Source organism: Deinococcus sp. NW-56 (assembly GCF_002953415.1).
Lineage (GTDB): Bacteria > Deinococcota > Deinococci > Deinococcales > Deinococcaceae > Deinococcus.
On record NZ_CP026516.1, the window covers coordinates 215,175 to 270,724 of the forward strand.

Annotated in this window: 55 protein-coding genes and 1 tRNA gene (1 of these 56 only partly in view); 29 read left to right on the forward strand and 27 right to left on the reverse strand. The window is 70.3% G+C overall.

Features of this window, described 5'->3' with window-relative positions; genetic code table 11:
• Positions 1-215: the start of an ABC transporter substrate-binding protein gene (locus C3K08_RS01185; RefSeq protein WP_104989679.1), read on the reverse strand. Its footprint begins 925 nt before the window's first position; only the first 215 of its 1,140 coding nucleotides appear in the window; its start codon is at positions 213-215; the stop codon falls past the left edge of the window.
• Positions 216-403: 188 nt separating this feature from the next.
• On the opposite strand from C3K08_RS01185, the gene C3K08_RS01190 reads away from it, so the two are divergent.
• Both C3K08_RS01190 and C3K08_RS01195 read left to right on the forward strand, forming a co-directional pair.
• Entirely contained in the window at positions 404-886 is a 483-nt protein-coding gene (locus tag C3K08_RS01190) for an acyl-CoA thioesterase (RefSeq protein ID WP_104989680.1), read from the forward strand.
• A 26-nt stretch (positions 887-912) separates the two neighbouring features.
• A complete protein-coding gene (locus C3K08_RS01195) occupies positions 913-1,500 on the forward strand; it encodes a histidine phosphatase family protein (protein ID WP_234009207.1) in 588 nt (195 codons plus the stop codon).
• Positions 1,501-1,503: 3 nt separating this feature from the next.
• Here C3K08_RS01195 and C3K08_RS01200 read toward each other — a convergent pair whose 3' ends face one another.
• The gene (locus C3K08_RS01200) at positions 1,504-2,019 is read right to left on the reverse strand and encodes a DinB family protein (RefSeq protein ID WP_104989681.1); all 516 of its coding nucleotides are present in this window, start codon (positions 2,017-2,019) and stop codon (positions 1,504-1,506) included.
• Positions 2,020-2,086: 67 nt separating this feature from the next.
• Between C3K08_RS01200 and C3K08_RS01205 the strand changes: the two genes are divergently transcribed.
• The 6 genes from C3K08_RS01205 to C3K08_RS01230 are packed head-to-tail and all read left to right on the forward strand — an operon-like array spanning position 2,087 to position 5,474.
• Complete coding sequence (locus C3K08_RS01205) at positions 2,087-2,401, forward strand: PadR family transcriptional regulator (RefSeq protein ID WP_104989682.1); 315 nt, start codon at positions 2,087-2,089, stop codon at positions 2,399-2,401.
• Positions 2,398-2,973 (forward strand): hypothetical protein, encoded by a 576-nt coding sequence (locus C3K08_RS01210; protein ID WP_104989683.1) that lies wholly within the window; start codon positions 2,398-2,400, stop codon positions 2,971-2,973. The genes C3K08_RS01205 and C3K08_RS01210 overlap by 4 nt, the downstream gene beginning before the upstream one ends.
• The gene (locus tag C3K08_RS01215; RefSeq protein ID WP_104989684.1) at positions 2,970-3,587 is read left to right on the forward strand and encodes a DUF1700 domain-containing protein; all 618 of its coding nucleotides are present in this window, start codon (positions 2,970-2,972) and stop codon (positions 3,585-3,587) included. Before C3K08_RS01210 ends, C3K08_RS01215 begins: the two co-directional genes overlap by 4 nt.
• Positions 3,584-4,192 (forward strand): hypothetical protein, encoded by a 609-nt coding sequence (locus tag C3K08_RS01220; protein WP_104989685.1) that lies wholly within the window; start codon positions 3,584-3,586, stop codon positions 4,190-4,192. Before C3K08_RS01215 ends, C3K08_RS01220 begins: the two co-directional genes overlap by 4 nt.
• A complete protein-coding gene (locus C3K08_RS01225) occupies positions 4,189-4,842 on the forward strand; it encodes a hypothetical protein (RefSeq protein WP_104989686.1) in 654 nt (217 codons plus the stop codon). The genes C3K08_RS01220 and C3K08_RS01225 overlap by 4 nt, the downstream gene beginning before the upstream one ends.
• Positions 4,843-4,877: 35 nt before the next feature.
• Positions 4,878-5,474 carry a hypothetical protein gene (locus tag C3K08_RS01230; RefSeq protein WP_104989687.1) on the forward strand — a complete coding sequence of 199 codons (597 nt, stop codon included), beginning with the start codon at positions 4,878-4,880 and terminating at the stop codon, positions 5,472-5,474.
• A gap of 7 nt (positions 5,475-5,481) precedes the next feature.
• Here the strand turns inward: C3K08_RS01230 and C3K08_RS01235 are convergent, their stop codons facing one another.
• Positions 5,482-6,093 carry a CAP domain-containing protein gene (locus tag C3K08_RS01235; RefSeq protein ID WP_104989688.1) on the reverse strand — a complete coding sequence of 204 codons (612 nt, stop codon included), beginning with the start codon at positions 6,091-6,093 and terminating at the stop codon, positions 5,482-5,484.
• A gap of 98 nt (positions 6,094-6,191) precedes the next feature.
• Between C3K08_RS01235 and C3K08_RS01240 the strand changes: the two genes are divergently transcribed.
• From C3K08_RS01240 to C3K08_RS01255, 5 genes are all read left to right on the forward strand, one after another.
• Positions 6,192-7,028 (forward strand): enoyl-CoA hydratase/isomerase family protein, encoded by an 837-nt coding sequence (locus tag C3K08_RS01240; protein ID WP_234009108.1) that lies wholly within the window; start codon positions 6,192-6,194, stop codon positions 7,026-7,028.
• 130 nt (positions 7,029-7,158) lie between these two features.
• Positions 7,159-8,151 carry a malate dehydrogenase gene (locus tag C3K08_RS01245; protein WP_104991846.1) on the forward strand — a complete coding sequence of 331 codons (993 nt, stop codon included), beginning with the start codon at positions 7,159-7,161 and terminating at the stop codon, positions 8,149-8,151.
• 113 nt (positions 8,152-8,264) lie between these two features.
• Positions 8,265-8,552, forward strand: coding sequence for a hypothetical protein (locus C3K08_RS17760; RefSeq protein ID WP_158679805.1), 288 nt, complete (start codon positions 8,265-8,267; stop codon positions 8,550-8,552).
• Positions 8,553-8,674: 122 nt separating this feature from the next.
• Positions 8,675-10,732: a prolyl oligopeptidase family protein gene (locus C3K08_RS01250; protein WP_104989689.1), complete on the forward strand. Its 2,058-nt coding sequence runs from the start codon at positions 8,675-8,677 to the stop codon at positions 10,730-10,732.
• 84 nt (positions 10,733-10,816) lie between these two features.
• A tRNA-Leu gene (locus tag C3K08_RS01255) sits at positions 10,817-10,901 on the forward strand.
• Between the two features lie 80 nt (positions 10,902-10,981).
• On the opposite strand, the gene C3K08_RS01260 is transcribed toward C3K08_RS01255, so the two are convergent.
• Positions 10,982-12,139, reverse strand: a complete 1,158-nt coding sequence (locus C3K08_RS01260) for a glycosyltransferase family 4 protein (RefSeq protein WP_104989690.1) — start codon at positions 12,137-12,139, stop codon at positions 10,982-10,984.
• A gap of 64 nt (positions 12,140-12,203) precedes the next feature.
• Here C3K08_RS01260 and hisA point away from each other — a divergent pair, with 64 nt between their 5' ends.
• Positions 12,204-12,935 (forward strand): 1-(5-phosphoribosyl)-5-[(5-phosphoribosylamino)methylideneamino]imidazole-4-carboxamide isomerase, encoded by a 732-nt coding sequence (gene hisA, locus C3K08_RS01265; RefSeq protein WP_104989691.1) that lies wholly within the window; start codon positions 12,204-12,206, stop codon positions 12,933-12,935.
• Positions 12,936-12,993: 58 nt separating this feature from the next.
• Here the strand turns inward: hisA and C3K08_RS01270 are convergent, their stop codons facing one another.
• On the reverse strand, positions 12,994-14,172 hold the full coding sequence (locus tag C3K08_RS01270; protein WP_104989692.1) for a YihY/virulence factor BrkB family protein: 1,179 nt from the start codon (positions 14,170-14,172) through the stop codon (positions 12,994-12,996).
• A 79-nt stretch (positions 14,173-14,251) separates the two neighbouring features.
• Here C3K08_RS01270 and C3K08_RS01275 point away from each other — a divergent pair, with 79 nt between their 5' ends.
• Entirely contained in the window at positions 14,252-14,677 is a 426-nt protein-coding gene (locus C3K08_RS01275; protein WP_104989693.1) for a thioesterase family protein, read from the forward strand.
• A gap of 67 nt (positions 14,678-14,744) precedes the next feature.
• Here the strand turns inward: C3K08_RS01275 and lon are convergent, their stop codons facing one another.
• The 3 genes from lon to clpP form a co-directional block, all read right to left on the reverse strand.
• Positions 14,745-17,192, reverse strand: coding sequence for an endopeptidase La (gene lon / locus C3K08_RS01280; protein WP_104989694.1), 2,448 nt, complete (start codon positions 17,190-17,192; stop codon positions 14,745-14,747).
• Between the two features lie 135 nt (positions 17,193-17,327).
• The gene (gene clpX, locus C3K08_RS01285) at positions 17,328-18,548 is read right to left on the reverse strand and encodes an ATP-dependent Clp protease ATP-binding subunit ClpX (RefSeq protein ID WP_104989695.1); all 1,221 of its coding nucleotides are present in this window, start codon (positions 18,546-18,548) and stop codon (positions 17,328-17,330) included.
• Entirely contained in the window at positions 18,545-19,156 is a 612-nt protein-coding gene (clpP, locus tag C3K08_RS01290; RefSeq protein ID WP_104989696.1) for an ATP-dependent Clp protease proteolytic subunit, read from the reverse strand. The genes clpX and clpP overlap by 4 nt, the downstream gene beginning before the upstream one ends.
• A gap of 149 nt (positions 19,157-19,305) precedes the next feature.
• On the opposite strand from clpP, the gene C3K08_RS17765 reads away from it, so the two are divergent.
• Positions 19,306-19,473, forward strand: coding sequence for a hypothetical protein (locus tag C3K08_RS17765; protein ID WP_158679806.1), 168 nt, complete (start codon positions 19,306-19,308; stop codon positions 19,471-19,473).
• Between the two features lie 56 nt (positions 19,474-19,529).
• Here the strand turns inward: C3K08_RS17765 and C3K08_RS01295 are convergent, their stop codons facing one another.
• Entirely contained in the window at positions 19,530-21,206 is a 1,677-nt protein-coding gene (locus C3K08_RS01295) for a ribonuclease J (protein WP_104989697.1), read from the reverse strand.
• Positions 21,207-21,472: 266 nt separating this feature from the next.
• On the opposite strand from C3K08_RS01295, the gene C3K08_RS01300 reads away from it, so the two are divergent.
• Genes C3K08_RS01300 through C3K08_RS01310 form a run of 3 tightly spaced genes read left to right on the forward strand, consistent with a single transcriptional unit; the run spans position 21,473 to position 24,883 of the window.
• Positions 21,473-22,138 carry a response regulator transcription factor gene (locus C3K08_RS01300; protein WP_104989698.1) on the forward strand — a complete coding sequence of 222 codons (666 nt, stop codon included), beginning with the start codon at positions 21,473-21,475 and terminating at the stop codon, positions 22,136-22,138.
• 7 nt (positions 22,139-22,145) lie between these two features.
• The gene (locus tag C3K08_RS01305; protein WP_234009109.1) at positions 22,146-24,422 is read left to right on the forward strand and encodes a PAS domain-containing sensor histidine kinase; all 2,277 of its coding nucleotides are present in this window, start codon (positions 22,146-22,148) and stop codon (positions 24,420-24,422) included.
• Positions 24,419-24,883, forward strand: coding sequence for a response regulator (locus C3K08_RS01310; protein WP_234009110.1), 465 nt, complete (start codon positions 24,419-24,421; stop codon positions 24,881-24,883). Before C3K08_RS01305 ends, C3K08_RS01310 begins: the two co-directional genes overlap by 4 nt.
• Before the next feature lie 135 nt (positions 24,884-25,018).
• On the opposite strand, the gene C3K08_RS01315 is transcribed toward C3K08_RS01310, so the two are convergent.
• The 6 genes from C3K08_RS01315 to C3K08_RS01340 all read right to left on the reverse strand — a co-directional run bounded on the left by C3K08_RS01315 (position 25,019) and on the right by C3K08_RS01340 (position 28,890).
• Entirely contained in the window at positions 25,019-25,495 is a 477-nt protein-coding gene (locus C3K08_RS01315; protein WP_104989700.1) for a hypothetical protein, read from the reverse strand.
• A gap of 114 nt (positions 25,496-25,609) precedes the next feature.
• A complete protein-coding gene (locus C3K08_RS01320; RefSeq protein ID WP_104989701.1) occupies positions 25,610-26,152 on the reverse strand; it encodes an HD domain-containing protein in 543 nt (180 codons plus the stop codon).
• A gap of 95 nt (positions 26,153-26,247) precedes the next feature.
• Positions 26,248-26,820 (reverse strand): HNH endonuclease, encoded by a 573-nt coding sequence (locus tag C3K08_RS01325; protein ID WP_104989702.1) that lies wholly within the window; start codon positions 26,818-26,820, stop codon positions 26,248-26,250.
• Positions 26,821-27,056: 236 nt separating this feature from the next.
• The gene (locus C3K08_RS01330; RefSeq protein ID WP_104989703.1) at positions 27,057-27,737 is read right to left on the reverse strand and encodes a MarC family protein; all 681 of its coding nucleotides are present in this window, start codon (positions 27,735-27,737) and stop codon (positions 27,057-27,059) included.
• Between the two features lie 56 nt (positions 27,738-27,793).
• Positions 27,794-28,444 (reverse strand): hypothetical protein, encoded by a 651-nt coding sequence (locus tag C3K08_RS01335; RefSeq protein WP_104989704.1) that lies wholly within the window; start codon positions 28,442-28,444, stop codon positions 27,794-27,796.
• A 41-nt stretch (positions 28,445-28,485) separates the two neighbouring features.
• Positions 28,486-28,890, reverse strand: coding sequence for a Fur family transcriptional regulator (locus C3K08_RS01340; protein ID WP_104989705.1), 405 nt, complete (start codon positions 28,888-28,890; stop codon positions 28,486-28,488).
• A 139-nt stretch (positions 28,891-29,029) separates the two neighbouring features.
• Between C3K08_RS01340 and C3K08_RS01345 the strand changes: the two genes are divergently transcribed.
• Both C3K08_RS01345 and C3K08_RS01350 read left to right on the forward strand, forming a co-directional pair.
• Positions 29,030-29,968 carry a biotin--[acetyl-CoA-carboxylase] ligase gene (locus tag C3K08_RS01345; protein WP_104989706.1) on the forward strand — a complete coding sequence of 313 codons (939 nt, stop codon included), beginning with the start codon at positions 29,030-29,032 and terminating at the stop codon, positions 29,966-29,968.
• Positions 29,965-30,543 carry a biotin transporter BioY gene (locus tag C3K08_RS01350; protein ID WP_104989707.1) on the forward strand — a complete coding sequence of 193 codons (579 nt, stop codon included), beginning with the start codon at positions 29,965-29,967 and terminating at the stop codon, positions 30,541-30,543. The genes C3K08_RS01345 and C3K08_RS01350 overlap by 4 nt, the downstream gene beginning before the upstream one ends.
• A gap of 63 nt (positions 30,544-30,606) precedes the next feature.
• Here the strand turns inward: C3K08_RS01350 and C3K08_RS01355 are convergent, their stop codons facing one another.
• From C3K08_RS01355 to C3K08_RS01380, 7 genes are all read right to left on the reverse strand, one after another.
• Positions 30,607-32,478: a glycoside hydrolase family 2 protein gene (locus tag C3K08_RS01355; RefSeq protein ID WP_104989708.1), complete on the reverse strand. Its 1,872-nt coding sequence runs from the start codon at positions 32,476-32,478 to the stop codon at positions 30,607-30,609.
• A gap of 325 nt (positions 32,479-32,803) precedes the next feature.
• Complete coding sequence (locus C3K08_RS17770) at positions 32,804-32,974, reverse strand: AbrB/MazE/SpoVT family DNA-binding domain-containing protein (RefSeq protein ID WP_158679807.1); 171 nt, start codon at positions 32,972-32,974, stop codon at positions 32,804-32,806.
• A gap of 31 nt (positions 32,975-33,005) precedes the next feature.
• Entirely contained in the window at positions 33,006-33,350 is a 345-nt protein-coding gene (locus C3K08_RS01360) for a PIN domain-containing protein (protein ID WP_234009112.1), read from the reverse strand.
• Positions 33,351-33,409: 59 nt separating this feature from the next.
• Positions 33,410-33,661 carry a type II toxin-antitoxin system Phd/YefM family antitoxin gene (locus tag C3K08_RS01365; RefSeq protein WP_104989710.1) on the reverse strand — a complete coding sequence of 84 codons (252 nt, stop codon included), beginning with the start codon at positions 33,659-33,661 and terminating at the stop codon, positions 33,410-33,412.
• Positions 33,662-33,815: 154 nt separating this feature from the next.
• Positions 33,816-34,895: a recombinase RecA gene (gene recA / locus C3K08_RS01370; RefSeq protein ID WP_104989711.1), complete on the reverse strand. Its 1,080-nt coding sequence runs from the start codon at positions 34,893-34,895 to the stop codon at positions 33,816-33,818.
• Positions 34,892-35,692 (reverse strand): RNA 2',3'-cyclic phosphodiesterase, encoded by an 801-nt coding sequence (gene thpR / locus C3K08_RS01375; protein ID WP_104989712.1) that lies wholly within the window; start codon positions 35,690-35,692, stop codon positions 34,892-34,894. The genes recA and thpR overlap by 4 nt, the downstream gene beginning before the upstream one ends.
• Complete coding sequence (locus C3K08_RS01380; RefSeq protein WP_104989713.1) at positions 35,689-36,906, reverse strand: CinA family nicotinamide mononucleotide deamidase-related protein; 1,218 nt, start codon at positions 36,904-36,906, stop codon at positions 35,689-35,691. The genes thpR and C3K08_RS01380 overlap by 4 nt, the downstream gene beginning before the upstream one ends.
• 132 nt (positions 36,907-37,038) lie before the next feature.
• On the opposite strand from C3K08_RS01380, the gene C3K08_RS01385 reads away from it, so the two are divergent.
• The 5 genes from C3K08_RS01385 to C3K08_RS01405 all read left to right on the forward strand — a co-directional run bounded on the left by C3K08_RS01385 (position 37,039) and on the right by C3K08_RS01405 (position 44,074).
• A complete protein-coding gene (locus C3K08_RS01385; protein ID WP_104989714.1) occupies positions 37,039-38,424 on the forward strand; it encodes an NCS2 family permease in 1,386 nt (461 codons plus the stop codon).
• A gap of 222 nt (positions 38,425-38,646) precedes the next feature.
• Positions 38,647-40,935, forward strand: coding sequence for a DNA polymerase III subunit gamma/tau (gene dnaX, locus C3K08_RS01390; RefSeq protein WP_104989715.1), 2,289 nt, complete (start codon positions 38,647-38,649; stop codon positions 40,933-40,935).
• 63 nt (positions 40,936-40,998) lie between these two features.
• Positions 40,999-42,762, forward strand: coding sequence for a glycoside hydrolase family 10 protein (locus C3K08_RS01395; protein WP_369848381.1), 1,764 nt, complete (start codon positions 40,999-41,001; stop codon positions 42,760-42,762).
• A 542-nt stretch (positions 42,763-43,304) separates the two neighbouring features.
• Positions 43,305-43,793: a flavin reductase family protein gene (locus C3K08_RS01400; protein ID WP_104989716.1), complete on the forward strand. Its 489-nt coding sequence runs from the start codon at positions 43,305-43,307 to the stop codon at positions 43,791-43,793.
• 35 nt (positions 43,794-43,828) lie between these two features.
• Positions 43,829-44,074: a hypothetical protein gene (locus C3K08_RS01405; protein ID WP_234009113.1), complete on the forward strand. Its 246-nt coding sequence runs from the start codon at positions 43,829-43,831 to the stop codon at positions 44,072-44,074.
• Here C3K08_RS01405 and C3K08_RS01410 read toward each other — a convergent pair.
• Entirely contained in the window at positions 44,061-45,899 is a 1,839-nt protein-coding gene (locus C3K08_RS01410; protein ID WP_234009114.1) for an ABC transporter ATP-binding protein, read from the reverse strand. The two genes, C3K08_RS01405 and C3K08_RS01410, sit on opposite strands and share 14 nt — an antisense overlap.
• A 251-nt stretch (positions 45,900-46,150) precedes the next feature.
• Here C3K08_RS01410 and C3K08_RS01415 point away from each other — a divergent pair, with 251 nt between their 5' ends.
• The 3 genes from C3K08_RS01415 to C3K08_RS01425 are packed head-to-tail and all read left to right on the forward strand — an operon-like array spanning position 46,151 to position 50,720.
• A complete protein-coding gene (locus tag C3K08_RS01415; protein WP_104989717.1) occupies positions 46,151-49,240 on the forward strand; it encodes a type ISP restriction/modification enzyme in 3,090 nt (1,029 codons plus the stop codon).
• Between the two features lie 35 nt (positions 49,241-49,275).
• Entirely contained in the window at positions 49,276-50,223 is a 948-nt protein-coding gene (locus C3K08_RS01420) for a GTP-binding protein (protein ID WP_104989718.1), read from the forward strand.
• A gap of 17 nt (positions 50,224-50,240) precedes the next feature.
• Complete coding sequence (locus C3K08_RS01425; RefSeq protein ID WP_104989719.1) at positions 50,241-50,720, forward strand: PaaI family thioesterase; 480 nt, start codon at positions 50,241-50,243, stop codon at positions 50,718-50,720.
• Between the two features lie 53 nt (positions 50,721-50,773).
• On the opposite strand, the gene csaB is transcribed toward C3K08_RS01425, so the two are convergent.
• The 4 genes from csaB to C3K08_RS01445 form a co-directional block, all read right to left on the reverse strand.
• Positions 50,774-51,745 (reverse strand): polysaccharide pyruvyl transferase CsaB, encoded by a 972-nt coding sequence (gene csaB / locus C3K08_RS01430; protein WP_104991851.1) that lies wholly within the window; start codon positions 51,743-51,745, stop codon positions 50,774-50,776.
• Entirely contained in the window at positions 51,742-53,676 is a 1,935-nt protein-coding gene (locus C3K08_RS01435) for a DUF5693 family protein (RefSeq protein WP_369848384.1), read from the reverse strand. Before C3K08_RS01435 ends, csaB begins: the two co-directional genes overlap by 4 nt.
• 128 nt (positions 53,677-53,804) lie before the next feature.
• Entirely contained in the window at positions 53,805-54,419 is a 615-nt protein-coding gene (gene udk, locus C3K08_RS01440; protein ID WP_104989720.1) for a uridine kinase, read from the reverse strand.
• Positions 54,416-55,477: a Glu/Leu/Phe/Val dehydrogenase dimerization domain-containing protein gene (locus C3K08_RS01445; protein WP_104989721.1), complete on the reverse strand. Its 1,062-nt coding sequence runs from the start codon at positions 55,475-55,477 to the stop codon at positions 54,416-54,418. Before C3K08_RS01445 ends, udk begins: the two co-directional genes overlap by 4 nt.
• Positions 55,478-55,550 lie beyond the last annotated feature (73 nt).

Here is a 55,550-nt window from a genome sequence, read left to right on the forward strand (position 1 = left end):
ACCAGGCGAAAGGTGACCTTCTCGCCCTTGACGGTGACGCCCCCAGCCTTGTTGATCTCGTTGATCGCCATCTCGATGCCGCTCTGGACATCCTTGCCGTAAAAGGCCGCGCCCCCAGACAGGGGACCGCTGTAGCCGATGCTGACCACCTTGTCGGCCAGGGCGGGAGCCGCCGAGAGGGCAAGGGCCAGCGAAAGCAGCAGACGCTTCTTCATAAGACCTCCGGTGCAGCTTGCGCAACCGCACGAGACTTGGCGTGTGCCAGACAGGCTGGCAGCCGAACAGAGCAGAGTTGTGGGTAGACGCATGCTGGCACGGCCACGGGGGGGTGTCAATTGTCCAGCCCCCATTGCGTTCATCTCTGCCGGGAGCCGGGGCCAGGACCGCTATGCTGCCGGGCGCGATGACCGACCAGCCCACCCCCGCTCAGCCCCTCGCCCCCCAGCCCCGCACCCCCGCGCCGCGCAGCCGCGCCCGCATGCTCGAACTCGTCTTTCCCAAGGACACCAACTACCTGGGAACGGCCTTCGGGGGCTTCGTGCTCTCGCTGATGGACAAGGCGGCGAGCGTGGCGGCGGTGCGGCACGCGGGACCCGGCGGCGCGGTGGTCACGGCGCGGATGGACGGGGTGGACTTCCGCACGCCCATCCGGGTGGGGGACGCGGTGGCGCTCGACGCCCGCGTGGTGCGGGTGGGCCGGTCCTCCATGACCATTCAGGTGGACGTGTACCGCGAGACGATGGCCTCGGGCGAACAGGAACTCGCCACGACGGGCCTGTTCGTCTTTGTGGCGCTCGACGAGGACGGCACCCCCCGCCCGGTGCCCCCGCTGGCCGAGGGGCTGGACACCGCCAGCGCCCACCCCGACTCGGAGGCGCGGCCCTGACCCCCGCCTCCCTGCAGCTCACCCTGATTCGCCACGGGGCGACCGTCTGGAACGGCGAGGGCCGCTGGCAGGGCTGGACCGACACGCCGCTGGGCGAGGTGGGGGAGGGGCAGGCGCGGCGGCTAGGAGCACGGCTGGCGGGACGTGATCCCGGCCTCGTCTACGCCAGTGACCTGCGCCGGGCGGTGGAGACGGCCCGTCTGGCCCTCCCCGCTACGGAGGCTCGGCTGGACTCCCGATTGCGCGAACTGCACTTCGGACGCTACGAGGGCGCGACCACGGCAGACGTGCGGCACGATCCCGAGTACGCCGCTTGGCAGCGCGACCCCTGGCGCCTCCCTGCTCCCGGTGGCGGCGAGAGCCTGGAAGCGGTGGGAGCGCGGCTGCGCGACTGGGCGGAAGGGTTACCCGGCGGAACTGTCACCGCCTTTACGCACGGGGCGGCGCTGCGGGCGCTGCTGTGCCATCTGTTCGGCTGGCCCGCCACTCCGCAGCCCGGCTACGTGCTGCCCTTTCCCTACCGCCACGCGCACACCGGGATCACCCGGCTGGAGCGGCGCGGCGGCGAGTGGACCCTGCACGTCTACAACGACCACGCCCACCTGGAGGAGTAGCCCTTACGTCAGCGCCAGCCGCACGTGCGCGAGGTGGTGCCGCAGGTGCCAGTCGTGCTTGGCGACCAGCCGCCACAGGTCCTGCTCGCCCTCCTGCGGGTGGGTCACCCGGCGGTCGAACTGCGCGGGGTCGGTGCCGCGCAGCAGGGCTGCCCACCGCGCATTCGCGGCGTCCATGAGGGCCAGGGCCTCCTCCACCGGCAGCGCCCCGTCCGCCAGGGTCAGCCACGCCTCCTGGGCGAAGGGCTGGATCACGTAGCCCTCCACCGTCAGCGCGTATTTCAGCCGGTTCAGCCCGTGAATGTGCGCGTCCGCCGAGTGGTGGGCGAGCTGCGCGACCGTCCAGCTGCCAGGGCGGTAGGTGCGGGCCAGTCCGGCTGCGTCCAGCCCTGTCACCGCCTCCCTCCACTCGTGTCCGGTCGCTTCCATCCGCGCGGCGACGGCCTCCAGCGCCGCCCGGTCCCGCGTGGGCAGGTCCTGAATCGGGCCGATGGGAAAGCGGCGGGGATCATCCGACATGGAGCCAGTATCCCCCGCCCGTGTACCTCTCTCCCCGATACATCGGAAAGAGAGGTATGCTGGGGCCATGAACACCCGCGAGCAGCTCCGGATGCTGATTCTGGCCGTGCTGGAGCGGCAACCCGAACACGGCTACGCCATTGCGCAGGCGATCAAGGCCCACTCCGAGGGGCTGCTGACCGCCAAGGAGGGCACCCTTTACCCGGCCCTGCACGCGCTGGAGGCCGAGGGGCTGGTGGAAAGCGAGGAACGCGAGTCGGGCGGTCGGGTACGGCGCGAGTACCGCCTGACCGAGAAGGGCGGCAAGGCCCTGGCGAAGGCGCGGGGCGACTGGCAGAAGCGGGTGCAGGCGGTCGGCGCTGTCCTGGGAGGCACGGCGTGAACGCGCACCAGTGGCTGGAACGGGCCACCCGCGAGCTGCCGGTCGGTGTGGCCGGGCGCGTGTCGCGCGAGACGCGGGCGCACCTTCAGGACGCCGAAGTGGCCGACGGTGCGGACGTGCGGGCGGTGCTGGGCGACCCGGAGGCGACGAACGATGAGCTGCGGCGGCTCTACCTGACGGCGAGAGAGTTGGAGACTTTGGCTGACGGCGGCACGCTGACGGGCTTCCATCTCACCCAGTGGTTGGCCGGGCTGGTAATTCCCGCGACGCTGATGACGGGAGCCATACAGAACGATTCTGTTGTGTACGGCTTGAGTCTGGGCGGCTACCTCGCTGGTCTGGCGCTGACCTGGGACCTTCACCCGGTTCGGCGGCGTCAGTGGTGGGGAACCCTGATGCTCGCCCTCCTGAGTGTTTCGGAGTGGATTCCCGATCTGTGGAACGGCCTCGGATGGGACCCCAGATTCTTGTGGGCCGTCCTGCCACTGTTCCTGGGGCTGACTTCCCGACGTCTTCTGACCCATGACGCCCGCCTGCGCCGCACCCTCATCGCCGAGGAGGGCCGCGCATGACCCCCGAGCGCTGGCTCGCCGAGGCCCTGGGCAACCTCGCCCCGGGCGTGCGCCGCCGTCTGGAGGCCGAATACCGCGAACACTTCCGGGAGGCGCGGGAAGCGGGCGTGCCCGAGTGGCAACTCCTGGCCGACCTGGGCGACCCGAAGCGGCTGAACCACGACCTCCTCACCACGCACCTCACCGAATACGAGGCGAAGGTCCTGCAAAGCCGGGTGCGGCGCTGGACGCCGGGGACGCCCTGGGGACCGCTGCTGCTGGGAGGCGTGGCCACGCTGGTTCTGGGCGTGCTCAAGGCCCTAGGCAGCGAGCAGGCTGACCTTCCCTGGGCTGCCGCGCCGCTGCTTGTGGGCGGGCTGGGCAGCGCGGCCCTGCTGTACTTGCGGAAGCGCTACACGGGCGACCCCGACCGGCTCGCCCTGTATGGCTGGCCTGCCCTGACCCTGTCGGCGGCGCTGGTGTTCACGGCAGGGCAGGCGGTCATGAACTGGCCTTCGTGGCCCAAGCTGCTGGGCTTCCTGCTGGTGGCCCTCCTGCTGTTCCTGTGGGCAGAGCTGGGCTGGCGCGGCCGCCTCTACCGCAAGGCCCGCACCAGCGACTGGAGGCCCGCATGACCCTGGACCACTGGTTGCGGGAGGCTACCGCTGGCCTCCCACCCGAGGTCGTGGAGCGCGTGCGGGCTGAGTACGCGGCGCATGTCGCGGACTCCGGCCTGCCCGAAGCCGAGGCGGTCGCGGCGCTGGGACAGCCGGAAGGGGTGCGGCGGGCGCTGGGGCAGACGTATCTGGGCGCGGAACGGCTGGAAACGTTGCGGGAAGAGTCGCTGGCGCGGGGACTGTTCGGCCTCGTCTGGCTGCTGCCCCTGCTGTATGGCGGCTACATGGTCTGGGACTGGTGGAGCTGGGAGCGGGGTGAGGGGGTGACCCTCCCCTGGGGCGCGGCCGGGCCTGCCCTGGCGACGCTGCTCAACCTGCTCGTGTGGCGCGTTACGGCCCGCACCGTCCCCGAGCGGCGTCGGCTGTGGCGCACGCAGTGGGGCAGTCTGTGTGTGATCTCCATGCTGTGGATCAATGACGTGGTCGACGTGTGGCGGGGTCAGGAAGCGGAAGTCTGGGGGGTCGGGCTGCTGGGAACCGCCTTGCTGGCCGCGCTGGCCGTCGCCTTTCGGGACGACCGCCGATTGCGCCGCACCCTCGCCCTGAAGGAGAGCCGCCCATGACCCAGACTCCGCTCAGCCGCTATGTGGACACCGTGACCGCTCCCTTCCCGCCCGACACGGCCCGCCGTATCCGGCACGAGTTGGAGGAACACGCGCTGGCCCACGCCGACGCCCTGCGGGCAGCGGGGCACCCCGACCCGGAGGGCGCGGCCCAGGCGGCGCTGGGGTCGGCGTCCCAGGTGCAGCAGGCGCTGATGGAGACGCACTTCACGCGGGCGGAGGAGGATCGGCTGCTTCAGCTCACCATCTTTCGCACGGCCATGAGACGGGATTCTATGGGTCAACTTGTGGCCTCAGCACTGGTCGGCCTGCTGATGCCCGGCTGGCTGCTCACCCAGGCAGACGGATATGTGCTGGAGTCCTGGCTGCTGGCCGCGCTCTGGCTGCTGATGCATTTGGGCCTGTTGTGGCTGAGCTGGCGAGCGAGTTGGAGGTGTCCCCCCCGGAGCGCGGGAGTAGTGCGGGCCTGTCTGACCGACCTGTTCTGGCCGCTTGCCGCGTTCCTGATGCTGCTGCCAGGGGTCAGAGTTCATGGTTTGGGCTTCGGGGTGTGGCCGCTGCTGGCGGTGGTCCTTGTGCTGATTGGAATAATGGCGATGCACGGCGAGCTGTGGCGACTTCTTCCCAAAGCCCTCCGCAACGCCCGCTGACCCCCTTTCCCACGCCCTGCTAAGCTCCCCCCCATATGCTGACCTTTACCGAGGCGGCCCGGCAGCCCGCCGCCGTGGTCGGGGCCGAGACGCACCGGCTGGCCGCGCACGCCGGGCGCCTGAGCGCCGGGATGGTGGTCCCCGCGAGCTACGAGGAGGCCTTTTACCGGGGCAACAACCTGCCCGAGCAACTCCGGCGCCTCTTTTCGGGCCTTAATCCCGCCCGGCTGGACGAGGACCTGCTGGAGACGCTCGCGCCCCGCGCCGCCGAGCTGGTCCGCACGAGCGCCCTGTCGGACGACGCGGTGCAACTGTTCTACCGGGCGCTGGGGAATGCCCGGCTCACGGAGGGCGGACTGCACCTGCGTCGGCCCGGCGAGCGCAGCACGGAAACCGTACAGGTGACCCGGCCCGGCACGGCGGCCCTGCACGCCCTGAAACGGCTGTGGGCACAGGACTGGACCTTCGAGGCGGTGCTGACCCGGCTGGACGGGCACGGCAGCGTGGGCTTGGAGGCCCGACCGGTGCTGCTCTTTGCAGGTGAACCGGGCCGCCCCGACCCCGCGCTCGCCGCCGGGCTGGGGGTGAAGACGGCCCTGGTGAACGGTCAGGGGCTGGTGGGCCTGCCCTGACGTGGGCTTACCAGCCTGCCGTGTTCAGCACCCAGTACGCCAAGCCTGCACCATCGGCCCGCGCCACACTGCCATACGGCACCGGGCTGTACAGGGCCGCGCAGTGCGAGACGCTGCCCTTCCAAGCCGCGATGACCTCAGCGGGGTCGGTCATTCCGGCGGCCAGGCTTTCCTCGAAGCGCAGGACCGTGCCCGTGGGGGGCGCGGGTTTGAAGCCCGCCTCCACCATGCGGCGGGCCGGGGTGCTGGTGCCGATGCGGTGGGGAAGCTCCAGGGTGCCCCGACCCGCCAGGACCCCCGCATAGCGGTCGGCCGACTCGTGCAGGTGGCCCTCGAAGGTCAGGGCGGACCGGGCCGGGAACGTCCGGCCATCCGGGCAGGTGCCGCCCCGACTGCGCTCGGCATTCACGGCGTTCAGCATGGCGGCCTCGGCAGCCGATTGCGGGTAGCCGGACTGTGGGCTGAGCGCGGGGCGGAAGTCGGTGGTTGTCTGGTAGCTGAAAGTGTCGCCAAAGTCGGGATCGCTGACCTCGACCGTGACCTGGGTCGGGGCGGGGGTTCCGCCGTCACAGGCGGCGAGCAGCAGGGAAAACAGCAGGGCGGGCAGGGTCAGACGCATGGGGGCACCTCCGGGGAAACCGGTGCCAGCGTAGGACGTGCGCCGCCCCCGCGTCTGCGCACATTCGCACCCCCGCCGGGGGGTGTTAGCCTCCCGCCATGTCCGCCCACTCCTTGACCGCCCAGCAACTCACCGCGCCGGGCGCCTACCCCGGCCTGCACCTCACCCTGCATGGGGACGGCATCCTCGAAGTCGTCCTCCGCAACGAGAAGACCCTGAACTCTGTGGACGCCGAGGCCCACCGTGCCCTGACGTACATCTGGCGCGATATCGACGCCGCCGAGGGCATCCGCTGCGTGCTGGTGCGCGGCGAGGGCCGGGGGTTCTCGTCGGGCGGCGACTTTGCGCTGATCGAGGAGATGAGCCAGGACTTCACGGCGCTGGCCCGCGTGTGGAAGGAAGCCCGCGACCTCGTGTACAACCTCGTGAACTGCGGCAAGCCTGTCGTGAGTGCCATCCACGGCCCCTGCGTGGGCGCGGGGCTGGCGGTCGCCCTCCTCGCGGACGTGAGCGTCGCCGCGAAGTCGGCCCGGATTCTGGATGGGCATGTGCGGCTGGGCGTGGCGGCGGGTGACCACGCGGCCATCATCTGGCCCCTGCTGTGCGGCCTGAACAAAGCCAAGTATCACCTGATGACGGGCGAACCCGTCTCCGGCGAGGAGGCCGAGCGCATCGGCCTGGTCAGCCTGTGCGTGCCCGACGAGGAACTGCTCGACCGCGCGTGGGCCGTCGCCCGCAAGCTCGCCTCGGGCAGTCCCACCGCCGTCCGATGGACCAAATACGCCCTCAACAACTGGCTGCGGGCGATGGGGCCGACCTTCGACACCAGCCTCGCCCTCGAGTTCCTGGGCTTCACCGGCCCCGACGTGCGCGAGGGCCTGAGCAGCCTGCGCGAGAAGCGGGAGCCGAGGTTTCAGGAGGACGCGCCGATTTGAGGAGGCCCCTCCGCTGAGGGTTCACGGCTGGTCGCGTTTCTGTCTCCCCCACGGGAACGCCCCCGTCTCGGCCTCAGCCCCCGCGTTATTGTTGGGCGAAACTCACCTTTCAGGAGGAAGTCCCATGACCATGAACACCAAGCAACCCGTCCGCGTGGCCGTCACCGGCGCTGCCGGGCAGATCGGCTACAGCCTGCTCTTCCGCATCGCGTCCGGCGACATGCTGGGCAAGGACCAGCCCGTCATCCTGCAACTGCTGGAAATCACGCCCGCGCTCAAGGCCCTTAACGGCGTCGTGATGGAGCTGCGCGACTGCGCGTTCCCCCTGCTGGCCGACATCGTGACCTCGGATGACCCGATGGTCGCCTTCAAGGACGCCGACTATGCGCTGCTCGTGGGCGCGATGCCCCGCAAGGCCGGGATGGAGCGCGGCGACCTGCTGAGCGCCAACGGCGGCATCTTCAAGCCGCAGGGCGAGGCCCTGAACGCCGTCGCCAGCCGCGACGTGAAGGTGCTCGTGGTGGGCAACCCCGCCAACACCAACGCCCTGATCGCGCAGCAGAACGCGCCCGACCTCGATCCGAAGCAGTTCACCGCGATGGTGCGTCTGGACCACAACCGCGCCATCTCGCAGCTCGCCGAGCAGACCGGGCGGCCCGTGAGCGCGATCAAGAACATCACCATCTGGGGCAACCACTCCTCGACCCAGTACCCCGACCTTTCGCAGGCGACGGTGAACGGCCGGCCCGCGCTGGACCTCGTGGAGCGCGAGTGGTACGAGAGCACCTACATCCCCACCGTTGCCAAGCGCGGCGCGGCGATCATCGAGGCGCGGGGGGCCAGCAGCGCGGCGTCGGCGGCGTCGGCAGCCATCGACCACATGCGTGACTGGGCGCTGGGCACGCCGGAAGGCGAGTGGGTCTCCATGGGCATCCCGTCGGACGGCTCCTACGGCGTGCCCGAGGGTCTGATCTACGGCTTCCCCGTGCGGTGCAGCGGCGGCCAGTACGAGATCGTGCAGGGCCTCGACGTCTCCGAGTTCAGCCGGGGCAAGATGGACGCCACCGCGCAGGAACTGATCGAGGAGCGCGACGAGGTTCGCAAGCTCGGTCTGGTGAAGTAAAACCGGAAGGACAGGGGAGGGCGGGGCTTGCGGGCCTCGCCCCTTTTTTGCCTCCTGATCATCGGTGCCGAAAGGTGAAAACAGGAGATGCTGACCCAGCAAGAGGCCCGTTCGTGGATTGGGGCCCGATGCAGGCCACTGGGGACCGGGATGTCAGCTTCCGGGCACTGGGGCTTGACCCAACCTTCCCGCCCGACGTGCCGGAGAGGGACAGCGGACGACTCTGGGCGCGGTTCCCCGCTGACTGGGCAGACATGTTTCCCAATCCGGGCGGCACCGATGGTCATCACCACACCTTCTTGCGGGCGAAACTGGCTTTTGCCCTGGCGCAGAAGGCCTCCATGCTGCCCGCGCACGAGAACGTCTGGCTCCACGCCCCCGGTCAACTCTGGCGGGAGTAGGCCGGGGATCGGGCGATCTCCCGCCAGGGCTTGCTGGTGGCTCTGAACCACGGACGACCGAGCAGTCACGGCCCTGAAGATCGGCGGATAGCCTCGCCCCCTCCCCATGACAGAATGCCCCCGTGACCCTCCCATACCCAGAGTCTCCGCGTGGCGACCACGTGGACGTGTACACCGATCCCCACGGCCGCGAGGTCCGCGTGCCCGACCCCTACCGCTGGCTGGAAGATCCCGACAGCCCGGAAACCCGCGCCTGGGTGGAGGCCCAGAACCGTGTGACCGCCGCCCACCTGGACACCCTGCCCGCCCGCGCCGCCTACCGCGAGCGCCTGACCGCCCTGTGGAACTACCCCAAGGAAGGCACGCCCTGGAAACGCGGGGCGCGATACTTCCGCCAGTTCAATCCCGGCCTGCTGAACCAGCCGGTGCTGGAGGTGGCGGATAGCCCGCGCGGACCGTGGCGCACCCTGCTCGACCCCAATGCCCTCAGCGCGGACGGGACGGTGGCGTTGGCGGGGGCGTCCGTCAGCGAGGACGGGAGGCGGCTCGCCTACGGCACCCAGAGCGGCGGCAGCGACTGGGTGACGTGGCAGGTCCGCGACGTGGTGAGTGGCGAGGACCTTCCCGATCGCCTGGACTGGAGCAAGTTCAGCGGGGCCGAGTGGCTGCCCGACGGCTCCGGCTTCTACTACAGCGCCTACGACGCGCCGGGGGAAGGCGGCGTCCTGACCGGCGCGAACAGGAACCAGCGCCTGATGTTCCACCGGGTCGGCTCCCCGCAGGCCGAGGACACCCTGGTCGTCGCCCGGCCCGACGAGCCTGACTGGGGCTTCCGCCCGCAGGTCACGCACGATGGCCGCTTCCTCGTTCTGCACGTCTGGAAGGGCACCGACCCCAAGAACCTGCTGTGGGTGCGCGACCTCGGCTCGGACAGCCCCTGGACCGAACTCGTCCCCGACTTCCGGGCCAGCTTCGAGCTGATCGGCAGCGAGGGCGACGTGCTGCTGCTCAAGACCGACGAGGACGCGCCGCGCGAGAAGGTGATCGCCTGGAATCTGGAGACGGGCGAGCGCCGCGACCTCATCCCGCAGGGGCCGCACAAGCTGGACTACGTGGCGGCGGTGCCGGGCGGCCTCCTCGCCGTCACGCTGGAGGACGCCAGCCACCGCCTGACCCTCTACGGGCGCGACGGCACCCGCGGGCGCGAGATTGCGCTGCCCGGCCTCGGCTCCCTGATGGGCCTCAGCACCCAGGAGGACGACCCCGAGGTCTTCCTGGGTTTCACGTCCTTCCTGACCCCGGCACTGCCCTACCGTCTGCTCCTCCCGGACGGCGAGCTGGAACCGCTGGCCGAGCCTGCGCTCACCTTCGACGCCTCGGCCTACGAGGTCACCCAGGAGTTCGCCACCAGCAGGGACGGAACGCGGGTCCCCCTCTTTATCGTGGCGCGAAGGGGAATGGTCCGCGACGGCCAGAACCCCACCCTGCTGTACGGCTACGGCGGCTTCAACATCAGCCTCACGCCCGGTTTCAGCCCCTCGCGCCTCGCGTGGCTGGAGCGCGGCGGCGTATACGTGCAGGCCAACCTGCGCGGCGGCGGCGAGTACGGCGAGGAGTGGCACCGGGCGGGCACGCTGGGGCAGAAGCAGAACGTCTTCGACGATTTCATCGCGGTGGCCGAGCATCTGATCAAGACGGGCGTGACCTCGCCCGCGCACCTCGGCATCCAGGGCGGCAGCAACGGCGGCCTGCTGGTGGGAGCCTGCATGACCCAGCGCCCCGACCTCTTTGCGGCGGCCATTCCGCAGGTCGGCGTGCTGGACATGCTGCGCTACCAGCACTTCACCATCGGCTGGGCCTGGGCCTCCGACTATGGCCGCGCCGACGACCCGGAGATGCTGGACGCGCTGCTGGCCTACTCGCCCCTGCACAACCTGAGGGAAGGCACCCCTTACCCCGCCACGCTCATCACCACGGGCGACCACGACGACCGGGTGGTCCCCGCCCACTCCTTCAAGTTCGCCGCCGAACTCCAGCGGGCGCATGGGGGAGAGGCCCCGGTGCTCATCCGCATCCAGACGCGGGCCGGGCATGGGGCGGGCAAACCGACCGCGCTGGTGATCGAGGAGGCCGCCGACGTGTGGGCCTTTCTGGAGAGTCGGCTGGGTGGACCCCGCTGAAGCGCAGTGGTTGACAGCCCCCCGCCCCCCCGCTAAAGTAAGCAAGCCCTGAAACGCGCCCCCACGCGGGCGCAACCAAGGTAGGCCGAGGTGGCGGAATTGGTAGACGCACTAGTTTCAGGGACTAGCGCCGCGAGGCGTGTGGGTTCAAATCCCATCCTCGGCACCAGCAAGACCCCCGCGAACAGGCGGGGGTTCTTCTTTGGGCGGAGGGCAAAAGCTGCGCCCGGCCTATCCGCCCCGCCCGGTCTAGAGTCGGCTGCGCGTTCGCCCCTGCGCCACCGTCCGGCGGTAGACCTCCTCCAGCGCGGCGGCGCGGGTGGGCAGGTCGTACTGCGCCGCGCTCGCCCGCGCTCCGGCTTGCAGAGCGGGCAGGCGATCCGGGCGCAGCACGCCGAGGAGTCCGGCGGCCAGCGCTTCCGGCGCCGCGTCCGTGACCAGTCCGTTGACCCCCGGCTGCACGAGGTCCAGCGCGGCGGGGCTCTGCGCGGCCACCAGCGGCGCTCCGGCGGCCAGCGCTTCGATCATGCTCATCGGAAGCACCTCGGACGTGCTCGCCGTGATGAAGGCGTCGGCGGCGGCCAGCGCCCCCGGCACGCGGGCGTAGGGAACGGGTCCGGTAAAGGTGACGCCGGGGGGCGCGACCGCCTGCGCCGCCGCCCGCCCCGGCCCGTCGCCCACGACGAGCAGCCGCAGCTCAGGCCGCGACGCCTGCGCCTGCGCGAAAGCCCGCAGCATCACCTCCAGATTCTTCTCGGCGGCGAGGCGACCCAGGTACATAGCCAGCGGCACGTCCCCCGGCACTCCGTACTCGGCGCGGAACTCCTCGCCCCGCGCCTCCCGAAACGCTGCGAGGTCCACCGGGTTGGGAAACAGCTCGACCTCTCCGCCGAAGCCGTACTCGCGCAGCATCTCGACCATCGCGCGGCCCGGCGCGAGCACCGTATCCACCCGCCGGGCAAACGCGGCCACATGCGGGCGCAGCATCGCCCGGCCCACCCGTTTGGGCATGGGCGCGTAGTGCAGGTACTGGTCGTACTGGGTGTGCGCGGTAAAGACCACCGGAGCCCCCGAGAACCGCGACCAGCGCAGCGCGAGCCGCCCCGCCAGGAAAGGATGCATGGTGTGCAGCACGTCGAGATCGCGCAGCGGCAGCCGCGACGTGAGCAGCGGCCCTGGCGCGAGCATGACCGGGTAGTCGGCGGGTGCCCCCAGCGTCCGAGCCCCGGCAAAGGACGAGTTGAGGCGGTAGACGCCTTCCTCGTGCCCCCGCGCCTGGGGATGGCGCGGCGCGAAGATGCGGACCTCGTGCCCGCGTTCGCGCAGGCCACGGGCGTACAGCGCCGTACTCGTGGCGACGCCGTTGCGGGACGGCAGGTAGGTGGCGGTCACGATCCCGATACGCACGATTCCCCGGAGTGTACCCCCTGAACCCCCGGAGCCTCCCGCCAGGGCCGCTATCCTGACCCGCATGACCTCCGGCTCCCCCCGCTTCCAGCCCCAGATCATTCCCTGCGTGGACATCCAGTCGGGCCGCGCTGTGCGGCTGTACGAGGGCGACCCCGACCGCGAGACGGTCTACTTCGACTCGCCGCTGGAGGCCGCCCGGCACTGGGTCGGCCTGGGCGCGGGGCTGGTGCATCTGGTGGACCTCGACGCGGCGACCGGGCGTGGGGAGAACCGGGCGATCCTTCGCCAGATCGCTGCCGAGCTGGGGGTGCCGGTGGAGGTCGGTGGCGGCATCCGCGACCGCGCCGCCGCGGAGGCCCTGCTGGAAGCCGGGGTCGAGCGGGTCGTGATCGGCACGGCGGCGGTGAAGAATCCGGCGCTGGTGCGCGACCTGATCGCCGCACACGGCCCCGAGCGGGTGGTCGTGAGCCTCGATGCGCGGGGACTTGAGGTCGCCATCCACGGCTGGGCCGAGGGCAGCGGCCTTGGGGTCGCGGAGTTGACTCCTCAGCTGGCCGACGCCGGGCTGGAAACCTTGATTTTTACCGACGTGACGCGTGACGGCACCCTGAAGGGCCTCGACCGCGAGCTGATGCGGCAGGTGCGCGGCCTGTGGGTGAACACCCTAATCGTGGGCGGCGGCGTGGCGAATGTGGAGGACGTGCGCCTGCTTGCCGAGGAAGGCATCGAGGGCGCCATCGTGGGCCGCGCGATCTACGAGGGCACGCTGCCCTACCCGGTGTCAGTGCCGTAACCAAGCGGGCCGGGGTGCAGGGGAGTCTTTCTCCCCGCACCCCGCCGTCCAGTCCGCCTTACTTCTTCTGGCCGCCCGTCAGCCCCAGCACCCGCAGCACGATCACGGCGGGCACGGCCAGCAGCGCGGTCAGGGCGTTCCACAGCGTTCCGCGTACGGTGGGCAGCATCCGGCCCTCGGCATGCGAGGGAACTTCCGGCAGCACGCGCGGCAACTCAGGGCGGCGCTCCTGCACGCCCTTCACCAACCGGGCCCAGCGCCCCGGAATGGGCTTGCCCTGCTCGGCGGCGCGGCGCAGCCCTTCCAGCTCCTGCTCGGAGGGGGTGGGGTCGAGGTCGGCGCCCTTGTTCACCAACTCCTCTTTCTTGGTCACGCTCACGGCCCCGCCCGCGCCCGAGCCGTATTTCTGGGAATAGACCCAGGTCACTTCGGCCCCGAAGAAGAAGATCATGGCCGAGTAGTACACCCACAGCAGCAGGATCACGAGCGCCCCCGCCACTCCGAACGCGCTGCCCGGCGCGAAGCGGGCGAGGTACCAGCTGATGCCGAGTTGCCCCAGCGTGAACAGCGCGGCCGTCACGATGCTCCCAGCCCAGACCTCGCGCCACTGGAGCTTGACGTTGGGCAGCACCCGGTAGACGGCCGCAAACACCAGCGTCAGCACCCCGACGCTGGCGACCAGGGTAAACAGCCGCACGAAAAACGCCCCCATCCCGATGGTGTCGCCCAGCCCCTGCGCGATGGCCGACAGGTAGGTGTTGCCCACCAGAAACGCGATGATCACCACCCCGAAGCCCAGGATCAGCACAAAGGCCTTGAGCCGGGCCTTGACGATGTTGAAGATGCCCGCCTGCGGTCCCGGCTCGGCGCCCCACAGCGTGTTCAGGGCGTCCTGCACCTGCACGAAAAGGCCAGTCGCCCCCATGAACAGCGTCACGAACCCGATGATGCTGGCGATCAGGCTGCTCTGTTGAAGCTGGCTGCCCGAAGGCAGGATGCCGCGCACGAACTCCACGGCGCTCTCATTGATGTTCTGTGCCAGAAACTCGAAGAGGCGTTCTTGCACGTTCACGTTGGCCAGCAGGCCACTGGCGACCGCCAGGGCAAAAAACAGCATGGGCGCGATGGCAAAAATCGAGTAGTACGCCACCGCCGCCGCCAGCCGGGGCGCCTTGTCCTGCCCGAAGGCCAGGGCCGCTTCCCGGATCAGAGTGAACAGGTCAGGCAGCTTGATCATGGGGGCAGTGTACCGGGGGGGTAGAGACGGCACCGGAACGGGTTTCTTCACAGTGGGTGCCCTCTGTTACCCTCGCCCCATGCGCCCCATCCCGCCCGGCTTCTCCCAGACGCTGACCGTGCTCGTCACCGACGAGATGACCGTGCAGTTCGCCGAACTCGGCGCCGTGCATCCCGTCTACGCGACCTACTGGCTGGCCCGCCACTTCGAGGAAGCCGGGCGCAAGATCATCCTCCCCTTCCTCGAAGACGGTGAGGGCGGCATCGGCACCCAGGTGGACGTGACGCACACCGCCTCCGCGCTGCCCGGCATGACCGTCACCGTAACGGCGACGTTGACCCGGATGGAGGGCCGCCGGATTGTCTGCGACCTCCGCGCCGTTTCCGAGCTGGGCGACGAGATCGGGCACGGCACGACCACCCAGATGGTGCTGCCCCAGGCGAGGATCGATGCGAACTTCGGGACGCTGCGCGAGCGCTGGCAGGCGCACCGCCAGGGGAAATAAAAACCCCCGCCGAAGCGGGGGAGTGTGCCGTCGGCTGACGGCTGGAGGCTGATCGCTGAAGGCTTCCTCACGCCCCCGGCTGCGTCACGTCCCGGCCCTGGGTGGGCGGGATGGTCGCGGGTTCCTCAGCGGGCTTGGGCAGCAGCACGAGGTCGAGAACCTGACCCACCCGCTCGAAGGTGTGGATGCGGAGGTCGCCCCGGATGGAGTCGGGCACGTCCTGCAGGTTCGGCTCGTTGTCCGCCGGGATGATGACCTCGCGGATGCCGCCCTGGTGCGCGGCGAGCAGCTTTTCCTTGACGCCGCCGATGGGCAGCACGCGCCCGCGCAGGCTGATCTCGCCCGTCATCGCCACGTCCAGCCGCACCGGGCGCCCGGTCACCGCACTGATCACGGCGGTGGCGATGGTGATGCCCGCACTGGGGCCGTCCTTGGGGGTCGCCCCGTCGGGGAAGTGCACGTGCAGGTCCATCGTCTTGTGGAAGTCGGGGTCCGCGCCGTAGCGGGCCGCGTTCGCCCGCAGATAGGCGATGGCAGCGGCCACGCTCTCCTTCATCACGTCGCCCAGCGAGCCGGTCATCACGATCTTGCCGGTGCCGGGGGTCGCCAGCGCTTCCACCAGCAGCATCGTGCCGCCCACGCTGGTCCAGGCCAGGCCCTGCGCCACGCCGACCTGGGGTTCTTTCTCCATCCGGTCGGGGCGGTGCTGCGGCACGCCGAGGTACTCGGGGATGTCCGCCGCGTCGATGATCTTCAGGCCCTCCCAGGGCTGCTCCAGCAGCTCGCGGGCGGCCTTGCGGGCCAGCTTGCTGATCTGGCGGTCGAGGTTGCGCACGCCGCTCTCGGCGGTGTACTCCTCCACGATCCGGTTCAGGGCCGCGTCGGTGATCTCCAGCCGCCCGGTCAGGCCGTGGCTCTTGATCTGCCGGGGCACCCGGTAGCGCTTGGCGATCTCCACCTTCTCGGGCTGGGTGTAGCCCGGAATCTGGATGACCTCCATGCGGTCGAGCAGCGGCCGGGGAATGGTCTGCAGGGTGTTTGCCGTCGTGATGAACATGACCTGCGAGAGGTCGTAGGGCACCTCCAGGTAGTGGTCCTGGAAGGTGTGGTTCTGCTCGGGGTCCAGCACCTCCAGCATCGCACTCGACGGGTCGCCGCGCCAGTCGCTGCTCATCTTGTCGATCTCGTCGAGCAGGATGATCGGGTTGGTCACGCCCGCCGTCTTCATCGCCTGGATGATGCGGCCGGGCATCGAGCCGATGTAGGTGCGGCGGTGGCCGCGAATCTCGGCCTCGTCGCGCACGCCGCCCAGCGCCATGCGGACGAACTTGCGGTTCAGCGAGCGGGCGATGCTCTTGCCCAGCGAGGTCTTGCCCACGCCGGGAGGGCCGACCAGCACCAGGATGGGCGCCCGCAGCTCGGCGTCGTCGGTGCGCTCCTCGGCGGCCCGCTCGCGGCGCTGTTCCTCGGTCTCGCCTTCCTTGTGGGTGAGCTGGCGCACGGCCAGGAACTCCAGGATGCGGTCCTTCACGTCGCCCAGCGCGTAGTGGTCGGCGTCCAGAATCTCGCGGGTGCGCCCGATGTCGAGGATCTCCTCGTCGCGCTTGCTCCACGGCACGTCGGTCAGCCAGTCGATGTAGTTGCGCACGACCGTGCTCTCGGGGCTGCCGCCGGGGGTGCGCTCCAGGCGGGCGAGTTCCTTGAGGGCCTTGTCCTTGACCGAGTCGGGCATCCCGGCGGCCTCGATCTTCTCGCGCAGGGCCTCGACCTCGGCCGGGCCGTCCTCGCCGCCGCCGAGTTCCTTGGAGATCGCCTTCATCTGCTCGCGCAGGTAATACTCGCGCTGGTTGGCGTCCATCTGCTCCTTGACGCGCCCGGCGATCTTCTTGTCCATGTTGAAGCGCTCGGTGTCGCGCGTCAGGAACTTCAGCACCGCTTCCAGGCGGGTGCGGGGCGAGACGGCGCCCAGCACCTCCTGCTTCTCCTCGGGCGTCCAGGTGGCGTGGTGCGCGACCTGATCGGCCAACGCCCCGGCGTCGGAGAGGTTCTTCAGGCCCTCAAGCTGGTAGTTGTCCAGTCGCAGGTTCTTGTTCTGGCGCTGGTACTCCTCGAAGGCGGCCTTGACCTCCTGCGCGAGTACCTGCACCTCGCGGGCCTGGGTCTCGTCGGCGGGCACCGTGGCGGCCTGCGTCTCGGCGCGGACCCGCAGGTACGAGGAGGGCACCTCGCCTTCCACACGGGCGCGTTCCTGCGCTTCCACCAGCACCTGATAGGTGTTGTCGGGCATCCGCACGACCTGCTTGACGACCGCCAGCACGCCCACGTCGTACAGCTCGGCGCGGGTGGGGTCGTCGGTGCGGGGGTCGCGCTGGGTCAGCAGCAGCACGCGGCGGTCGCTGCTCTGCGCCTCGTCCACCGCCCGCTTGCTCTTGGGACGCCCCACATCGATGTTCATGGTGATGCCGGGCAGGATGACCATATTTCTGAGGGCGACTACGGGAAGTTCCCAGATCATGCTTGCTCCTTCGAAACCGGCCGGAGAGCCGGGAATTGGGTGAGTCTAACGCGGGAAGCTCCAAAGAGAATCCCGCCCACGATGTCCCGGAAGTCTAGGGACTGGGGCGGGAAACCGCTGTAATCTCTCTTGCGTTTAGGCAGACTTCTTGAGTCCATTAGACTCAAGCAACGCCAGCGGATTGTCGATGTGCGGGGCGTCGAAGCGCAGGTCGCGCAGGCCCTCGACCGGCAGTTCGAACAGCAGGTCGGTCATCGCCTTTTCCAGCACGGCCCGCAGGCCACGCGCCCCGGTCTTACGCTCGCGGGCGCGGTGAGCGACCTCGCGCAGAGCGGCCTCGCTGAATTCGAGGTTCACGTCCTGAAAGCCGAACAGCGCCTGGTACTGCTTGACGATGGCGCCCTGCGGCTCGGTCAGGATGCGCACGAGCGCGTCCTCGTCGAGGTCCTGAAGCTGCACGACCAGCGGCAGGCGGCCCACGAACTCAGGAATCAGGCCGAACTTCACGAGGTCCTCGGGCAGGAAGCGCAGTTCCTCCTTCTCCTCGCCCCGGTGCTCGGCGCCGAAGCCCACCGCACGGACGTTCGTGCGGGCGCGGGCGATCTCGGCCATGCTCTCGAAGGCGCCGCCCACGATAAAGAGGATGTTCTTGGTGTTCACCTGCACGAGTTCCTGCTGCGGGTGCTTGCGGCCCCCCTGCGGCGGCACCTGCGCGACCGTGCCCTCGATGATCTTGAGGAGGGCCTGCTGCACGCCCTCGCCCGACACGTCGCGGGTGATACTGGTGCCTTCCGACTTGCGGGCGATCTTGTCGATCTCGTCGATGTAGATGATCCCGCGCTCGGCCGCCGCCACGTCGTACTCGGCGGCCTGCAAGAGCCGCACGATCACGTTCTCCACGTCGTCGCCCACGTAGCCCGCCTCGGTCAGCGTGGTCGCGTCCGCGATGGCGAAGGGCACTTCCAGCATCTCGGCGAGGCTCTGGGCGAGCAGCGTCTTGCCCGTCCCGGTCGGCCCGATCAGCAGGATGTTGCTCTTTTGCAGGTTCACGTCGGGGTGCGCGAGGCGCTGGTAGTGGCTGACGACCGCGACCGCGAGCGCCTTTTTGGCCTCGTCCTGCCCGATCACGAACTCGTCGAGGTAGGCCTTGATCTCGCGGGGGGTGGGCAGTTCTTCGAGCGTGAACTCGCTCCCGGCCTTCTTGTTCTGCTTGACGAGTTCGTGCGCCCGGTCGGTGCACTCGTTGCAGATAAAGGCCGCGCGGCCCGGCGCCTCGATCAGTTGGGCGATCTGGGGGTGTTGCCGCCCGCAAAACGAGCAGCGGTCCCCGCCCGGTGCGCCGCCGCGCCCGGTCACAGCGCCGCCTCCAGCGAGCGGGTGTTCTCGATCACCGAGTCGATCAGGCCGTACTGCTGCGCCTCCTCGGGCGACATGAAGTAGTCGCGCTCCATGTCGCGCAGCAGCTTGTCGTGCGGGAGGTCGGTGTGCTTGTGGTAGATGCTGACGAGCTTGTCGCGCAGGTGCAGCACTTCCTTGGCCTGCACCTCGAGGTCGGGGGTGTTGCCCCGGAAGCCCGCCGAGCCCTGGTGAATCATGATGCGGCTGTTGGGCAGGGCCATGCGCTTGCCCTTGTCCCCGGCCATCAGCAGCACGCTGCCCATGCTCATGGCGATGCCGACACAGATGGTCGACACGGGCGCCTTGATGTAGCGCATGGTGTCGTAGATCGCCAGCCCGGCGTAGACCTCGCCGCCGGGGCAGTTGATGTACATCTGGATTTCCTGCTCGGGGTTTTGCGAATCGAGGAGCAGGAGCTGGGCGACGATGGTGTTCGCCATCTGCGACTCGATGGGCGTGCCCACAAAGATGATCCGGTCTTTCAGCAGGCGCGAGTAGATGTCGTACATCCGCTCGCCCCGTCCGGTCTGTTCGATCACGTAGGGAATCACGCTCATGGCGGGCATTATCGCACGGGTCCGGGAGGTGAACGTGGGCAAGACTGCGCTGGGAAGCGGGCCGGGCCGTCCCCTCACCGACCCTTGAGACGGCCCGCCGTGGCCCCTGCCTGCGGGGTAGGCTGAGGCTCCAGTTCACAACCCAGGAGGTGCCAGCGATGACGAGACGCGAGCACGAGGAACACACCGAGACCACCGAAGTGACCACCCCCAGCGGCGAGACCCACCGCCACACCGAGCACCACGAGGTGACGGGAGAGGCTCCCCGCGAGCCGGAGGTCGAGACCGAGACGACGACCACCACGACCACGATTTTTCAGGAGTGAGGTCGGCAGGAACGGGCCGGAGCCTTCACAGCTCCGGCCCGTTCCCTTGAAAGGCTTCAGTCCACGATCATCGGAATCAGCACCGGGTTGCGGCCGGTCGCCTTGCGGACAAAGCGGCGCACGGCCCCATACATGTCGTCGCGCACGTCCTCCAGCCGCTTCTTCTCGCGCAGGCCGCCCTCGACCGCTTCCAGCGCCACCTTGCGAATCTGCCCGTCGAGTTCGCGGTTGGAGCGCACGAAGCCGCGCGAGACGATCTCGACGTGCGGGGTGGGGTGCAGCACCGCCGTCATGATCAGGATGCCCTCCTGCCCCATGGAGGCGCGGTCGAGCAGCACGTCGTCCCCGATGTCGCCCACGCCGAGGCCGTCCACGTACACCGCCCCGGCGGGCACGGTGCCCGTCACCTTGAACTCGTCGGGTCCGACCCGCACCACGTCGCCGTTCTTGGCGATCAGGGTGCGCTTGGGGGGCCGGGGCAGCGTCTGGGCGAGCTTGGCGTGGTTGATCTGGTGCCGGGGCTCACCGTGCCAGGGCAGGAAGAACTTGGGCCGCGCGAGGTTGAGGATGGTCGCCAGCTCCTCCTGCGAGCCGTGCCCGGAGGCGTGTACCCGGTAGGTGGGCGGGTAGTACACGTCCACGCCGATCTCGTACAGGCGGTTGACGATCAGGTTCACCGCTTCCTCGTTGCCGGGAATCGGGTTGCTGGACAGAATCACACTGTCGCCGCGCCGCAGCGCGATCTTGGCGTGGTTGCCGAAGGCCAGGCGGCCCAGCACCGCCATCGGTTGCCCCTGCGAGCCGGTGCAGACATACAGAATCTGCTGGTCTTGCAGCCCCGACACTTCCTCCGAGGTCAGGAAGGGGTCGGGCGTCTCGAGGTGCCCGGTGGCCTGCGCGACCTGCGCGTACTTCAACATCGAGCGGCCCTCCATCACCACCCGGCGGCCCTGGCGGTGGGCGATGTGCAGCAGGTTCTGGATGCGGTTGACCTGCGAGGCGAAGGTGGTCAGGAAGACCCGGCCCTTCAGGCCCGAGATCAGCTCCTCCAGATTCCGGGCGACCTCGGCCTCGCTGGGGGTGCGCCCCGGCCGCTCGGCGTTCGTGGAGTCGCTGATGAGGAGCAGCACCCCGTCCTTGCCCGCCTGCTCAATGCGGGCGAGGTCAGAGGGCTTGCCGTCGGCGGGCTGCTCATCGAGCTTAAAGTCCCCGGTGTGCATGACCACCCCGGCGGGCGTCGTGAGCAGGTAGCCCATGTTGTCGGGGATGGAGTGGGTCATTCGCAGGAACTCGACATGAAAGTGCTTGCCGATGCGGACCTTGTCGTTGAGGTCCACCTCGCGCAGGTCCACGTCGCCGTCCTTGATGCCGAACTCGGAGAGCTTCTCGCGCACCAGCCCCAGCGTCAGGGGAGCGCCGTATACGGGCACCTTGGGCAGCCGGGGCAGGATGTAGGGCAGCGCCCCGATATGGTCCTCGTGGCCGTGGGTCAGGATCCAGCCCTTGATCAGCCCGGCGTGCTGCTGGAGATAGTCGATGCGGGGGATGATCAGGTCGATGCCCATCTGGTGGGCGTCCGGAAAGGCGAGGCCGCCGTCCACGACCATGATCTCGTCGCCGAAACGGTAGGCGGTGATGTTCTTGCCGATCTCGCCCATGCCGCCGAGCGGCACGACTTCGAGATGCGGGGCGGGAGTGGGGGAGGGCGGGCCGCCCTGGGAGGGGTTGGTCATGGGGTCTCCGGGGAAGTCCGGGTACGCGGCGGGAACCGGGAAGACGGGGAAGCCGCGGGCACGGGGCGAGAGGTGCGGCCAGGCCCGAAAACGGCGCGGGGCATGGCCCAGGGGAGGGCGGATTGTGTCGGCCCGGCCCGTCGGGGGGCGCGGGGCGCAGTCCCCGCAGCCTAGCACATGAGGTCCCCCACCCCCGGATGTGGGGGGAATGGGGCGCTCCTCACGATTTCTTCTGAAGTGCCTATGAAGACGGGTATCATCAGGGGGTGAGTGCCCAACGGATTCTTGTGATCGAGGACGACCTCGATATCGCCAACGTGCTGCGCATGGACCTCGGAGACGCGGGGTACGCCGTCGAGCACGCCGACTCGGCCATGAACGGCCTGATCCGGGCACGCGAGGACCACCCGGACCTGATCCTGCTCGACCTCGGCCTGCCCGACTTCGACGGCGGCGACGTGGTGCAGCGGCTGCGCAAGAACAGCGCCGTGCCCATCATCGTGCTGACCGCCCGCGACACCGTGGACGAGAAGGTCCGGCTGCTGGGCCTGGGCGCCGACGACTACCTGATCAAGCCCTTTCACCCCGACGAGCTGCTCGCCCGCGTCAAGGTGCAGCTCCGGCAGCGCGTGACCGAGAGCCTGACGATGGGCGACCTGACGCTCGACCCCCAGAAGCGGCTGGTGACCTACAAAGGCGAGGAACTGCGGCTCTCGCCCAAGGAGTTCGACATCCTGGCCCTCCTGATCCGGCAGCCGGGCCGGGTGTACTCGCGCCAGGAGATCGGCCAGGAGATCTGGCAGGGCCGCCTGCCCGAGGGCAGCAACGTCGTGGACGTGCATATGGCGAACCTGCGGGCCAAGCTGCGCGACCTCGACGGCTACGGCCTGCTGCGCACCGTGCGCGGCGTCGGGTATGCCCTGCGCGGATGAGGCCCCGGTGGCCCTGACGCCCGTGGCGGGGGCCTCCGCCCTGCTGGGCGCCCTCCCCGACCCCGTGCTGCGGCTGACGGGGGAAGGGGGCGTGGCCTGGCTCAACCCGGCGGCCCGCGAGCGGCTGGGCGAACCGGGGCCGGGCGGCTGGCCGGGCCTCTTCTCGCCGGAAACCGCCGGGCTGCTGGCCGATGCCGCCGCGCAGGTGCGCGGAGGGGTGCCCGAGGTGCGCCGCAGCGTGGGCCTGCCCGGCTCGCTGGCCCCGGCGCTGGCAACCCTGACCCCCGACGGGGAGGGCGGCGTGCTGCTGCACCTGCGCGACTCCCGGCACCCTCTGGAGGTCGCCGAGGAACTGATGGACGGTCTGGGGTTGGGGTTGCTGGTGCAGGCGGAAGACGGCCGGGTGCTTCAGGCCAACGCGGCCGGGCAACGCCTGCTGGACCTCAGCCTCGCGCAGATGACCGGAAAGGTCCCCGCGCAGGAGGGCTGGCACGTCGTCTCGGCGGCGGGGGAGCGGCTCTCCCCGGAGGAGCTGCCCACCCGCGCCGCCGGACAGACGGGCGAGGCACAACGCGACGTGCTGGTGGGTGTGGCCCTCCCGGAGGAAGCCGGGGGCACCCGCTGGCTGAACGTGACGGCCCTGCCGCGCCACATTCCCGGCACCCGGCAGGCCAAGCAGGTCACCACCGTCTTCGCGGACGTGACGCGCGAGCAGACCCTGCGCCGCGAGCTGGAACGCAGCGAGCAGCGCTACCGCTCGCTGGTGGAGGCGACCTCGCAGATTGTCTGGACCACCACCGCCGACGGCACCTTCGGGGGACCGCAACCCGACTGGACGGCCTTTACCGGGCAGACGGAGGCCGAGTACGCGGGCGTGGGCTGGCTCGCCGCCCTGCACCCCGACGACCGAGCGTCGGCGGAGCTGGCCTGGGCGCACGCCTCGGCCACCCGCAGCCTGTACCAGACCGAGTACCGCCTGCGCCGCGCCGACGGCACCTACGTGCCCATGCTGGCGCGGGGAGTGCCGGTGCGGGGGCCGGACGGTCAGGTGCGCGAGTGGGTCGGCGTCAATCAGGACCTCAGCGCGGTCAAGGCCGCTGAGGAACACCTGCGGGCGTGGGGCGCCGAGCTGGAGGAACGGGTGGCTGAGCGCACCCGCGAACTGGCCGAACTGACCCGCTTTTCCACCCTGCTGCTCACGGCGGCGGGGGAAGGCATCTTCGGGCTGGACCGCCGGGGGCGCACCACCTTCGCCAACCCGGCGGCGGCGCGGCTGCTGGGCTACGGGGTCGAGCGCCTGATCGGGGCGGACCAGCACGAGTTGATCCACCACCACCGTGCGGACGGCGAGGTGTATGCGCTCGAGGCATGCCCCATCCACCAGACCCTGCAAGACGGTCAGCCCCGCCGCTGCGAGGAGGACGTGTTCTGGCATGCGGGGGGCCACCCGGTCCCGGTGTCCTACGTGGTTTCCCCCACCCAGGACGCGGCGGGCGAGGTCAGCGGGGCGGTCGTGATGTTTCAGGACATCGGCGAGCGCCAGAAGGCCCGCGCCGAACTCGAAGCGGCCGTGCGCGACCTCGAGCGCAGCAACGCCGAACTCGAACAGTTCGCCTACGTCGCCTCGCACGACCTGCAAGAGCCGCTGCGGACGCTGGGCAGCTACGCCGAGCTGCTCGCGCGGCGCTACCACGGGCAGCTCGACGACCGCGCCGACCAGTACCTCGGGTTCATGGTCGAGGCGGTCGGGCGGATGCGCGGGTTGATTCAGGACCTGCTGGGCTTCGCGCGGGTGGGCCGCGCCGGGGGCACCGGGGCCGCGCCCACCCCGGTCCCACTTGACGGAGCGCTGCGGCAGGCCCAGGGCAATGTCCGCGCCCTGCTGGCGGCGACCGGGGGGCAGCTCGACTGGGACACGCCGCAGACGGTCCGGGGCCATCCGGGGCTGCTGGTGCAACTGCTCACCAACCTGATCGGCAACGGCCTGAAGTTCCACCGGGAAGGCGTGACGCCCCGGGTGCGCGTCACCGCCGCTCAGGAAGGAGAAGAAGTTCTCATTCGGGTGGCAGACAACGGAATCGGGATTGCACCTGAGTATCATGAGCGGGTGTTTGCGATCTTCCAGCGCCTCAACTCCCGCGAGACCTATCCCGGCAACGGCATGGGCCTCGCCATCTGCCGCAAGATCGCCGAGGCACATGGCGGCCGCCTCACCCTGACCTCCACGCCCGGCCAGGGCACGACGTTCCTCCTGCGGCTGCCGCTGTGGCGGGAGGACGCGTGACGCCCGACCTCGCCGCCCTGCCGCCACGGGCGGGACATATCGAGATTCTGCTCGTCGAGGACAGCGAGCCGGACGTGTTGCTGACCCAGGAAGCCTTCGAGGGGGCGCGGGTGCCCAACCGCGTCCATGTGGTCCGCGACGGCGTGGAAGCGCTCCACTTCCTGCGCCGCGAGGGCGAGCACCAGGGTGCCCCCCGCCCCGACGTGATCCTGATGGACATCAACATGCCGCGCAAGAACGGGCTGGAGGTGCTGGGGGAGATCAAGGCCGACCCCGACCTCGCCACCATTCCGGTCGTCATGCTGACCACCAGCCAGTCCGACGAGGACGTGCGCGGCTCCTATGCCCGCCACGCGAGCGGCTACGTGGTCAAGCCGGTCGGCTTCGAGAACTTCCTGCAGGCCATCCGCGCCTTCGAGGAATTCTGGATGACCTTCGTGCGCTTTCCGCCCCGCGCCTGACCGGCTTCTGCCCCCGCGGCCCCTGGCTCTCCGGCCGGGGGTCTTCTTCGTGGCCTCGCAAGGCCAGGACACTAAGGCGGCCCATCAAAAAAACCGCCCCCAGCCCGGAGGCGGGGACGGTCTGATAAGACGCGCTTAGCGGCGGTCGGTGGTGCTGGTGGTCGTGGTGTGGGTGGCGACGGGCACCGGGCCGGGGCGGTTGCGGCCCGCCAGGCCGAAGAGGCCCGCGAGACCCAGCAGGCCCCAGGGGAACTGACGGGTGTCGGCCACGCCGTCGTTGTTGGCATCCACCACGCCGTCGCCGTTGGGGTCAACGGCGTCGTTGACTTCCTCAGCGGCGGCATCCACAGCCTCGCCGGTCTCGGTGGCGGCGGTATCAAGCGCCTCGCCGGTTTCCTCGGCGGCCTGGTCCACGTTCTCGCCGAGATCCTCGGCCACGCCTTCCTCACCTTCGCCGACCGTGCCGCCGAAGTCGTCGGTCGTGCCCGTGTCGGTCGCGGTGTCCGTGCCGGTGGTGTCGTCCTGCACCTGCAGGTAGCCCGCCGCGGGGGCGGTCGCCAGGGCGGCGGGGGCGGCAAAGATCAGGGCCAGGGTCAGCAGGGTCTTGTTCATGGGTCTCCTTGAGGTCGCTGTGTCAGCAACGGGTGAATTGAGCACAGTCTGAGCGGGCGACATGGCCGGGCGCTGAGTGCACGTCCATGAGTCCTTCATGTGCGGAGGCCCGTCTCATGAGTCGGCGGCCATGTCCTGAAGCGCCCACAGCACGTTCGTCATGTGGGTGTCCAGGTCCACGCCCAGCTCCCGTGCTCCCTGCTCGACCTCCTCCCGGTTCACGCCCGCCGCAAAGGAGCGTGTCTTGAAGCGTTTTTTCAGGCTACTCAGTTCCACGCCGCGTACGTCCCGGTCGGGGCGAATCAGGGCCGCCGCCTGCACCAGCCCGGTCAGCTCGTCCACCGCGAAGAGGGTCTTCGCCAGCCGCGTGTCGCGGGACACGCTCGTGTAAGTTGCGTGCCCCAGGATCGCGTCCAGCACCTCGGCGGGGAGGTCAGTGTGCTCCCGCAGGTAAGCCACGCCCCAGGTCGGATGCTCCTGCGGGTGCCCCTCATAGTCGAAGTCGTGCAGCAGGCCGGTGATGCCGTACAGCTCCTCGTCCTCGCCCCAGGAGCGGGCATACCAGCGCATCGCGGCCTCCACGTTCAGCATGTGGCGCCGCAACGACTCGGAGGGGGTGTGGGCGTACATCAGCGCGAGGGCTTCTTCGCGGGTCATGCGGGGCAGTGTAGGGCGGCGCCGGACCCCGGAGGAGCGCCGCCCAGAGAAAACGGAGGCCCCCCGGCCCCCGCTCCCTGCTGGCCTTCGCGCTTTCAGCCCTGGCCGATGTACTGCGCCCACTCGGGCTGCCAGTGGGCAAACTGCCCGTGCGCGTAGACGCCGAAGGTGGGGGCGCGGGGACGGGTCCGCAGGGGCATTCCGGCCTCGCTGGGGGTGCGGTTGCCCTTGCGCTGGTTGCAGGGGCGGCAGGCGGTGATCACGTTTTCCCAGCCATGCCGCCCGCCGCGCGATCGGGGCATGACGTGGTCGAGCGTCAGGTCCTGATCGGAACCGCAGTACTGGCAGGTGTAGGTGTCGCGCCTCAGGACGTTGCGGCGGTTGAAGGGCACCGGATGCACGCGCGGGCGCCGCACGTAGCGCTTCAAGCGGATCACGCTGGGCACCCGCAGCACGGTTGAGGGCGAGCGCACCACGTCGCTCCCGAGTTCCAGCACCTCCGCGACCCCGTACTGCACGAGCGTGATGGCACGCTTGACGCTGGTGACGTGCAGGGGCTCGTAGGATGCGTTCAGCACCAGCACGCGCGGTGCGTTGAGGTCGGGGACCACCCGCAGCTCGCGTGCCTCCTTTCCGGTCACGCTCGTGTGTAGGTTCACGCGGAGCATTCTAGAGCGGCCCCCCCGCGCAGATGTTGCGCCATGTCGCTTAGGGCGTGGGGGCGGGGACCCCTCACCCCCACGCTGCGCGAGGCCCCTTCGCAAGCGGCTGTGCCAGTTTCCCCCTGGGAGAGGGCTAAAAATTCCTCTCCGAGGGGAGACCCGTAGAGCTGCTTGCAGAGGGGCGCTGCGCCAGCAGCGGGGTGAGGGGTCTTTTTCCCAGCGAACGCCCTGGGACCGGGCGCTCAGCCCCCCGCGCTCCACCACCCACGCAGCGCCTCCTCCGTGCCGCCGCGCAGGAACTCCAGCACCCCGTCGGCCACGTACTGCACGGCCAGGGCGCCGAGCAGCACTCCCAGCACGCGGGTGACCACATGCACGCCCGTCACGCCGATCACGCGGGCGATCTGCCCCGAGAGGCGCAGGGCGAGGTAACACAGCAGCAGGACCCCGAAGGTCACGAAAAAGACCGCCGAGAGCAGTGGCACGCTGCCGTGCGCGTCCCCGGCCAGAATCATGATGCTGGCGAGGGTGCCGGGTCCGGCGATCAGCGGGATGGCGAGCGGAAACACGCTGATGTCCTGCCGCTCCTGCGCCTCCTGTTCCTCCTCGGGGGTTTCCTTGGAGCCGCTGGGGCGGGCGAACACCATGTCGAGCGCGATCAGGAAAAGCAGGATGCCCCCCGCGATCCGGAACGCGCTGAGGCTAATACCGAGGTGTTCCAGCAGCGCCCGGCCGAACAGCCCGAACAGCAGAATGATGACGCCCGCGACGAGCGTGGCCTTCATGGCCACCCGCCGCCGCTCGAAGCTGGGGCGGTTTCCGGCCAGCCCGATAAAGATGGGCGCGAGGCCGATGGGGTCCATCACCACCAGCATGGTCAGGAAGGTCTGGAGACTGATGCTGGAGAGTTCCGCCACATTCACGGCCCCAGCCTACCGCCCGACCCTGGGGAAGCAGACCCGACCAACATCCGCACGCCTCAGCGCCGCACGTTGAGGGTCAGGGCGCCCGTCGCCTCAAAGGTCTGTTCCTCGCCCCGCTGCACGCCGCGCACGTTAAGGGTGTAGGTGTTGGCGGGCGTTTCCGGCGAAATGGTGACCCGCATGGGCACCGTCTCCCCGGCGGCGACCTCTGATTGCCCGAAGGTGGCCGTCACGCCGGGCGCGGTGGTCTGGGTGCTGAACTGGAACGCGCCAGGGTGCGTCTGCGCCGAGTAGCCTCCCACCCGCGCGGTGAGGTCGAGGGTCGTGCCCGCATCCACGGTGAGTTCGGCGACCGATTCGCCTTCACGCGACACCACCACGTAGCCCCCCGCGCAGCCCGAGGCCCGCAGGATGCCGATGTCCCGCGCCCCCACCGCCAGCGCTGGAAAGAGCGAGGCCACCACCAGCCCCAGCGTCAGCGCGGCCCGGCGGGGGCGGCCCCAGTTCACGGCGGTCAGGGCCAGGCCCCCCGGCCCCAGCAGCAGCGGCGGCAGCAGCGCGAGCACGGTGCGGCCCTGGCAGGGTCCGTCCAGCAGCGTGAAACCCACCCCCCGCACCAGCAGCAGCACCAGCGCCCCCAGGCCCCACCCCAGCAAAAAAGGGAGCAGAAGCGAGCGGGGGCGCGGGGTGGCGGGGGCGGCGGTCATCCCGGCAGGCTAGCGCGGGAGGGCCGGGACGGAGCGCCCGGTCAGTCCGTGACTGGAGGCTTGGCCCCGCAGTCGGGGCACACGCCCATGAACTCCAGCCGCACGCCCGTGACCTGAAATCCTGCGGGCAGCGCGGAGGGGGGCAGCACCGGAACGGCGGCGGCCTCCACATCGAAGATCGCCCCGCAGCAGCGGCACACCGCGTGGTGGTGGTCGTGGCCCGCGTGCTTGTAGTCGTAGCGGGTGGCCTGCCCCGCCCGCTCGATGGTGATCACCACCCCGTCGCGCACGAGGGCGTCGAGCGTGCGGTACACCGTGCCCAGGCTGACCTGCGGCAGCGCCTCGCGGACGCGGCCATGAATCCACGCGGCGTCCGGGTGTTCGCGCGACTCGCGCAGCACCTCGATCACCGCCTGTCTCTGCCGGGTCTGCCGCACCATCGTCATGCCCCGAAGATAGCAAACGGCCCCAACCGGGCCTGACGCGGGAATCACGGTTGGCGGTCGCCTCCCCACCGCCCGGCGGCCCGCCTCTCTGAACCCGGTTCATTGCCTTTCGTTCAGCCGATCCGTTAGAACGCTGAACGTGCCCGACCGCCTCCTGCCCCTGCTCACCGACCAGCACCAGTCCGGGGACGCCCTGGGAGCGCGGCTGGGGGTAAACCGGGTCACCGTGAACACGCTGGCGCGGCGGCTGGAAGCGGAGGGGGTGCCCGTGCTCACCACCCGCGCCGGGTATGCCCTCGCGCCCGGCACGCCCGCGCCGGGGCTGGTGCCTGTGTTCGGCACCTTCGGGCGGGCGCTGCGCTACCGGGGCACCCTGGGCAGCACCCAGGACGAGGCGCGGGCCTGGGCCGACGACCCCGAAGGCCCCGCTCCCCACGGCGCGGTCGTGGTGGCCGAGCGGCAGACCGCCGGGCGCGGGCGGCGAGGGCGGACTTGGGACACCGCGCACGGCTCGCTGGTCTTCAGCGTGCTGCTGCACGGGCCGCTGCCCCTGCCCGACCTCGCCCTCATGCCGCTGGCCGCCGGGGTTGCGCTGCACGCCGCGTGCGGGGTGGGCGGCCTCAAGTGGCCCAACGACCTCCTCGCGCCGGACGGCCGCAAGCTCGCCGGGATTCTGCTGGAGGCCGACCTGCGGGGCGAGGAAGCCCGCCGCGCGGTCCTCGGCCTCGGCGTCAACGTGGCGGCCGCACCGCCCGGCGCCGCCCACCTGCACGAGTTCCGGCCGGGGCTGACCCGCGCCGAGTTGCTCTCGCGCCTTCTCGCTGAGCTGGAGCGCTGGCTCTCGGCCCCACCGGAGGACGTGCTCACCGCGTGGCGCCGCTCCAACCTCACCCTGGGCCGCGAGGTCCGGGTGGGGGCGGCGCGGGGCGAGGTCTCGGGCACCGCCCTTGATCTGGACGCGGGGGGCAGCCTCCTCGTTCGCCTTCCCGACGGCTCCACCGTTCCCGTTCACGCGGGCGACGTGCAGCTTGTCGGTTCCCTCTCCACCCCTTCCCGTCCCCAGGAGGACACCCCATGACGCAACTCGCCCACCCCACCCTCGCCCGCACACTCGCGCCGCACTCCAGCCTCGTCCGCGACGCAGCGCTCGTTCTCGGGGGCGCGGCCCTCGTCGCCCTCGTCGCGCAGGTCGAGATTCCGCTGAGGCCCGTGCCGATCACCCTCCAGACCCTGGCCGTGCTGCTCGTCGGGGCGGCGCTGGGGTGGAAGCGCGGGGCGGCGAGCCTGACCACCTACCTGCTGGCCGGGGCGGCGGGGCTGCCCGTGTTCGCGGGGGGCAGCGCGGGCCTCGCCAAGTTCGCCGGGCCGACGGGCGGCTACCTGCTGAGCTATGTCTTCGCCGCCGCGCTGGTGGGCTGGCTGGTGCAGCGCTACGCCCTGGACCGCAAGCCCGCCGGGGCCGCCCTCGCCATGCTCGCGGCCAGCGGGGTGATCTACGGCTTCGGCCTGACGTGGCTGGGCCTGGTGACCGGCCTGAAGGGGCAGGCGCTCCTGACGGCGGGCCTGACGCCCTTCCTGGTCGGGGACGCCCTCAAGATCGGCCTCGCGGCGCTGCTGCTGCCGGGAGCGTGGGCGCTGGCGCGGCGGCGCTGAGCGGAGCCAGGCAGAACCGGACGGGCCTTCCTGAGGGGAGGCCCGTTCCCCTTTGCCCCCGGCCTAGACCTCGGCCTCGGCTTCCTCGGGGGTGCGGAAGGGCGGGGGGCAGTCCTGGTGGGGGCGCCAGCGGCCGGAGTGGCTGAAGGGGTTCGAGAGCGGCGAGACCGCGATGTCCCGCGCCGTGCGGGGTCCCTGGGTGCTGCGCGACAGGGCGCGGGAGTCGGCCTTGGGGGTGCGGTCCTCGTACAGCAGGCCGTTTTTCTCCTGAAAGGTGTCGGCAAGCTGGGTGTAGCAGAACCCGGCCAGGCCCGCGCAACTGTGGACCACGCTCAGGAGTTGGGAGTAGTCGCCCAGAAAGGCCGCCTCGCTCTGCGACTGGCTGTAGCCCCAGCCGCTCTGGTGCCCCGGGATATAGGCGATGCCCCCGAACTCCGAGAGGATCACCGGCAGCCCGGCCTCGGGCAGGTCGCCCAGCGTGATCACCCGGTCGGCGGGCTGCTGGTGTTCGAGCGCGTGCCGGGTGCTCTCGCGGGTGCCGTAGCGGTCGCGCAGCACCTCGGGGTCGTCGGCGTAGTCGTGGATGGTGAGCAGGTCGGTGGCGGTGTGTTCCCAGCCGTCGTTGCCGATCACCGGACGCGAGGGGTCCAGCGTCTTGGTGAGGTGGTAGAGCGCCCGAACGTAGTCGCGGTGCGCCGGGTTGTTGGGCAGGTCCGGCACCCCCCACGACTCGTTGAAGGGCACCCACGCCACGATGCAGGGGTGCGACATGTCGCGTGCCAGCACCTCCAGCCACTCGCGGGTCAGACGCCCCACGGCCTCGGGCGTGAAGCGGTAGGGGCTGGGCATCTCCTCCCAGACGAGTAATCCCAGCACGTCGCACCAGTACAGCCAGCGCGGGTTCTCGATCTTCTGGTGCTTGCGGGCGCCGTTGAAGCCCAGTTCCCGCGCGAGTTCCACGTCGCGGCGCAGTTCGTCGTCGGTGGCGGCGAGCAGACCCTCCGGCCAGTAGCCCTGATCCAGCACCATCCGCAGGTAGTAGGGCCGCCCGTTAAGCAGGAAGCGGTCGCCCGACACCCCCACCGAGCGCAGCGCCGCGTAGCTGTGGACCCGGTCGAGCAGCACCTCGCCGCGCCACAGCTCCACGCAGGCGCCCAGCAGTTGCGGGTGCCCCGGACTCCACAGCAGCTCGTTGCGGAAGTCGTCGATGCCGGGGTCGGCCAGTGAGAGCTGCCGGGCCATGTGCAGGTGCGTCACGGCGTAGCGGTCGTCGATCAGCAGTTCGCTACCGCGCCACAGCCGCACCCGCAGGGTCAGGTCCGGCCCCAGCTCGCCCTGAAGCACGGCCCGCACCCCGATCTGCCAGCGCTGCATGTCGCTCGTCCAGGTCAGGCGCTCCAGATAGGTCTCGGGCACCGGCTCCAGCCACACGGGCTGCCAGATGCCGGTCGTGCGGGGGTACCAGATCGAGTGCGGCTCGCGCTGCCAGTCCTGCTTGCCGCGCGGCTGGGTCAGGTCGTGGGGATCGTCCTCGGCCCGGACCACCACCTCCAGGGTGGGGCTGAAGGCCGCCTGCCGGGTCACCTCCGCCGTGAAGGGCGTGTGCCCCCCCTCGTGCGCGGCCACCAGTTCGCCGTTGACCCACACGCGGGCGCGGTAGTCCACCGCCCCGAAGTGCAGCAGCAGCCGCCCCTGCCGTTCGTGGGCGTCCAGGGTCACCGTGCGGCCGTACCACACCACCCGGTGAAAGTCCTGATCGTGAATCCCGCTGCGTGGGCTCTCGGGCGGATAGGGCACCACGATCTCGCGGTCGAAGATGACTTCCTCGGGGTGCGACCACTGCGCGGCGTCGTCGAAGGCAAAGCGCCAGGGACCGCCGAGGTCCCGCCAGTGCTCGCGCTCCAGCAGCGGGGTGGGGTGGGTGGAATAGGGCACGCGGGAACTCCTGGGGTGGGGGGAGTGGGGGTGGGGCCGGGGGGCAGACGGGGTGGAGATGGCACACGCTACACGGTTGGGCAGGGAGGAGTGGGGGGTGGGTTACGGGGCGAGCGGGGGTGGGCGGGGAATGAAAAAGCCCCACCTTCACTCGGGTGGGGGCTTCGTCTTGGGGCGGGTTGTAGGTGTGCTCCCGTGCGGAGACCCCGCCCGAAGGATGGCCCCAGTGTGGCCGCCCGGCCCCGGCAAGGGCATCCGCCGAAAGGGGGAGGGGGCGGGTAGGGGAGATGGCGGGGGGTGGGGATGTGACCTGTCAGTGGGACCATCAGCCGGAGCTTTCTGCTTCCGTCTCCGTGCTGCTCTTGCCTGGCGGTCGCAGATGGACGCCCTCATCATCCTCGACCTCCTGACCTTCGCGCACTCCCAGGCGCTCCAGCACTTCGGGGGGCAGCGTGACTTCTCCTTCGTCACCGACCGTTGCCGTGATGATCTTCATGGGCTCACCTCCTGCGGGGAGCGCGGCAGGCTCAGGACAGCCACCAGTCCTCGACCGGCAACGCTGCGACGCGCCCAAATTCGACCGTATTGTGGGTGACGAGGATCAGGCGGCGGGCGAGTGCCATTCCTGCGAGCTGGAGGTCGTAGGGGCCTATGGGCTGGCCCAGTTGGGCAAGGTGGGCACGCACACGCGCCGTATGGGCCGCGTCCCGCGAGTCGTAAGGCAGCACATGAAGGTCACCGAGAAGCGCGGTCCAGACCTCACCCAATTTCTCCCGAGCGGCGGGCTTGCGCTCGAAGCCGTACTCGATTTCCATCACCGTGACTGTGCTGACCGCGAGCGCGGAGGGGGGCAGAGCCCGGAACCGGGCCACCACCTGAGGATGCCGTTTCAGAACGTCGCTGACCACGTTGGTATCCAGCAGATACCGCATCAGAAAAGGTCGCGCTCCGGTGCGGGCAAAACATCACTTCGGTCGATTTCGAAGGCGTCCGGGTCGTAGTCGCCACCGCCCAGAAACTGCTGGACTTCGGGACTCCACTCGGTGCGCTCGCCGTAGGAAAGGGGCACGAGCTTGACGGCAGGTTTGCCATTTCGCGCGATGACCACGACTTCCCCGCCCTCCACCGCATCCACGAGCTTGCTGAACTGGTTCCTGGCGTCGTACAGGTTGATGGTCTGCATGGCTCACCTCGTCTGGCCTGGCTTGGCCTGTTCATTTCAGGGTAGGGCACTGGGGCCATGAACCATGAGGCGCGGGCCACGATCCCTCCTCACGCAACGGGAAGCGCCCCCACCCATCCTCCGGGCAGGGGCGCTCGCGGCGAACTCTGGCAGCTTATTCGGCGACGGCGGGCACGCTCGCCACCGCGCCCACGTCCCCGGTGCGGCCTTCCTTGATCGCGGCGAGGACGCGCTCGCGGATCTCGGCTTCCATTTCAGGGCGCTCGGCGATGTACTGGATGGCCTTTTCCTTGCCCTGGCCGATGCGGTCTTCCCCGTAGGAGTAAAAGGACCCGGCCTTCTTGATGATGTCCATGTCGGACGCCAGCGTCACGAGGTCGCTGAGCTGGTCGAAGCCCTTGCCGTACATCAGGGTCAGCTCGACCTCCTTGAAGGGGGGCGCGACCTTGTTCTTCACGGTCTTGACCTTCACCGTGTTGCCCACGGCGTCGTTGCCCAGCTTGACCGGCTGGCCGATCTTGCGCACGTCGAGGCGCACGCTGGAGTAGAACTTCAGCGCCCGGCCGCCGGTGGTGGTTTCGGGGTTGCCGTACATCACGCCGATCTTCTCGCGCACCTGGTTGATGAAGATGGCGGCGGTGCCCGTCTTGGACAGAATCGCGGTGAGCTTGCGCAGCGCCTGGCTCATCAGGCGGGCCTGGAGGCCGGGCAGCGAGTCGCCCATCTCGCCCTCGATCTCGGCGCGGGGGGTCAGCGCGGCGACCGAGTCCACGACGACCACGTCGATCGCGCCCGAACGCACCAGCAACTCCATGATCTCCAGCGCCTGCTCGCCGTTGTCGGGCTGCGAGACGAGCAGCTCGTCGGTGCTCACGCCGAGGCTGCGGGCGTACACAGGGTCGAGGGCGTGCTCGGCGTCGATAAAGGCGCAGGTGCCGCCCGCCTTCTGGGCCTGCGCGATGATCGAGAGGGCCAGGGTGGTCTTGCCGCCCGACTCGGGGCCGTAGATCTCGGTGATGCGCCCGCGCGGAATGCCGCCCACGCCCAGCGCGAGGTCGAGGCTGAGGCTGCCGGTGCTGACCGCCTGCACGTCGAGCTTGCTCTCGGCGCCCAGCCGCATGATCGAGCCCTTGCCGAAGGCCTTCTCGATCTGGGTCATGGCCGTCTCGATGGCCTTGGAGCGTTCCTTGCTGTCGCCGGGGGTGCCGAAGTCCTTGGGGGTGTCCTTGCTCATGGGGTCTCCTCGGGGGGGTAAGTGGGCAGTGATGAGTGGGAAGTGGGGTGGGCTTCTTGCTCCCTCTCCCCTGGAGGGGGAGGGCTGGGGAGGGGGGGCGACGGCGGAACCGTCCCTCTATCCTGCATGTCCTGCACTCCCCTCAGCCGGAAGGTGCTCACGGTGTCGTAGATCGGGCCGGTCTTACGGAGGGTGCTGCGAATCAGCGCCATGTTCCCTGCCTGCCAGCCCAGATCGAAGAGGAGCGGGGGCACGCGCGGCGCCGGACCCTTCTTGCGGGCCAGCGTGACGTGCGCCTTGAAGGGGAGGTCGTCGGTGGCGATGCCCAGTTCTTTCAGGCCCATCCGCAACTCGGCCGCTAGCTCGTTGAGCCCCTCGGCCTCCGCCTTCACGAACCAGACGCGCGGGCTGCCCTCGTTGGGAAAGTAGCCGGTGCCGCGCAGCCGAACCTGTATGGGCGGAAGGTGCTCGGTGATCCGCGTGCCCAGCCGCTTGAGGTCGGCCACCCGCTCGGGCGGAACGGCGGGCAGATACGCGAGGGTGATGTGCAGTTGGTCCGCCCGCACCGCCCGCCAGTTGCCGCGCAGGTGCCGCTGCGACTCGGCCAGCGGGGTCGCCACGTCGCCGGGCACCTTGAAGGCGAAGAAGAGGCGGAGGGTCTGGGGGGCGTGTGGCCGCTCGTCGGTGGTGCGCGAGGGGGCGGGACGGGGCTTGGGGTCCGGTCGGGGAGCCTGGGCTTCGGCCTGAACTTCCTGGGCAGGCGGCGCGGCAGGCTTGGGCGTCTTACGAATCTTCATGCACTCACCGCCGCCGGGCGCAGCACGCGCAGGGCCAACGCGAGGGCAGCGACGGCCGCCCGCTCCCGAATCTGCGCGGCGTCGCCCGGCCAGTCCAGCGCCCGGACCTCCGCCCGCTCCCCGTCGCTGAGGGCGACGAAGGTGCGGCCCGCACCCTCGCCGCTCGCGGCGGTCACGACGGCGAGGCCCACGTCTGCTCCTAGATGCTCCCGCGCTCCGGTGGCGAGTTCCAGCGCGGCGGGTTCGCTCACGACCCCGTGGTCGCGCAGGGTGACCGGGGTCAGGCCCAGCGTGAGCAGGCGGGCATGGTCCACCGTGACGGCGGCGTCCAGAAAGCCGGGTTCGTCGGCCAGCAGGGAGGAGAGTGCCCCGCCGCTTCCCGCCTCCACCACGCCCAGGGTGCGCCCGGCGAGTGCGCCGGTCACCGCTCCGGCCAGCGTGTCGCCGTCCTCGCCCCAGACCCAGCGGGCGAGGCGTTCGCGCACAGTCGCCAGCACCGGGGCGGCGAGGGCCTGCGCTCCTTCCAGCGTGGGGGCACTTGCCGCCACCCGCACGTCCACCCCGGTCTTGCGGGCATAGGTGGCGACGCTGGGATTGGCGGCCCGGGTCAGTTCGCCCAGCAGCTCGGCCACGTTGCTCTCGCCGATGCCCTGGGTGTGCAGGGTGACCGCGTGTAGCGCCGAGTCGGGCAGCGGCAGCCGGGGCAGCACCTGCTCGCGCCACATCCGGTGCATCTCGCGCGGGGGGCCGGGCAAGGCGACGATGAAGCGTTCCCGGCCCTCCACCTGCGTCCGCACGAACCACCCCGGCGCGGTGCCGACCGGGTTGGGCAGCGCCTCGGCCGAAGGGATCAGCCACGCCTGCTTACGGTTCACGGCGGGCATCACCCGGCCCCGGCTGGAATACAGGCCCTCCAGCCACGCGATCAGGTCGGGGTCCTCCTGCGGCGTTTCGCCCAGCACGGCGGCAATCGCCTCCCGCGTGAGGTCGTCGTCGGTGGGGCCGAGGCCGCCGCCCACGATCACGAGGTCGGCGCGGGAGAGGGCCAGCCGCAGTCCCTCAGACACCCGGCCCAGGTTGTCGCCCAGCACCGTCTTGCGGTGCAGCGTGACGCCCCGCCCGGCGAGTTCGCGGGCGAGAAACGCGGCGTTGCTGTCGACGATTTCGCCGAGCAGCAGCTCCGTTCCCACGCTGATAATTTCTGCTAGCAGCATAACAACCTCGGCTGAGTATAGGCGATAGCGAAGCCATGTACCAGGGGGATCACCGCCCGAGTGTAGGGGGTGGCGGGGGGTGAACTGGGGGAGTTGCGACGCGGGTTTCACGGGGGCTTCATAGTGGAGACCGTGACCACGACTTCAGCTTCGACGGGCGGGTTTCTTGACCGCTACTTCGGCCTTCGGGCGGCGGGCAGCACGGTGAGCACCGAGGTGCGGGCAGGCCTGACCACCTTCCTCACCATGAGCTACGTGCTGTTCGTGAATCCGCAGATTCTCAGCACGGCGATTGACGTGCCCAACGCCTTCGTGCAGCTGCTGATGACCACGGCGCTCGCCGCCGCGTTCGGCTCGCTGGCGATGGGCCTGGTGGCGCGGTACCCCTTCGCGCAGGCCCCCGGCATGGGCCTGAACGCCTTTTTCGCCTTCACGGTGGTCGGCGGGCTGGGGGTGCCGTGGCAGACCGCGCTGGGGGCGGTGTTTATCTCGGGCGTCCTGTTCGTGCTGCTCAGCGTGCTGGGCGCCCGGCAGGCCATCGTGCGGGCGATTCCCAACGTCCTGAAATTCTCCATCACGGCCGGGATCGGGGCCTTTCTGGCCTTTATCGGGCTGCGGAACGCGGGAATCGTGGTGGCGAACGAAGCCACCCTCGTCGGCCTGGGCCGCCTGACCGCCGCGCCGTCGGTGGTCGCACTCACCGGGTTGGTCATTACGGCGGCGCTGCTGGCCCGGCGGGTCAAGGGCGCGATCCTGTGGGGCATCCTGGCGGCCACGGTGCTCGCCATCGCGCTCCAGCTTCCCGTGTACGTGGGCGCCAACGGGCAGTCGGTGCCCTTCAGCGGCTTTACCGGGCGCTTCCTGGGCATCTTCGACACTCCGGTGTGGCCCGCCTCGTTGATCGGACAGATGGACATCGCCGGGGCGCTGGGGCTGGGGCTGCTGAGCGTGGTGTTCACCTTCTTCTTCGTGGATTTCTTCGACGCGACGGGCACCCTGACGGGGCTGGCGCAGAAGGCCGGGTATCTGAACGAGCAGGGCGACATGCCCCGCGCCCGCCGGGTGTTTGCGATGGACGGCCTGGCGGCGATGTTCGGGGCCTTTATGGGCACCTCGACCACGACCGCCTACGTGGAGTCGGCTTCCGGCATCGAGGACGGGGGCCGCACCGGGCTGACCGCCGTGGTGGTCGGGGTTCTCTTCCTGCTCGCCATGTTCCTGTGGCCGCTGGCGAGCGCGATTCCCGCCGCCGCAACTGCGCCCGCACTGATCCTGGTCGGCGCCCTGATGCTCGAAGGCCTGCGCCACGTGAACTGGGACGACGTGACCGAGAGCATCCCCGCTTTCCTGACCATCATCGCCATGCCGCTGACCTTTTCCATCGCCAACGGGGTGAGCTGGGGGGTCATCAGCTTCTGTGGCATCAAGTTGTTGTCGGGCCGGGGCCGCGAGGTGAGTCCCATTCTGTACGCGGTGGCGGCGCTGCTGCTGGCGCGGTACATCTGGCTGTCGGAATAGAGGCAACGAGGAGAGAAAGGGGCGTCCTGCGGGGCGCTCCTTTGCTGTGCGGCCGGAGCCGAACCTGCCCCCCCTCACCCCCTGGCCGGGAGGCCCCCGGTACACTGAGCGGGTGAGGGGCACAGAAGCGGGGCGCGGCGTGAGGTGGACCGAAAAATGTCGGTGGGGACGGCGGTCTGGCTGTCCCGGCCTCGTCTGCCCTGCCCGCCCGGAGGGGCCAGCATGAGCGCCATCTATCAGCGTGCCCGGCCCATCCGCTGGGATCAGGTGGTCGGCCAGGAACACGTCAAGGACGTGCTGAAAACCGCGCTGGAGCAGGGGAGGGTGGGGCACGCCTACCTGTTTTCTGGGCCTCGCGGGGTGGGCAAGACGACCACTGCCCGGCTGATCGCCATGACGGCCAACTGCACCGGGCCGAGTCCGAAGCCCTGTGGCGAGTGCGAGAGCTGCCTCGCGGTGCGGGCGGGGTCGCACCCCGACGTGCTGGAGATTGACGCGGCCTCCAACAACTCGGTCGACGACGTGCGCGACCTGCGCGAGAAGGTCAGCCTCGCGGCCATGCGCGGCGGCAAGAAGATCTACATCCTCGACGAGGCGCACATGATGTCGAGGGCGGCTTTCAACGCCCTGCTCAAGACGCTGGAGGAGCCGCCCGGCCACGTCATCTTCATCCTGGCGACGACCGAGCCGGAAAAGATCATCCCGACCATTCTGTCGCGCTGCCAGCACTACCGCTTTCGCCGCCTGACGCCGGAGGAAATCGCGGGCAAGCTCGCGGGGCTGGCCCAGCGCGAGGGCATGACCGCCGAGCCGGAAGCCCTGAACCTGATCGGGCGGCTGGCCGACGGTGCCATGCGCGACGGCGAGAGCCTGCTGGAGCGGATGCTGGCGGCGGGCACGGCGGTGACGAAGGCGGCGGTGGAGGACGCGCTGGGCCTGCCCCCCGGCGAGCGGGTGCGCGGCATTGCGGGGGCTTTGGTGCTGGGGGATGCGGCGACGGCCCTCCAGGGTGCGGCGCAGCTCTACCGCGAGGGCTTCGCGGCGCGGACGGTGGTCGAAGGGCTGGTCGCGGCCTTCGCGGACGCCCTGCACGCCGAACTCGGGCTGGAGGGGCAGGCGCTGGAGGGCGCCGACGTGCCCCGGCTGCTGAGGCTGCAAGCCGCGCTGGACGAGCAGGAGTCGCGCTTTGCCCGATCGGCGGACGGCCTGAGCCTGGAACTGGCCCTGACCCATGCCCTCCTCGCGGCAGATGGGGGCGGGGGGAGCGCGGCCCCGGCTGGGGCAGCGGCGGTCCCTGCCCTCCCCGCCGACGTGACCCAGCGCCTGAGCCGCTTGGAGCGCGAGCTGGCCGAGTTGCGGAGTGCGGGGGTGCGGGCGGCCCCGGCGCCGACCCAGGAAGCTCCGGCCCCTCAGCCTGCCGCCCGGCGCTCGGCTCCAGCCACACCCCCGCCCGTTCAGGAGGTCCCCGCGTCCGCCGCAGCCCCTGTCCCTGTGCAGGGCAACTGGGCGGACGTGACCCGGCAGGCGTCCATGCAACTCCGGGCCTTCCTCAAACCTGCCCGGATGCACGCCGAGCCCGGCTACGTGAGCCTGAGCTACGACGAGAAAAATGCCTTCCACGCCAAGCAGATCGCCGCCAAATTTGACGAGGTGGCTGCGCTGGTGCTGAAGGTCTTCGGCCCGGTGACCTTCGAACTCGTCGCGCCGGAGGGCGGGCGGCGGGTGCGGCTGGGTGGCGGTGGGGACGGGCCAGGGCCGGGGGGCGGTGGGGGAGGGGGCCTGCCCCGGTCACCCACTCCAGCGCCTGCCTCACCGCCTCCGGCACAGTCCGCCGCGCCCAACCCCAGGGCCGACATTCCCGCCTTCGACCCCGCCCCCCGCCCCCGCGCCACACGGGGGCCGGACTTCGCCCCGGTGGAACGGGCGGCACCGGAGAAGCCCGTTGCTCAGGCCGCGCCCCAGGCCCGCGCCGCGACCGCCACCCTGGACGCCCCCCCACCCGCGCCCCTGCGCCCCGCCCCACCCCCCAGTCCCGACGACGTGGCGCCCGCGCCGCTCGCTGAGTCCGGTCCCGCCCCCTGGGAGGACGACCACGCCGCCGACCCGCCCCCCCCGCCCGAGGGCGCACAGGGTGGGGACCGGGTGGCCCCGCCGGGCGCGTCCCGCGAACTGTACGTCGTGGAGGAGGTGACCCAGGAACCCAACTGGGACGACATCGGCGGGACGGTGGATGGGCCGCCGCCCTCGCTGGAGGACGCCCCCTTCGCGGACGTGGTGCCCACGCGACCGGCGCCCACCCCGCGCCCCTCGGCTCCGGCGCCCGCGCCTGCTCAGGCTGCCCCCTCCCGCCCCGGCGACATCCGCGCCCACCCGCTGTACGAGGAGATCAAGGGCCGCTTTTCCGGCCGCGTGCGCGAGATCGGCAAGAACCGCCGTGTCCAGGCCCAGGCCGCCGCTGCCGACGGCGACGCCCCGGACGATGAGGCTGAGGGCGCCGAGGCCCAGACCTAGCACCGCTGCAGGCCCCGCCTTCACCCGCCCGCCCCGGCCCCTGCGCTACGCTGCCCGCACACCGTGAAGACCTTTTCCCCCGTGCGCCTTGCCCTGCCCCTGACCCTGCTGCTCTCGGTGGCGGTGCTCCCAGGGGCGGGGGCGACCGCGCCCACGCCCGAGCCTCTGCCGCCTGTCCCCGCGCCCGTGGTGCCCGCCCCAGCTCCGGTGGACCCCGTGCCCCCGGCGACGCCGGTTGAACCGGCCCCAGTGCAGCCCGCTCCCGTGACTCCGGCACCGGTGGTCCCGGTCATCCCAGCGGCGCCCGTGGCCTCGCCGCTGGCCCCGCCGGTGTCGGCGCCCGTCGTCCCGGCTCCCGTGGTGCCCGTCCCGGTGACGGTGCCGCTCCCGCCCGCCCAACCCGCGCCCATCAGCACCGTGCGCGGTCTGTGGGTGGACGCCTTTGGGCCGGGGCTCAAGACGAGGCAGCAGGTCGCGCAGGTCGTGGAGGACGCCGCGCGGCTGGGGGTCAACACCCTCTTCGTGCAGGCGGTGCGGCGGGGCGACTGCCTGTGCCTGCGGGCCAGCGTGCCGCCCATCACCGACCGGGACTTCGAGAAGAACTTCGACCCGCTGACCATCGTGACCCGGCTGGCGCACGCGCGGGGCATGCGGGTGATCGCCTGGGTCAGCGTGACGGGCGGGGTCAATGCCCGCGTGCCCAACACCAGCCCCCGGCACGTTTCGCGGCTGCATGGCCCCACCGCCGGGGCCAACTCGTGGATGTCCCGCCGTCCGGACGGCTCCTGGCAGGAGGGCGGGGACGGCTGGCTCGACCCGGCCATTCCCGGCGCCGCCGACCACATGGTCGAGTCGGTGGTCAGCCTCGTCCGCAACTACCCGGTCGACGGGGTGCAGCTCGACCGCATCCGCTACCCCGACGGCGGCGCGTGGGGCTACGACCCCAAGACGCTGGCCCGCTACCGCGCCGAGACGGGTGCGAAGGGGACTCCCGCCGCCTCTGACCCCCGCTGGCAGGCCTGGAAACGCGAGCAGGTCACGGCGCTCGTGCGCCGCATCAGCCTGGAGGTCAAGGCCGTGCGCCCGACCGCCTGGGTCACGGCCGCGACCATCACCTACGGGGCGCCGCCCGCGCCAGGCGACCTCGCGGCCTTCCGCAAGTCGCGCACCTACACCGACGTGTTGCAAGACTGGCCGACCTGGATGCGCGAGGGCTACCTCGACCTCAATGTCCTGATGAATTACAAGCGTGACACGGTGGGCGAGCAGGGCGAGTGGCTGGACGGCTGGAATGCCTTTGCCGCCAGCGTGCGCGGCCGTTCGGAGGTCGCGGGCGGTACGGCCCTGTACCTCAACACACCCGCCGTGACCGCCTCGCAGGCCCGGCGCACGGTCGCCTCCGGGCTGGGCTGGGTGGGCTATTCCTACCGCACGCCCACCCTGGACGTGTACGGCACCCGCCAGAGCACCGGGCAGGGGCTGGAGGCGATTCGCGCCGCCCTCACCGCGCCGGGGGGGGCGCTGGCGGGCCGGGTGGACTGGCAGGTGGGGCCGCCGACGCTGCGGGGCCTCTCGGGGCGGATCGTGGGAACCGCCGTGCTGGGCGGCCGGGCGGTGGAGGCGGTGCAGGGCGGCAGGGTCGTCGCCCGGACGATCACCGACGGCGGCGGACACTACGGCTTCCTCACGCTCCCCGCCGGGCCGGTCGAGGTGCGGGTCAGTGGGCAGCGGTGGGCCGAGGCGGTGCCGGAGATGGGCGTGGTGCGGCTGCCCGATCTGCTGGTGCGGGACGCGGCGCCTGCTCCGGCGGCGAGTGGAAAGCGGTAGGGGCAAGGGGGCTTGATTCGCCTGCGTCCTCACCCCCCCAGCCCCCCTACCCCAGCGGGGCAACCTCTCCGCCGCCCAGGGCGGCCTGCGCGTTGCCGCTAACTCATCCAGCGCGTCTGGCACTTGGTGGAGGGGGGAGCGGCGCTGCGCTAGGCAAAGGGTGTCCCCCCGTGTTCCGGCGTCGCTTGCCCCGCCCCCGTTTCCCTCTCCACGCCATCCTCCGCCCTATTGGAAGGCCTCGGCGCAGATGCGCCGAACGGCTCGTCTGCCTGGAAAGTGAACTTGCGAGACGGGAACATTGAGGACGGCTGACACAAGGAAAAGACGGCTTGAGCAACAGCAGGTTAGCGGCTTCTCCCTCCCTCCTTGTGGGGGACTCGTAGAGCTGCTTGCAGAGGGCTGGGGAGGGGGGTGGCAAGCAACGCTTGCCCTGTAGGACGATTTGCCTCCCCCAGCCCTTCAACCCTCCGCACAGGCGGCTTCCCCCACCCCACCGGCAGCCCACCCGACGCTCCTCCCGACCCCCCGCTACACTCACCTCCATGACCTCTCCCGCTCCCGACGGTATTCCCCCCTTCGAGTTCCGGCAGACGCTGGGGCGTTTTGCCAGCGGCGTCACCGTCATCACGGCGGCGGATGGGGAGGAACGGCGGGGCATGACGGCGAGTGCGTTCGTGTCGGTGAGCCTGACCCCGCCGCTGATTCTGGTCAGCGTGGACCACCGCGCCCAGATGCACGCGCTGCTCTCGCGGCCCGAGGTGGAGCGCTTCGGCGTCAGCATCCTCTCGGCGGCGCAGCGCCACCTCAGTGACCACTTCGCCGGGCGGCCGGGTCCCGAGGAGGCGGTGCCGTGGTTCACCCACGAGGGCCTGCCCCTGATCGGCGGCAGCGTGGCGCAGCTCGTGTGCCGCAAGCAGGAGGTGATCGCGGCGGGTGACCATACCCTCTACCTTGGGCTGGTCGAGTACGCCCGCTACACCGACGACGACCCGCTGGTCTACTTCCGGGGCCAGTACCACGAGCTGGTCTGAGGAGCGGCCGGTGCCTCCCCTAGGCCCCCCAACTCGTGGTCGCGCTCGCGCTGGCGGGGCTGACCTTCTTCGTGTTCTATCCCTGGAGCATCGGGGGCGGGCGCAGCGTGGACGCGCTGGACGCCTTTTTACTGGTCTTCGCGCTGGTCAATCTACGGCTCGCCTGGTCGGCCGCCAATACAGCGGACGGGGGCCGGGCGCCCGCGTGGTTCGTCGTGCTGGGGCTGGGGACGGCGGCCCTGATCGCCACCGGGATGATCGGGGCGCTCACTCCGCGTTGACGGGTTCGGTGGGCAGAGGCAGGTCGTCCGGCCACTCGCCCGGCAGCGTCCCGTCCAACCCCCGCGCGGCCCGCTCCAGCGCGGCATAGGCCCCATTCCGTGCCCGCAACACGTCGGGTGGACCGTCCTCCACGATGCGCCCCCCGTCGAGTACGAGCACCCGGTCGGAGGTCCGCGCGAGGCTGAGGCGGTGGGTCACGATCAGGGCCGTTCGCCCGCGCATCAGCCGCCCCAGGGCCGCCACCACGACGGCCTCGCTCTCGGCGTCCACGGCGCTCGTCGGTTCGTCAAGGAGGAGGACGGTGGGCCGCGCGAGCAGCGTCCGCGCGATGGCGAGGCGCTGGCGCTGGCCTCCGCTGAGGCGCACGCCGCGCTCGCCCACCACCGTCCCTAAGCCCTGCGGGAGCGCCTGCACGAAGTCCAGCGCGTAGGCGGCCTCCAGCGCCCCCTCGACCTCCGCGTCGCCAGCGTCGGGGCGGGCGTAGCGCACGTTTTCCAGCACCGTGTCGTGAAAGAGGAAGGTGTCCTGCGGCATGGTGACCGCGTGGGTGCGCAGGCTCTCCAGCGTGAGGTCGCGCACGTCCACCCCGTCCAGCAGAACCCGGCCTTCCAGTGGGTCATGCCCACGCGGAACCAGCGAGAGCAGCGTGCTTTTTCCTGCCCCCGACGCTCCCAGCACCGCCACCCGCTGCCCCGCCGGGATAGTCAGCGTCACGTCCCGCAGCACCGGGCGGGTGGGGTCGTAGCCGAAGGTCACGCTCTCGAAGCGCACTTCCCCCCGCGCGGGTTCGGGGAGGGGCCGCGCACCGGCACGCTCGGCCACCGCCACGGGCGCGTCGAGCACCTCGAAGACCCGCCGCCCGCTCGCCTCGGCGCGTTGCAAGAGGTCCCCGATATTCACGAGGTCGTCAATCGGGCCGTAGAAGTAGCGCCCGTAGCCCCGGTAGGCCAGCAGCCCGCCCAACGTGAACTGCCCGGCCAGAATCAGCCACGCGCCGCCCCCCAGCATGATCACGTTGCCGAAGTTCGCCACGAAGCGGGCCAGCGGAAAGGCGCGGTTGCGCAGCGCCACGGCCTTCACCTGCTCCGTGTACAGCTCGCCCGCGAGCGCCGCGACCCGGCGTTCCTCCGCCGCCTCCCGCGCGAAGCCCTGCACCACCCGCACCCCGCCCAGGCGGTCGGTGATCAGCGCCGTCAAGTCCCCCAGCCGGGTCCGCGCCGCGCGGTAGGCGGGCCGCACCGTGCGGGCGTAGCGCCGCAGCATCAGCGCGACGGCCAGCATGGGCAGCGTGACGAGCACCCCGAGCAGGGGTTGCAGCGCGATGAAGATGGCGACCACACCGATCAGCCGCAGGGCGTTCGCCAGCACGGCGTCCGTCCCGCGCACGAGCACGTCCTGAATCGCGTCCACGTCCCCGGTCACGCGGGCGATCAGGTCGCCGGTGCGCTGCGTCTCGAAATAGCTCGCGGACTGGCCCTGAAGCTTGCGGTACACACTCAGGCGCAGGTCCAGCGTGAGCTGCTGCCCCGCCCGCTCCAGCAGCAGGCCGCGCCACGCCGAGAGGAGTTGTTGCAGCCCGAACACGCCGACCAGGAGGGCGAGCTGCCCCCCGATCAAGGTCCAGTCGCGGGCCGGAATCCCCTGGTCGACCACCCGAATCCACACCAGCGGCGGGTACAGCTCGGCGGCCACGCTGCCCACGAGGAGGAGCAAGCCCAGCGCCACCGTGCGGCGGTAGGGCGTGAGCAGGCCGTAGAGGCGGCGGGTCACGCCGGGGCCGGGCGTGGCGGGGCCTGCGCTCTGGGGATTGGGGCGGGGGGGCACGGGGAAAAGGGTAGCGCGGGGGGTGGGGGCAGGGCTGCCCGGTGGCCCCCTCACCCCCTCCCAACCTCCCCCCTCAAGGGGGAGGAGCAACAACAGAGGGCACGTGTTCCTCCCTCCTTGTGGGGGACTCGTAGAGCTGCTTGCAGACTTGTAAAGCTCCGCAGGAGAGGGGGGTGGGCGGCAGCGCCGCCTCAGGGTCCCACCGCAACTCCGCCCCCGCCCCACCCCCGCCGCGCCCTATCCTGCCGGGCATGTCGGTGCAACTCGTCCGCAGGTTTCAGAAACGGCTCGAAGACGCCGTGCAGTTTGGCGGCACGCGCAACGAGACGAGCGTGCGCGGGGCCTTTCAGGGCCTGCTGACCGAGTGGGCCGAGGCCCAGAGCGATCCCCTGCGGCTGGTGCCGGAGGTGGGGTACCGTCCGCCCGGCCAGAAAAATACGGTCTACCCCGACGGCACCCTCAAAGACGCCCTGCAACAGCCGCGCGGCTTCTGGGAGAGCAAGGACGAGGCCGACACGCTGGACCATGAAATCGAGAAGAAGTTCGCCAGGGGCTACCCGAAGGACAACATCCTCTTTGAGGACAGCCGCACCGCCGTATTGATTCAGCACGGCGAGGAGGTCCGGCGCGTGCCGATGGACGACGCCGAGGCGCTCGCGGGGCTGCTGACCACCTTCTTCGCCTTCGAGCCGCCGCAGGTCACCGAGTTCCGGCGGGCCATCGAGCAGTTCCGGGCCGAGATGCCGCACCTGCTGGGCGTGTTGCGGGAGGCCATCGCCGCCGCCGGGGAGAACCCCGACTACCGGCGCGAGCTGGGCGCCTTTGTCGAGCTGGGGCGGGAAGCCATCGACCCCGAGTTCCGGGCCAGGGACGCGGGCGAGATGCTGATTCAGCACATCCTGACCGGGGACCTCTTTCGCAGCGTCTTCGACAACGCCCAGTACCACGAGGACAACAACATCGCCCAGCAGCTCGGGCGGCTGGCCGACACCTTTTACAAGGGCCAGATCAAGCGCGACGTGACCGGGCGCACGAAACGCTACTACGGCGCGATCAACGCCGCCGCCGCCCAGATTGCCGACCACCACGAGAAACAGCGTTTCCTGAAGGTGCTGTACGAGAACTTCTACCGCGCCTACAACCCCGCCGGGGCCGACCGCCTGGGCATCTTCTACACCCCCGGCGAGATCGTGCGCTTCATGGTGGGGGCCACCGACGCCCTGCTCGACCGCCACTTCGGCAAGGCGCTGAGTGACCCCGGCGTCGAGATTCTGGACCCCGCCACCGGCACGGGCACCTTTATCACCGAGCTGATCGACTACCTGCCCCGCAACAGGCTGGAACACAAGTACGCCCACGACCTGCACTGCAACGAACTGGCGCTGCTGCCCTATTACATCGCCAACCTGAATATCGAGGCCACCTACGCCCAGAAGATGGGCCACTACGCCGAGTTCCGCAACATCGTCCTCGTCGATACCCTCGACAACACGGGCTTCGGCGTCTCCAGCGCCCAGGAATCGCTGTTCGGCGGCGTCAGCGCCGAGAATTTGGAGCGGGTCAAGCGCCAGAACGCCCGCCCGCTGCGCGTCATCATCGGCAACCCGCCGTACCGCGCCAACCAGGCCAACGAGAACGACAACAACAAGAACCGCGACTACCCCCAGATCGACCGCCGCATCAAGGCCACCTACGTCGCCGCCAGCCGCGCCCAGAAAACCAAGCTGTACGACATGTACTCGCGCTTCCTGCGCTGGGCCACCGATAGGCTCAAGGACGACGGCATCGTCGCTTTCGTCATGAACCGCAGTTTTATCGACAGCCGCACCTTTGACGGCTTTCGCAAGGTCGCCGCCGACGAATACACCCACATCTACGTCATCGACCTCGGCGGCGACGTGCGGGCCAATCCCAAACTCAGCGGCCCCAGGCACAACGTCTTCGCCATTCAGACGGGCATCGCCATCGCCTTTCTGGTCAAGGCGACGCCCACCAGAAAGCGCCGCGCCGACGCCCCAGCGCAGCCCGCCGTGATCGAGTACGCCCGCCGCCCTGAGATGGACACCGCCCGCCAGAAGCTCGACTGGCTCGCCACCACCCCATTCGGAGACGTGGACTTCGAGCGCATCCGCCCCGACGCCAAGCACAACTGGATCGGGCAGGCCGAGCATGGCTGGGAGGAGTTCCTGCCTGTGGCGGATAAGCAAACGAAACAGGCCAAAGTCAAAGGGCAGGAGCAGGCGATTTTCAAGCTGTATTCGCTTGGCGTTGTTACCAACCGGGATGAATGGGCTTATGATCTAAGCCCGAAGAATCTTGAGAGTAAAATAAGTTGGCTTATAGAACACTACAATTCGCAGATTGGGAGTGGGTATAGGCCAAGTGAAGACAGTTTGGCTGAGATAAAGTGGACGCGAGCCGTTAAAGCCGACTTATCTAAAGGCGTAAGATATACTTACGACGAAGCTAAGATACTATCCGCGCTCTATAGGCCCTACTCGCGTTCGTTGATCTATTACGACAAAAACCTAAATGAAGTCCAGTATCAGAATCCTCAAATATTTCCAGACTCTAGTTCTAAGAACCAGGTTATCCTGTTCAACGGCGCTAATAACGTCCATTGGGACCCGCTGGCCTCTGATCGAGTTGTAGACCTGAACTGTCTCTATGGCGGCGCTCAATGCCTCCCCCTCTACCGCTACTCGGGCGGCGAGCGGATCGAAAACATCACCGACTACGCCCTGAAAGCCTTCCGCGACCACTACGCCGACCCTGGCATCACCCGTGAGGACATCTTTCAGTACGTCTACGCCGTCCTCCACCACCCGGCGTACCGCGAGAAATACGCGCTGAATCTGCGCCAGGAGTTCCCGCGTGTGCCCTTTTACCCGGAGTTCGGGCGCTGGGTGGCCTGGGGCCGCGAGCTGATGGGGCTGCATGTGGGCTTCGAGACGGCGGCCCCCTACCCGCTGGAGCGCGTGGACGTGCCGCCGAAAGGGGAGACGCCCGAGGCGCGGGCGCTGGCGGCGCGGGGACGGCTGAAGGTGGTGCGCGACGCGGCCAAGGTGCCGACCGGGGCGATTGAGCTGGACGGGCTGACGACCCTGCGCGGGGTGCCGCCTGCGGCGTGGAGCTACCGCCTGGGCAACCGCTCGGCGCTGGAATGGGTGCTGGAGCGCCACAAGGAGACGTCGCCCAAAGACCCGACCATCCGCGAGAAGTTCAATACCTACCGCTTTGCCGACCACAAGGAACGGGTGGTGGACCTGCTGGCCCGCGTGACGACCGTGAGTGTGGAGACGGCGCGGATTCTGGGGGAAATGCCGCCGGAGACGGTGTAGGGCGGCAGGCCCCGGCCCCCGCTATCCTCGGTCCCATGACCCCGCCCGAATCCCGCCCCGACGACCGCATTCCCGTCCTCGTGATCGGCGGCTTTCTGGGCGCGGGCAAGACCACGCTGGTCAACCACCTGATTCGATCGCTGCCCCACCGCCTCGGCGTGATCGTGAACGAGTTCGGGGCCACGGGCGTGGACGGCGGATTGATCGAGCGCCTTCAGGACGACGTGACCGAACTGACCGCCGGATGTCTGTGCTGCACGGGCCGGGACGATCTGCTGCGGGCGCTCGTGACCATCGGGCTGCGGGAGCACAGGCCCGACGCCGTGTTGGTGGAGCTGAGCGGGGTGGCGGACCCCACGCCCGTGCTGACCACCCTGCTGGAACGCTCCGTGCGGGCGGCCTTCCGGGTGACCACGCTGGTGGCGGTGGTGGACGCCCGGCACGTCCTGACCACCCTGCGCGAGCACTCCGAGGCGGCGCGGCAGCTCGCCTACGCCAACGTGGTCGTGCTGAACAAGACCGATCTCGCGGACCCGGTGCGCCTCGACCACGCCGAGGACGTGTTGCGCAGCGTCAACCCCCTCGCCCGCGTGGTGCGGGTGGAGCGCGGACAGGTGGACGCGGACGCCCTGCTCGCCCGCGACGACTTCGACCCCAGGGCACTAGAGGGAGCTGCGCCCGTGGCCCACACGCCGGGTCTGACTTCCTTCACCCTGCGCTCGGAGACGCCGCTGGACCCCTACCGCTGGCAGCGCTTCCTGACCGACCTGATTCTCTCGCGCCCCGCCGAGGTGCTGCGGGTCAAGGGCACGCTCTCGCTGCTGGGCTACCCGCACCCGGTGCTGTTTCAGGCGGTGCGCGACCTCTTCACCGCCGACGCCTGGGAGGGCGAGCCGGGACCGTCCGAACTCGTCTTGATCGGGCGGGGGCTGGACCGGGCGGAGTACGAGGCGGCGTGGGCGGGGTGCGTGGCGGAAGGCTGAGCGCCTATCCTCCCCGCATGACCCCTCCCCAGACGGCGCTGCACCCCGACCTCCAGATGCCCAGCCCCGACGAGCTGGACGCGCTGACGCCCGGGGACCTGGCCGCCCGTATGAATGGCCTGTTCGGCACGTTGGCTGAGCGGCTGGGCATCGAACTGCTGACCGCCTCGCGCGAGCGCCTGAGCGCCCGGATGCCGGTCGAGGGCAACCGCCAGCCCGCCGGACGGCTGCACGGCGGGGCCAGCCTCGCGCTCGCGGAAGAACTCGCCAGCGTGGGCACCTGGCTGAATCTGGACGTGCGGCGGCAGGTCGGCGTCGGCGTGGACGTGAGCGGCACCCATGTGCGCGGCGTGTCGGACGGCTGGGTCACCGCCGAGGCCACCCTGGCCTACCGGGGCCGCACGGTGATGGTCTGGACGGTGGAGGTGCGCGACGAGCGCGGCCGGACGACGACGCTGGCGCGGTGCACCTGCAACGTGGTCACGCACGGGGGCTAAAGGGAGAGGGCCAGCCCTGGCGTCTGCCTGAGCTGGCCCCCGGTGCTCGGCCTTCAGCCGCCCAGCGCCCACCCGAAGCTGTCCCGCGCCCGTTCCTTCATCCCCGCCACCCCGCCCCAGTCGGGAGCGGTGCGGGCCAGGGCCTGAGCGGTCAAGGCGTCCGGGTCGGGGGTGACCGGGTGGGCAGGCGCCCCCGCGTCCGCGCAGAAGCCCGCGACCTTGGGGTCGTAGGCCACGCCCGCGAAGGGCACCCCGGCGGCGGCGGCCAGGATGACCGCGTGCAGCCGCACCCCGATCACGAATCCGGCCCCCGCGATGGCGTCCAGCGCCTCCTGCGGGTCGCGGGTGCTCAGGACGTGGTCGGCACCGAGGGCCTGCGCCGCCGCGTCGTCGTGGCCCGGCATGAAGCTCAGGGCGGTCACGCGGCGCCCCTCCGCCCGCAGCCGCCGCACCGTCTCGGCCAGCGCCGGGGCCGCCGCCGTCACGTCCCCGCGCGGGGCCACGATCACGTGGGCGGGGTCGGGGGTCAGGCCCGGCGTGGGCGCGAGCAGCAGTGCCGGGTCCCCGCCCAGCCGTCCCTCCAGCCCCAGCCCCCGCAGCGTCTCCAGACTGCCCCGGTCGCGCACGATCAGGGGTACGCCCCTCAGCGCCGAGGCCACCTTGCGCCCCCCCTCCTCGCTCAGCGGGCCGACGCTCTGGTTGAACACCACCACACGCTTGCCCAGCGCCCGCGCCAGCCGGATCACGCCGAGGTAATAGGTCAGCGTGCGCCCACTCGTCTTGTCTTGCAGCAGCCCGCCGCCCCCCGAGAGCAGCACCTGGGAGCGGGCCAGAGCACCCACCAACCCCCACGGCTGCATCCGGGGGGCACTCTCGCTCCCGTAGGTCTGCGCCGTCTCGCTGGGCGTGTTCGACAGCAGCAGCGGCGTGTGTCCGGCGGCCTTCAGCTCCCGCGTGATCGCCAGGGCGATGGCCTCGTCCCCGGTGTTCCCGAAGCCGTAGTACCCGCTGACGGCAACCCTCACGCCCGGCTCTCCCCGCTGGTTGCTGGCGACTGGCGGCTGGCCCCTCTCGCGCCCCAGGTCTGCCACAGCCGCAGCAGGTACTTCACGACCGGAATGGCGATGAGGCCCAGCAGCAGCCCCACCCCCAGCCCGATAAAGCAGCGGGCGGCGCTGATCAGCAGCGGCGTGTGAAAGTGCGAGAAGGTGTTCAGGATGCTGGCCTGCCCCACCACGCCGCCCAGAATCAGCAGCGGGCTGAAGTAGCCCGGCAACGCGCCGCTCAGGCCCACGAGGGCGAGCGGGTGCCCGGCGAGTTCCTTGAAGCGGGGCCGCACGATGGAATCCTGCACCCCCTGCCGCAGTTGGGCCTCCACGTCGCTGACGCCCACCGCGCTGACATTGCCCCGGCGCAGGAACACCAGCGCGAAGACCGCCAGCCCCAGCCCCATCACGGCGATGTCCCCCAGCCGGATGGGCGCGTTGTAGAGGTCCCGCGCGGTCTGGCGCAGGTCCTGTTTGGGCAGGAAGCTCAGCGCCACCAGCACCAGCGGCACCAGCAGGGTCAGGCCCCCCCCCCGGAAGGGTTCCAGGCCCAGCACGCTTTCCCGGCTGGCCCCCAGCGCCGAGACGAACAGCACGCCGACGAGCGACAGGCCCGTCGCCAGGAACCAGTCGGTGACCCTGGATCGCCGCAGCACCAGCCCCAACGCCGGGAAGGTCACGGCGGCGAGCAGCGCCGCGCCCGCGAAGGGCTGGAACCCGTCCAGACTGTTCAGCGCAAAGGCCAGCAGGGTCACCCCCGCCATCACCAGCAGTCCCAGCCGGGGCAGCGGGAAGCTCAGCGCGAGCAGCAGGGCGGCGGCGAGCGGCCCCAGCAGGCTCAGCCAGCGCAGCGTGTCGTTCGGCGCGTAGGGGCGCACCTCGGGCGTGCCCACCGTCAGACCTGAGCGGTCCAGCAACTCAGAGGTGCGGCGCAGCAGGGCTTCGGTCTCGTTCACGGTGGGGTAGGGCCGCAGGTACAGCAACCGGTGGCCGCGCTCGCGGGCGGCGAGGTTATATTTGCTGGCGACCTCCTCCGGGTTCAGGCGGTTTTGCCACGACGGATTCATGGTGAAGGTCCGCACCGCGCCCCGGTCCTCGATCAGGGTGTCGAGGCCGCGCTGGTCCGAGCCCTCCACTAGGGCGGGCAGGCGGCTCCCCATCGCCCGGTCAATCTGCTCCAGCCGCTCGGGCGTCCGCGCCCCGATCACCTCGTCCCCGGTGAAGGCGACGTAGGGCACGTCCGGCCAGTCCGCGCCGGGGGCCTTGACCGCCACGTCGTCGTAGGGGCGGTAGACGGTCACGAGGCCCTGTCGCCCCAGGTCCGCGATCAGTTCGCTGTTCGGCCCGGCGGGCAGGAAGGAGGGGTCGGTGGGCCACTCCAGCCACGTCTGCCCGGCAATCTGCACCTCCCGCGTGGGGATGGTGTAGCGCTCCGGCAGCCCGTCGAGCGCCCCCGGCTCCAGCTCCCGCATATACACCCACTGCGGGTTGACGCCCTCGCCGGGATTCTCGGCGGCGAGGTCGGCGCCCCGGCGCACGTACAGCTCGCCGCGCTGCTCGCGGTTGCCGATCACGTCCTCGTAGACGGCGACCCCGTTGACTCCCAGCGCCTTGTAACGGTCCAGCAGCGCCTGCGGGGTCAGGCCCACCCGCTGCGCCTGCACCGCCAGCGCGGGGTAGTCCATGACCAGCGCGACCGTCTTTTCCCGCTGCTCGTACCCCACTCGGTCCCAGGCCAGCAGCAGCGCCGGAATCAGCGAGAGCAGGATCACCCCCAGCAGCGGCCAGGTGAGGCGGTGACGGCTCGCGGGCGGCAGCGGCGTGGCCGGAGCCAGGGCTCCCCCCGGTGCGGGCGGCGGCGTGAGGTCGGAGCGGACGGGGGGCGGCGGGGTCGGGGCGGGATCGGTCACGGGGTCATCCTAGGGGGGAGTGGTGAGGGGGTAGTGGTTAGTGGAACAGCTTGCGGCCAGGTACGGGGCAGGTCGTCCGCCGAAAGGGGGAAGGGGCTGGTGGTCCGAGCGGCCACCATTCACACGCCTCACACCGTCGTGCGAATCCGCGCCGCCAGCATGTCGAGCGCGGGCTCGTTCATGCCGCCGTGCGGGATAATCACGTCGGCATATCTCTTGGTGGGTTCCACAAAAGACAGGTGCATGGGCCGCACGAACTCCAAATACTGCGAGATCACGCTCTCGGGAGTGCGCCCGCGCTCCTGCGTGTCGCGCAGCAACCGGCGGATAAAGCGCACGTCGGCGTCGGCGTCCACGAAGACCTTGAGGTGCATCCGCTCCCGCACCTCCTCGTCGTACAGGGCGAAAAAGCCCTCCAGCACGACCACGGGCGCAGGCAGCACCCGGCTGGTCTGGGCCGAGCGGGTGTGGCGGGTGAAGTCGTATTCCGGCATCTCGATGGGCACGCCCGCCAGCAGCGCCCCCAGGTGCTCGCGCAGCAGCGCCCAGTCAAAGGCCGCCGGGTGGTCGTAGTTGGTGGTCAGCCGGGCCTCGAAGGGGATGTCGTCCTGCGCCCGGTAGTAGTTGTCCTGGTTCAGCACGGCCACGCTGCCCGCGCCCACCGTCTCGATCACCCGGCGGGTCACGGTGGTCTTGCCGCTGCCCGAGCCGCCCGCCACACCGATCACGAAGGGGGAGGTCACGCGCTCCTCCCGTACGTCCCCGCCCCGGCCCCCGCGCCCAGGCTGCCGATCAGGTCGATGCGGCGCTCGGCCATGCGGCGGGCGACCACGTGGGGGGGCTTGCCGTACTGCTCGGCGGCGGCGGTGATGCGCGAGACGGTGGCGTACACCCGCTCGGCGGCCTGCTCTGGGGTGAGGGTGGTCGCGGCGGCGATCAGTCCGGCCGCATTGATGGCAAAGTCGGGCATATACACGATTCCGGCTTCCCGCACGGCGGCCTCGCCCTGCCGGGAGAGGGGATGGTGTTCGCCGCCCGCGATCAGGCGGCACTGCAAGCGGGGCACGTCTGCGCTGCGGATGGAGTGCCCGTAGCCGCACGGCGAGAAGATGTCGCAGGGCACGTCGAACAGCTCGTGGGAGGACACCACCGTCACCCCGTCGAGGTCCTCGGCGAGCGCCTGGGCGCGTTCGGGGCGGGTGTCGGCCAGGGTCAGGCGGGCGCCCTCGCGGTGAAGGTGCGCGGCGAGCGTGCGGCCCACCGCGCCCACCCCCAGGATTGCCACCCGCACCCCGCGCATGCTCTCGGACCCCAGGGCGTGCCGGGCGGCGGCCTTCATGCCCCGGTAGACGCCGTAGCCCGTCACGCTGCTGGTGTCGGTGTTCACGCCCAGGGTGGCGGGCGTCTCCTGCGCGACAAAGGCGATGTCGGTGGGCGTCACGCCGATGTCTTCCGTGAGCACCACCCGCGACTCCAGCGGGCGCACCTGCCGCCCCAGCGCCCGGAACAGCGCCTCGCGGGCGTGCGGGTCGTCCACCCCCTGCTCGGGCAGCATCAGCACGCACGCGCCGCCGCCGTAGTTCAGCCCCGCGAGCGCCGCCTTGAGGGTCAGGCTCTCGGAGAGGGCCAGCGCCCCACGCAGCGCCTCGGTCTCGTCGAGGGGCCGCAGCCGCACCCCGGCGATGGCCGGACCCAGCACCGTGGAATGAACCGCCAGCGCCGCTTTCAGCCCGCTGGGCGCATGGTGAAGCAGCGTCAGCGCCTCGTGGCCCCGCGCCTGCATCTCGTCAAATATCTGCATTCGGACTCCTCGCCGCGTCCCCCGCGGCAACCCCCGTAGGGTAGCAAGGCGCGGGGTGGAGCACGGGCGGGCG

Excerpts from the sequence above, each read along its gene's own strand:
- C3K08_RS01190 (WP_104989680.1), top strand. The coding sequence starts at position 404 with ATGACCGACCAGCCCACCCCCGCTCAGCCCCTCGCCCCCCAGCCCCGC.
- C3K08_RS01200 (WP_104989681.1), bottom strand. The coding sequence starts at position 2,019 with ATGTCGGATGATCCCCGCCGCTTTCCCATCGGCCCGATTCAGGACCTG.
- C3K08_RS01205 (WP_104989682.1), top strand. The coding sequence starts at position 2,087 with ATGAACACCCGCGAGCAGCTCCGGATGCTGATTCTGGCCGTGCTGGAG.
- C3K08_RS01215 (WP_104989684.1), top strand. The coding sequence starts at position 2,970 with ATGACCCCCGAGCGCTGGCTCGCCGAGGCCCTGGGCAACCTCGCCCCG.
- C3K08_RS01220 (WP_104989685.1), top strand. The coding sequence starts at position 3,584 with ATGACCCTGGACCACTGGTTGCGGGAGGCTACCGCTGGCCTCCCACCC.
- C3K08_RS01225 (WP_104989686.1), top strand. The coding sequence starts at position 4,189 with ATGACCCAGACTCCGCTCAGCCGCTATGTGGACACCGTGACCGCTCCC.
- C3K08_RS01230 (WP_104989687.1), top strand. The coding sequence starts at position 4,878 with ATGCTGACCTTTACCGAGGCGGCCCGGCAGCCCGCCGCCGTGGTCGGG.
- C3K08_RS01235 (WP_104989688.1), bottom strand. The coding sequence starts at position 6,093 with ATGCGTCTGACCCTGCCCGCCCTGCTGTTTTCCCTGCTGCTCGCCGCC.
- C3K08_RS01240 (WP_234009108.1), top strand. The coding sequence starts at position 6,192 with ATGTCCGCCCACTCCTTGACCGCCCAGCAACTCACCGCGCCGGGCGCC.
- C3K08_RS01245 (WP_104991846.1), top strand. The coding sequence starts at position 7,159 with ATGAACACCAAGCAACCCGTCCGCGTGGCCGTCACCGGCGCTGCCGGG.
- hisA (WP_104989691.1), top strand. The coding sequence starts at position 12,204 with ATGACCTCCGGCTCCCCCCGCTTCCAGCCCCAGATCATTCCCTGCGTG.
- C3K08_RS01270 (WP_104989692.1), bottom strand. The coding sequence starts at position 14,172 with ATGATCAAGCTGCCTGACCTGTTCACTCTGATCCGGGAAGCGGCCCTG.
- C3K08_RS01275 (WP_104989693.1), top strand. The coding sequence starts at position 14,252 with ATGCGCCCCATCCCGCCCGGCTTCTCCCAGACGCTGACCGTGCTCGTC.
- lon (WP_104989694.1), bottom strand. The coding sequence starts at position 17,192 with ATGATCTGGGAACTTCCCGTAGTCGCCCTCAGAAATATGGTCATCCTG.
- clpP (WP_104989696.1), bottom strand. The coding sequence starts at position 19,156 with ATGCCCGCCATGAGCGTGATTCCCTACGTGATCGAACAGACCGGACGG.
- C3K08_RS17765 (WP_158679806.1), top strand. The coding sequence starts at position 19,306 with ATGACGAGACGCGAGCACGAGGAACACACCGAGACCACCGAAGTGACC.
- C3K08_RS01295 (WP_104989697.1), bottom strand. The coding sequence starts at position 21,206 with ATGACCAACCCCTCCCAGGGCGGCCCGCCCTCCCCCACTCCCGCCCCG.
- C3K08_RS01315 (WP_104989700.1), bottom strand. The coding sequence starts at position 25,495 with ATGAACAAGACCCTGCTGACCCTGGCCCTGATCTTTGCCGCCCCCGCC.
- C3K08_RS01320 (WP_104989701.1), bottom strand. The coding sequence starts at position 26,152 with ATGACCCGCGAAGAAGCCCTCGCGCTGATGTACGCCCACACCCCCTCC.
- C3K08_RS01325 (WP_104989702.1), bottom strand. The coding sequence starts at position 26,820 with ATGCTCCGCGTGAACCTACACACGAGCGTGACCGGAAAGGAGGCACGC.
- C3K08_RS01335 (WP_104989704.1), bottom strand. The coding sequence starts at position 28,444 with ATGACCGCCGCCCCCGCCACCCCGCGCCCCCGCTCGCTTCTGCTCCCT.
- C3K08_RS01340 (WP_104989705.1), bottom strand. The coding sequence starts at position 28,890 with ATGACGATGGTGCGGCAGACCCGGCAGAGACAGGCGGTGATCGAGGTG.
- C3K08_RS01350 (WP_104989707.1), top strand. The coding sequence starts at position 29,965 with ATGACGCAACTCGCCCACCCCACCCTCGCCCGCACACTCGCGCCGCAC.
- C3K08_RS17770 (WP_158679807.1), bottom strand. The coding sequence starts at position 32,974 with ATGAAGATCATCACGGCAACGGTCGGTGACGAAGGAGAAGTCACGCTG.
- C3K08_RS01365 (WP_104989710.1), bottom strand. The coding sequence starts at position 33,661 with ATGCAGACCATCAACCTGTACGACGCCAGGAACCAGTTCAGCAAGCTC.
- recA (WP_104989711.1), bottom strand. The coding sequence starts at position 34,895 with ATGAGCAAGGACACCCCCAAGGACTTCGGCACCCCCGGCGACAGCAAG.
- thpR (WP_104989712.1), bottom strand. The coding sequence starts at position 35,692 with ATGAAGATTCGTAAGACGCCCAAGCCTGCCGCGCCGCCTGCCCAGGAA.
- C3K08_RS01380 (WP_104989713.1), bottom strand. The coding sequence starts at position 36,906 with ATGCTGCTAGCAGAAATTATCAGCGTGGGAACGGAGCTGCTGCTCGGC.
- dnaX (WP_104989715.1), top strand. The coding sequence starts at position 38,647 with ATGAGCGCCATCTATCAGCGTGCCCGGCCCATCCGCTGGGATCAGGTG.
- C3K08_RS01400 (WP_104989716.1), top strand. The coding sequence starts at position 43,305 with ATGACCTCTCCCGCTCCCGACGGTATTCCCCCCTTCGAGTTCCGGCAG.
- C3K08_RS01415 (WP_104989717.1), top strand. The coding sequence starts at position 46,151 with ATGTCGGTGCAACTCGTCCGCAGGTTTCAGAAACGGCTCGAAGACGCC.
- C3K08_RS01420 (WP_104989718.1), top strand. The coding sequence starts at position 49,276 with ATGACCCCGCCCGAATCCCGCCCCGACGACCGCATTCCCGTCCTCGTG.
- C3K08_RS01425 (WP_104989719.1), top strand. The coding sequence starts at position 50,241 with ATGACCCCTCCCCAGACGGCGCTGCACCCCGACCTCCAGATGCCCAGC.
- C3K08_RS01445 (WP_104989721.1), bottom strand. The coding sequence starts at position 55,477 with ATGCAGATATTTGACGAGATGCAGGCGCGGGGCCACGAGGCGCTGACG.